This is a genomic window from Paenibacillus sp. FSL K6-2524 (genome assembly GCF_038005525.1).
GTDB classification, from domain to species: Bacteria; Bacillota; Bacilli; order Paenibacillales; family Paenibacillaceae; genus Fontibacillus; species Fontibacillus anaericanus.
The window spans coordinates 5230001-5287671 of record NZ_JBBOSP010000001.1 but is presented as its reverse complement, the minus strand read 5'-3'; the positions used below and the strand labels follow the sequence as shown (position 1 = coordinate 5287671).

The window sequence follows — 57671 nt, the reverse complement described above, 5'->3', positions numbered from 1 at the left end:
GATGTTACGTCATAAAGAAATATTGATGGTGATATGTAGTGGAGCTTTGATGCTGGCAGCTTGGGGGATTGGAAATTGGTCGGAACCATTTTCGGTACTGCTCTATATTGCGTCTTATGTACTGGGTGGGTATTTGAAAGCCAAGGAAGGTTTATTGACCTTATACAAGGATCGTGACCTGGATGTTAATTTGTTGATGATTGCTGCAGCGCTGGGTGCTGCGTCCATTGGATATTGGAATGAAGGTGCAATGTTAATATTCATCTTTGCACTTAGTGGTGCGCTAGAGTCGTTTGCAAGTGAGCGAAGCCGGAAGGATATTTCCGCATTAATCGCATTGAAGCCAGAAACAGCGCTTCGAGTCGATGGTGACGGAATGAAACGAGTTGCGGTGGAAGAATTGAGCATAGGAGATTTGTTATTAGTGCGACCAGGGGAGGTTATTCCGGCCGATGGTATTATTCGGAGTGGCGGATCCGCGGTTAATCAAGCGACGATAACAGGTGAATCCATCCCTGTGGATAAAGGTGTAGGTGATGGAGTCTACACAGGTACGCTCAATGGTGAAGGTGCGCTTTATGTGGAAGTGACAAGTCCGGCGGAAGGGACACTCTTCGCTAAGATCATTGCTCTAGTGGAGCAGGCGCAGAATGAGACGCCTGAAACACAACGGTTTATTAAGCGTTTGGAAGGTGTATATGCCAAAGGAGTAGTTATGGTAACCATGGGGTTCATATTGTTAACCCCCATACTTTTAGATTGGGCATGGTCTTTTGCATTCTACAAAGCCATGGTATTTCTAGTCGTTGCTTCTCCTTGTGCCATAGTCTCATCTGTTATGCCCGCTATGTTATCGGCCATGTCAAAGAGTGCCAGAGGTGGTGTACTCTTTAAAGGCGGAGCGCACATGGATAATATGGGGATGACTAAGGTAGTTGCATTTGATAAAACAGGAACACTTACGGCAGGGCTACCCATGGTAACGGAGCTATTTGCTGCGGATGGGTATGATCGATTACAATTGCTTTCCGCTTGCGCTGCTGCAGAGAGTCTATCAGAACATCCACTTGCTCGTGCTATCGTTAGAAAAGCAGAAGAGGAAGGACTAGGGATTCAAGCTGCGGAGGAATTGCAAGCACTTCCTGGTTGGGGGATTGAGGCGAGAATTGACGGGATCCTCTGGCGTATTGGCAAAGCGGATGAGAATGATCCTAGTTTACCAGAATCGTTGCGCCAGCGGCTCCAGGTTTTAGTGAATGATGGGAATACGGTTTCCGTTATTCAATGTGGCGACAATTATGCAGGATTGATTGCATTGCAAGATACGGTTCGTCCACAAGCGAAGGCTGCTCTTTCCAAGCTACATAAGCTTGGGGTAGTTACAGTGATGTTGACAGGGGACCGGAGTGGAACGGCGCAGTCTGTTGCTAGGGAAGCGGGTATAGATTTGGTATATGGCGATCTGTTACCACAGGATAAGGTGAAATACGTTGGGGAGTTACGCGCAAAGCATGGTCATGTCGTTATGGTTGGCGATGGTGTTAATGATGCGCCTGCGCTTGCTGCGGCGACAGTTGGTGTGGCGATGGGCGGAGCAGGCAGTGGGGCAGCGCTGGAAGTAGCGGATGTTGTGTTAATGAATGATAACCTGGAGCGGGTTGCTGAGACGATTGAGTTGGCTAGGCGTGCTCGAAAGATCGTGAAGCAGAATCTGATTTTTGCAGCTGGTGTCATCACATTACTTATTATAGGTAACTTTGTTCAAGAATTACCCTTACCACTTGGTGTGGTAGGTCACGAAGGTAGCACTCTTCTAGTTATTCTTAACGGACTGCGTTTATTGCGCTAACTTGGAGTAACTTCATCATTCCTTCATTTAAACTTCACCTAACCCCTCCGTTACGAATATTGACAGTACGCTAGCCATTCAACATAATTAAAGCAAGAGACTAGCGTACTTACCTTGAAGGAGGAACTTATATATATGTATAAATCTATTATTATAGGTACAGGGCCAGCTGGCCTTACAGCAGCTATTTACCTGGCACGAGCTAACCTGAGTCCACTTGTGATTGAAGGACCACAACCAGGTGGTCAACTAACTACCACAACAGAAGTAGAGAATTTCCCGGGATTTCCTGAGGGGATTATGGGACCGGAATTGATGGATAATATGCGCAAGCAGGCAGAACGTTTTGGCGCAGAATTCCGTACTGGCTGGGTGAACAGCGTAGACATGAGCCAACGTCCATTTAAGCTTCAAGTGGAAGGAATCGGTGAACTAATTACCGATACATTAGTACTATCAACCGGAGCTACTGCGAAGTATCTGGGTATTCCCGGAGAACAGGATAATATCGGACGTGGTGTGAGCACATGCGCAACTTGCGATGGTTTCTTTTTCCGTAACAAGGAAATTATCGTCGTGGGCGGCGGAGATTCTGCGCTAGAAGAAGCTGGGTTCTTAACTCGTTTTGCGTCGAAAGTGACACTGGTACATCGTCGTGACGAGATGCGCGCCTCCAAGATTATGCAGGACCGTGTACGTGGGAATGAGAAAGTGGAATGGGCACTGAACCGTACACCGCTTGAGGTTATAACGGATGAGAAGGGTGTAACCGGACTCAAAGTGCGCAACAATGATACAGGTGAAGAGGAGATTATTAATGCTAGTGGCGTGTTTGTGGCCATTGGTCATCATCCCAATACCGCATTCCTTGGTGGGGCAATTGATACAGACGAGAACGGCTACATTATTGTGAAGCCAGGAACATCAGAGACGAATATCCCAGGAGTGTTTGCTTGTGGCGATGTGCAAGATACTCGTTATCGTCAAGCGATTACCGCTGCTGGTAGTGGATGTATGGCAGCTATCGATTGTGAGAAGTATATTGAGAACTTGGAGCATGAAACAGTGCCTTCTTCAGTATAATAGTTTGATATATTAAGGCTGAGAGAAGGAGCGTTATCCTGGGTATGAACAAAACTCAATTTGAGAGTGCTCTGGCCTAGTAAGCTTGTGAGAAACAAAAAAAGAGCCCCTTGGCTCTATTATAGGAGAATGGTCAAGACCCCAATTAGTAGACACTGTAAAAACACCTAGGACACAAGCTGGTTCCTGTACTCTGATATTATCCCCTTTAAGTAGACAGTAAAAAGAATGACGTTTATTGTTGATATTTGGAGGGGATTTTTTATGGGCAGAATACTACAAAGCTATACCACCGAGATGAAACTTAAAGCGGTACAAATGTATATAGAAGCTGGAATGGGTTATAAACGAGTAGCAAGAGAGCTGAATATACCTGAACCATCTGTTAGACGTTGGGTGAAGCGTTATGAAAAAGAAGGGGCATCCGCACTGGAGGAGAAACGGGGTAAAACAAAAGGTTTGACTAAGGGAAGACCCCGCAAAAATCCATTAAGTCCGGAAGAGGAGTTAGTTAGGCTCCGAGCTGAGAATGAGTACTTAAAAAAGTTGTGGGCGCTACAAAGGGGGCAAAGAATAGAGTAAGTAAAGTCTCCCAATATGAACTGGTTAAACAATTAGTATCTACTGGATACAACATCACGTTACTGTGCGAAATCGCAAAAGTATCTAGAAGTGGATATTACAAATGGATAAGAAGAATGCTCACTCCGTCGTCAAAGCAACTTATGGATGAGGAGCTGAAGGAAAAGATCATGGAAGTGCATCAACGTTTACACGGCATTTTCGGTTATCCACGAATACAAACATGGTTGTTTAAGACGCATGGCATACATGTTAATCATAAGAGGGTCTATCGTTTGATGAAAGAAATGGGGATCAAATCTAAGATTCGTAGAAAGAAACGATTTCATGGCAAAAAGGAGACTTATGTAACTTCAGACAATATTTTGAACCGCGATTTTCATGCATCCCAACCCAATGAAAAGTGGGTCACAGATATTACTTACATTCCGTATAACCAAAAAAACTTATATCTTTCCACCATTTATGACCTTTTTAACAACGAAGTCATCTCATACCAAATAAGTACTAGAAACGATTTACAGCTTGTCATAGACACGGTAGAGCTTGCTCGCGGTGTACGCAAAACGGAGGGAGTTCTTCTCCATAGTGACCAAGGTTATCAATACACTTCTAGGTTGTACAATAAACTTCTGACCCAATACAAGATGAAAGTAAGTATGTCTAGAAAAGGAAAATGTTTGGACAATGCCTGCATGGAGAGTTTCTTTGGACATTTCAAAGCAGAATGTATGTATATCCAGTCTTTTCAATCAGAGGAAGCATTGATCTCCGCAATTCATGAATACATACGGTTTTACAATTATGATAGGTTTCAGAAAAAATTAAACAACCTTAGTCCAGTGGAATACCGAACTAAGGCTGCTTAATGTACTTCAGTTTTATTAATGTCTACTTGACGGGGGTAAGATCACTCAACAGGAGTCAGCTTGTTTAATTTTCGTTGTGCTCTATCTTCGTTATAAAAACGAATAAATTCTTCAATTCTTCTTTGTGCCTCATCGGTACTTCGTATATCATAAGGGTAGAGTGCTTCGACTTTAAGATGAGAGAAGAAGCTCTCGATTGAGGCGTTGTCATAACAATTCCCTCGACGTGACATGCTGATTTGGGCTCCAACCTGTGGCAGCATGTCATGGTAAGCATGAGACGTGTACTGGCTTCCTTGATCGCTGTGAACGATCAGCCCGGTCACGTCTTTATGCTTTTCAAACGCCTTTCGAAACGTCTCTAAGACAAGCGGATTGTCATTATTCCTACTAATGTGGTATCCGACGATTTCGTTATTCCACAGATCTTTAATGGCAGATAAGTAAATCTTGTCATCAAAAACACGATATTGCGTAACGTCTGTTGCCCATTTCAGATTAGGTTTATCGGCTTTAAAGTCTCGGTTCAACAAGTTCTCTGCGATCCTTCCATCCGAAACAGCCGCCTCATGACTTGTTCTATGGACGTACTTACGGCGTATAATCGCTTGAATACCTAGTTCCTGCATGAGTCGTAGAACCTTCTTATGATTCACTACAAGACGATATTGGCGATACAATTCATCCTGTATACGACGGTATCCTACAGTCTTGTTACGTTGCTCATAAATGATACGGATCTTAAGCTTCAAATCCTCGTCAATATGCTTATTCTTGCGCTTTAAATAAGCATAGTAACCGCTTCTGCTAATCCCCAAATATACACAGAGCTCCTTTACGGTTTGTTTATGCTTAAGTTCGTCGATGACGACATATCTATCCTGCAACCCTCCCGATTCAAGATTTGTAACCACTTTTTTAGGACATCTACCTCCAACTGCAAACGACGCAACTCACGCTCTTGCTCTGTTTCAGCCTTGTGTGGATCTCCACGTCTATCTTCAAATGCAGCTTGTCCTTCTGTCCGATACTTCCTCACCCAAACCTTAACACGGTTTTTATCGTTTATTTCTAAGTGTTCTGCAATCTTTCTGTAGCACCATCCATCCTCAATAAACAGTCCTACCGCTTCTACTTTAAGAGACTCAGGATAATGCTTAAACTTCTGACCCTTCTTTGCTGGCATAAAAAATGCACCCCCTAGAATTTCATCGGCTAAACCCGGGGGTTTTTCCAATGTCTATTCTAAGGGGTGCACTTCAGAACAGATCACGAGATCTGTTCTTCTTTTTGCTGTATTTCATAGATTTCACTAAGTTTAATGGAATAGACCAGAGACAAGTTGGAATACGAAATAACTGAGAATGCCGCCGCCGATTAGGCTAAGTCCGGCTTTCTTTTTACCTTGGAACAACCGTAAGGCGCCTAGGCTTACCAGAGGGGCAATAATAAGTACAAAGCACATTACTGCAACAAACATTTGTACGGAAATGTCTGAAGTATCTACTATGGTCATAGTCCTTGTCTCTCCATTCCTGTTAATAATTTAAATTGATATGATAAAAATCACAAAGAATCATGTTATTTATTATACCTAAATCTGTGTTGTTATGTAGGAAATTAACTGAGAAAATAAGTCAAATTTGCGTCACTTTTAGAAATAGAATTGATTATATAGTGTGAAAAATCTCATTCGTGTTAGCTCGACAAAACTAGAAACCTTCTGCAATATTAGCTGTGTTACAATGTGCTCAAAGGGAGCTTGGACCGCTATCAAGCTTCTGGAAGCTTAGAGTAAGAAGAGTAAGAAGAGTAAGAAGAGTAAGAAGAACCAATGGGAGAAGGAGTTGGAGAAGATGAGACTGAACGTACATAAACGATGGCTAACTGCGGGAATTATTGGCGTCATTCTATTTGGATCCATCCCATCAAAATGGGGAGTCGTTGAAGTATACGCTACTGCAGACATAGCTTCTGTATCCTCTTCTGAGCAAATTCAATCGAAAATTGCGGAGGGAATGGCTATGCGCCAAACTTCCCTATCTTTTAAATATAAAGGATCTACGAAAAACTTGGAGACCATGTTGAAGGATGCGATGAACGGGGCGCTCGACAGCGATCCTTATACGAAATACATCGTTGACCGTTATGCATACTCTTGGCGGGGAACCACAGGTGCTGCGAAAATTACGATTAATATCGTATACCGTGAGACGGCGGAACAATCTGCTTATGTGAATGAGAGAGTCCAAGCCATATTGAAAGAAATTATCAAGCCAAGCATGAATGATCATCAGAGAGTTAAGGCCGTCCATGACTATGTGGTGATCAATTTGAAATATGACGAGGATTTAAAAATATATACGGCATATGAGGGACTACGAACAGGTGAGGCTGTGTGCCAGGGGTATGCGCTCCTTACTTATAAATTGTTACAAGGTGCGGGGATAGAGAACCTAATTATTGAGGGGAATGCTGGTGGACAGGCTCATGCCTGGAATCTGGTTTTACTGGATAAAAAGTGGTATCACATCGACACGACGTGGGATGACCCGATCCAGGACTCCCTAAGCGGAATTAGATATTCGTATTATCTTAAGAACGATGAAGAGATGCGAAGAGATCATATATGGACCAAGAAATATCCTTCCGCTACCTCCTCATATAAAGAAAACCTCCAAAGCTTGATCAAGAAGGGCGGAAAGGTAACAGCCTTCTATCAAGCGATGGAGGATGAGCTAGGTTATAACTTATATGATGCTACTGCTGTTGTCACGAATTCAACAGGGCTACAGTCCAAAGTGAAGCAGGGACTTAAGAAGAATAAACTGACAGTTACCTTAAGATATTCCGGACTAGAGAAAAGTCTTCTAGAGGATCTAGGTAGTTTGTATGAGCTAAATATTAAGAATATTAGCTATCTCACGGAACCTCTGGAAGAAACCGAAGATTGGCGGGTCGAGATACATTGGGAGATGAAATAGAACATCCTAGGCTAGCCTATCGAAATTAGTGTATTCGATGCCACGGGAGTGAGCGCTACTCTATTCTAGCGCTCAGATGGGGCATCGAGTTCACAATCTTTAAGTGGGATTAGCTTGCTTCCCTTGCTCCATTTATAACCGAGCCACAGAATCAGAAATAATGGGACACTGATATAAGTGACGACTAGACCGTACCAATCAATACTATCGCCATTGAAAGAAGACATACTCTGACCCAGGATCACAACCAAGCAAAGAGCGAAGGCAAAGATTGGTCCAAATGGGAACCAACGTGCCCGGTAGGGAAGATCATTAAGGTCACGACCTTGAGCCAAATAAGCCCGACGGAAACGGTAATGGCTAATAGCGATGCCAAGCCAAGTAATGAAACCACACATACCAGAGGCATTTAGTAACCAAGTATAGACGACACCATCTCCGAACAGAGAGGCAAAGAATGCGGTCATACCAACGAGTGTTGTCATCAGCAGGGCGTTCATTGGAATGCCGTTACGGTTTAGTTTGCCAAGGAATTTTGGCGCCTTACCACGTTTAGCCAGCGAGTATAGTACCCGTGATGAAGCATACATCCCCGAATTGCCGGCTGACAGAACGGAGGATAGAATGACAGCATTCATGACCGAAGCTGCGAAAGCCAGCCCCGCTTTTTCGAATACGAGTGTGAAGGGGCTAACGCCAATACTTTCAATACCATCCTTAAGCAGATCCGGATTAGTATAAGGGATGAGCAGGCCGATGACTAGAATGGCTAGAATGTAAAAGATCAGGATCCGCCAGAATACTTGGCGAATGGCACGTGGGACATGTTCACGTGGATTATCACTTTCTCCAGCTGCGACACCAACCATTTCCGTTCCTTGGAACGAGAAACCGGCTGCCATGAACACACCCAAAACGCCAAGGAATCCACCATGGAAGGGTGCGTCACCCGTCGTGAAATTACTGAATCCTACAGCTTTTCCCCCAAGGATACCGAAAATCATAAGCACCCCGATAACGAGAAAAACAACGACTACCGCAATTTTGATCATTGCGAACCAATATTCAGATTCCCCATACCCTTTAACAGAAAGAACGTTTATTCCTAGAATAATAGCAAGGAATAGTACACTCCACATCAGCGAGGAGCTCTCGGGGAACCAGTATTTAATAATCAGTGTTGCTGCAGACAATTCGGCTGCAATCGTAATCGCCCAGTTGTACCAGAAGTTCCAGCCCATGGCGAACCCTAGTGATGGATCAACAAATCTTGAAGCATAGGTCTCAAAGGAACCAGAATCCGGCATGTAGGTAGCAAGTTCCCCCAAACTGGTCATTAGGAAATAGACCATTATGCCAACTGCGGTGTACGCGAGAAGGGCGCCACCAGGTCCTGCTGTGGCGATAGCTCCACCACTTGCGAGAAACAGTCCTGTTCCGATGGAACCCCCAAGTGCTATCATTGTCATGTGACGAGCCTTGAGACCGGGCTTTAGACTGTTAACGGATGCAACTTTTTTGTTACTCATGTTATACGACTCCTTCAAATAGGGATCTTCCCCGTAATTATTAGAGATCGAAGTAGCGGGACGATCCACACATAGAAAAAAGACCGCAGAAAGGATTCTGCGGTCTTATTGTATACACTGTGTATCCGCACCATTCCTCCATGAAGATAGCTCAACACGATTTGCCGGGATGACGGGAAATCGTGACAGTTCTGTCCCTTTCGGTAACAGCCCCAGCATGACACCCGATTGAAGCCTAGTGTCTTACTTCGGCGAAGGTGCCTTTCCCCCGGGATTCATGAGCGGCTTCAAACGCCTCCTCCGGGATACTCTTCACAATCGCGACCTCTACCTCATCGTTTCAATGATGAGGGTACTACATATTTTGTTGGTTTTTGAACAACTCACAGTATATAGCATGGAATTGAGCTCGGCAATGTCTAATTGTTTACAATTTTTATATATCTCGTCGAAAAGGGTACTGTGCCGTCCTTATGAGGACGGCACAGTACCCTTAATTACGTAAGAGAAGTTTAAACGTCGTTCCCACTGCGGTCGCGGTTAGCCATCTGTTGCCATACGGTTCCGGCAGCTTCTTCACCTGATTCAATCCGTTCTAGTGCCATTCTCGCCTGTAGGCCGACTTCAAACTCAGGATCTTCAGCGGCTTCCCGCAGTGCTTCAAGTGCGCTATCAGTCCCGACTTCGTAAAGGAAGCGGGCGGCCCGCCAGCGAACAAGCTTGCTCTTGTCCTTGAGCGTTGCAATCATCGCCTCTGTTGCAGCGGGATCACCAATGTCAGAGAGCGTATCGCCCGCTGTGCGACGCACAACAGGGGAGGCATCGCGCAGCGCCTCATAGAGAAGCTCCATCGCTTCCGGCGTACGGATGTCGCCGAGATAGACAACGGCAAGGCGGCGAAGCTGCAGCTTGGGATCGCGCAGTGCCTTCGCGATGATCGGTAGGGCTTCCGGCCCCGGTTGTTGCAACGCCTCGAGTCCGGCGTAGCGGACTTGCCAATCCTCGCTCTGTTGTGACGATGCGATTTCTTCTAAGCTGAGTTCACGGCGTTGCTCAACGAACTCGCTCTCGTTACGACCGTGGGCAATCGCTTGTTCGATGACTGCCTGCAGCCGCTCTGGTGGAAAGGCGGCCTCTAGTTCCTGCTCGATCTCACGGGCGATGTCTGCAAGTTCTCCATAGCGAACGCCGTAGTCACTTAACTTACGCTCCTTAATGAGTGTAGAAGTGGCTACTTCTGTTACCGCTGATAGAAATCGCTCTGAGAGTCCAATGCGTTCCTCTTGTAATCCTGATTTGACCCGGATTTGCATCGGAATGCCACGGAAAAATTGAACAAATACCTGCGCTTCACCATAACTAACCATTTCCGTATCATCTGGGTTCCATGTAGATTCCACGGTTTCTTGGCCGAACTGCTCTTGTACTTGAGATAGAATCGCAGCCCAATCGGCATTTCCTTTACGATCTAAGGCGACAAAATCGGCGGTATGAAAGACACTTTTCACTCCAGGGATCTTCAGCATTTGTGCTATCCAGGTTGGGGCGGACCGCTCATTATCCTGGTTGTATGTTTTCCGGATACCCGGCTCTAAACTCTCGTCTAAATGGAGCTTCATTGAATTAGGACTTGGTGTAGGCTCTATAAATACAATTTTCATAAACTGTTCACATCTCCTTTCATTATTATTCTACCTCATAGGTGGCTTTTGCCCAACATTTTGCGAAATAGATTGGAATTACAATCGGTTTGAGGAATAAAAAGGAACTGATACGCCACAATAAAACAATAGAAATTAAGGGGGCGGACTTCGGCGATGTTCAGAAAACAAGAGAAAAACTTAATCATCGTATGTCTAGTAGTCGCTGTTGTGATGCTATATGCATTTGTGAAAAGTGTGATCCGTTTCATGAAGTACTATTGATGAGCAGCACCCAAAGTCAGCCGTTGTTTACGTTGGAAGATCATATTAAAAGGGAGTTGAGCTCATAACATGTCTTCACTAGATCCTGTCACGTTAAGCCGAATGCTTACGGGACTGACATTAGTCGTACATATTATCTTCGCATCGATTGGGGTTGGCGTACCGCTTATGATTGCCCTAGCGGAATGGAGGGGAATCCGTACGGGAGACCCTCACTACACACTTCTTGCGCGTCGTTGGGCTCGGGGATTTGTGATCTCTGTAGCGATTGGTGTCGTTACAGGAACCGCCATCGGTCTACAGCTCAGCCTACTGTGGCCAACGTTTATGAGGGTTGCTGGACAAGCAATCGCGTTGCCGCTATTCATGGAGACATTTGCCTTTTTTGTAGAGGCCATCTTTCTCGGAATTTACCTATACACATGGGAACGTTTCAAAAGACCCATGCTACATCTACTACTACTGATTCCTGTAGCGATAGGATCTTCAGCTTCGGCGTTCTTCATTACTACTCTCAATGCATTCATGAACACACCACAGGGATTTACGCTGGAGAATGGGGTGTTTGCTGACTTTCAGCCATTAGTGGCTATGTTCAATCCAGCTACACCGACTAAAGTATCACATGTAATAGCTTCATCCTATACAGTTAGTGCAGGGTTACTAGCGGGAGTTGCTGCATATAGCCTGCTTAAAGGCCGTAAACATGTTTATTTTAAGAAAGCGCTGAAGCTAACAGTAACGGCGACTTTTGTATTTGCTCTAGCAACAGCGATCATCGGTGACTTCTCCGGTAAGTTTCTAGCTCACTATCAGCCAGAGAAACTGGCAGCTGCAGAGTGGCATTTTGAGACGATGAAGCAGGCCCCATTGATATTTGGCGGTATATTGGACGAGAACAATGAAGTGAAATATGCGCTCAAAATACCGTTAGCATTAAGTGTATTGGCTGGAGGTTCTCCGAATACCGAAGTGGTCGGCTTGGATGAATTTCCTCAGGATGAGCTGCCTCCGTTGTTTATTCACTATCTGTTTGACCTGATGGTGACATGCGGTATGTTGCTCGTTGTGATTCCTTTCCTATATCTCATTCGCGGCAGATTACCAGGTAAGAACAAAGGTTATCCTCGATGGATGTTGATTAGCATTATAGCGTTGGGTCCACTTGCAATGGCGGCAATTGAGTTGGGTTGGTTATATGCTGAGTTCGGTCGTCAGCCGTGGATTGTTCGTGGTTACATGAAGGTATCGGAGGCAGCTACAACATCTTCAAGTGTTGGTTACATGTTGGTGCTGTTTGCTTTTCTGTATATCGTATTGTGCTTGTCCTGTATTAAGGTACTTTCTAAATTGTTTCGTAATAAGGACGTGCTAGCTGAGATGAAGGAACTTGGAATTGAAGGAGGGGAGATATCTTGAGCTATGAAGTTGTAGGTATTACGGTGCTATGGACGTTTCTATTTGGATATCTCATTGTTGCCTCTATCGATTTTGGTGCAGGGTTCTTCAGTTATTACAGTGTGATTCGAGGACATGAGAATAAACTACATGACATCATCCAGCGTTATTTGTCGCCGATGTGGGAGGTGACGAATGTATTTTTGATTTTCTTTGTAGTAGGGCTCGTCGGTTTTTTTCCAGACTCCGCTTACTATTACGGTACAGCGTTATTAGTTCCGGGTAGTCTAGTTATTGTACTTTTGGCGCTCCGTGGAGCTTATTATGCATACAATACGTATGGTAGCAGCAAGTCGAATAATTTGTGGTATATGAGAATTTACGGGGCAACAGGTTTATTGATCCCAGCTGCCTTGTCCACTATTCTGGCGATATCTGAAGGTCATATTATTTTAGAAAGGGAAGGTAAGGTCATTCTGGAGTGGGGAAGATTCTTCAGCAATCCATATACTTGGTCTGTTATATTGCTGGCGTTGGTGTCCGTACTTTACATTTCAGCCATGTTCCTATCCTATTATGCCAAGAAGGCTGGCGATCGATCTGCGTTCGAGATTCTGCGTGGATATGCACTGATGTGGAGTGGTCCAACGATTCTCGCAAGCGTGTTTGCTTTTTTTCAGATCAATCGCCAGAACCCAGAGCATTTCCGTAACATGCTAGGAATTTCTTGGATGTTCATTGCTTCCTTCATCTGTTTCTTAGTTGCTGTTTATTTTCTCTGGAAACGGGTAAGGTTAGGGACTTCCTTTATTTTTGTCCTGCTACAATTTGGGTTTGCTTGGTATGGATATGGTCGTTCTCATCTTCCCTATATCCTCTATAAGCAAGTGAATATCTATGAGAACTTTACGAATGAAACGATGGCGATTGCTCTCATCAGTGCATTTGTCGCGGGTTTGTTTATTTTGGTTCCATCTCTGGTTTTATTGTTACGTCTCTTTCTGTTTGACGCCAAGTATGTTCGTGGTAATTCGCCAAAGAAAGGGTGAGGATAATGGAACATTTTATTATTATGGTGGCTCCCCAATTGGTAATTGCGGGTGCAGTTTTATTTCTGTTTCTATATGGTTATAAGTATAATGATCCTTCTGATTGATTAGAAAGTTTGGAATTGCCTGCTATCTGATTTAAAATAGAATAAACTAAACTTTAGGGAAAAATTTTGCAGTGTGAATAACCACATTTAAAGAATAGGGATGAAGGGGAGGAGACCTTGGGTTTGCGAAAAAAACGCTATAACAACATGGATAACGTCGGTACTGACAATACATTAAAACAGTTCAAGCAATGGCGGGAAGAACGACGCAATAAGAACAAAGATTATTCGTATGTCATTCCCAATTCACCTCCCTTGCTTGATTATCTACGGGATAACCGGGAAGAGACTTCAATCACTTGGATTGGTCATTCTACATTTTTCATTCAGTATGAAGGATTGAATATTGTGACTGATCCGGTTTGGGCAGGCCGAATGGGCTTTCAGCGAAGATTGGGTACGCCTGGTATTCCTATTGGGGAAATTCCCAAGATTGATATTATTCTGATTTCACATTCGCACTATGATCATATGCATATGTCCTCGATCCGTAGGCTTTATAGTGAAGACACAACGCTAATTGTACCTATGGGTCTTAGGCGGAAATTGGCTCGTAAAGGCTTCCGCCAGATCCAAGAGCTGAGTTGGTGGGAGGATCTTACTATCGGTAATGTAAAAATATCGTTCGTACCAACGCAACATTGGACACGCCGAACATTATTCGATACGAACACCTCTCATTGGGGCGGATTTGTGCTAGAACCGGCTGAAGGAAAAGAGTCCCAAGTCGTTTATTTTGCAGGAGATAGTGGCTATTTCAAAGGGTTTACGGACATTGGAGAGCGATTTGAGATCGATGTTGCATTATTGCCTATTGGGGCTTACGAACCTGAATGGTTTATGACTTCCCAACATACGACACCAGAAGAAGCGCTCCAAGCATTTCTTGATGTGAAGGGTAAGCTGATGATCCCGATGCATTATGGCACCTTTCGATTGGCTGATGATACGGCGAGGGAAGCACTCGAACGGCTTGAGGCAGAGCGTCAACGTCTAGACATACCAGCCGACTCCATTAAAATATTGCTACATGGGGAGACGCTTCGTTTCCCTCAGAGCTAGAATCGTAATAACGGAATGGCGTGCGTTACTTTGCTGACAGCCTCTCTGAATGAGGTGATTAGGTCTTTTTTAGCAAAGTAGGGCCGCCGAATTCCGTTATTTTTTATGTTTTAATATGCCTTAATTTATCCTAATAGGTGGTCTAAGTTGTCCTCGGTAGCGTCTATACCGATTTGTGTTATAATATTGAGTTAGTAGTGTGATAAAAAATAAAGGATGGTAATGCCTAAATGATTAGTACAACTGGTGTAACGCTCCGCTATGGAAAACGGGCACTTTTCGAAGATGTAAATATAAAATTTACGCCCGGTAACTGTTATGGTTTAATTGGCGCAAATGGAGCAGGAAAGTCTACCTTCATCAAAATTCTGTCCGGCGAGATAGAGCCCAATCAGGGTGAAGTACACATGACTCCAGGCGAACGGATGGCTGTACTCAAACAGAATCACTATGAGTATGATGATTTCTTCCCTGTGGAGACGGTAATCATGGGTCACTCACGGCTATACTCGATTATGAAAGAGAAGGACGCTTTGTATGCCAAGGCGGATTTCACTGAAGAGGATGGAATGCGCGCTGGGGAGCTTGAAGGTGAATTTGCAGAGCTGAACGGTTGGGACGCAGAACCGGATGCAGCAGCGCTTTTGATCGGACTCGGTATTCCACGTGAACTACATGATAAGAAAATGGGAGAACTTAGTGGTAACGAAAAGGTTCGTATCCTCTTGGCACAGGCTCTCTTTGGTCGTCCACACAACTTGCTGCTGGATGAGCCTACCAACCATTTGGACCTTGAATCTATTCAATGGCTCGAGAACTTCCTTATGGATTATGAAGGTACTGTTATTGTAGTATCCCATGATCGTCACTTCTTGAATAAAGTGTGTACGCACATTGCGGATATCGACTTCGGCAAAATCCAGATGTATGTCGGTAACTACGACTTCTGGTATGAGTCTAGCCAATTAGCTCTGACACTGCAACGTGATGTTAACAAGAAGAAGGAAGAGAAAATTAAAGAGCTTCAAGCCTTTATCCAACGGTTCTCAGCGAATGCTTCGAAATCGAAGCAAGCGACTTCCCGTAAGAAGCAATTGGATAAGATTACACTTGATGATCTGCGTCCTTCTAGCCGGAAGTATCCGTTCTTGAACTTCAAAGCGGAGCGTGAAGCGGGCAAGCAATTGCTTACGGTTGATAGTCTTACAAAGAGCATCAAAGAAGAAAAGCTGCTGGAAAATGTAAGCTTTGTTGTTAATAAAGGCGATAAAATTGCTTTTGTTGGACCGAATGGTGCTCCGAAGTCGTTGTTATTCCAAATTCTTATGGGTGAGCAAGAAGCCGATGCTGGTGAATTCAGCTGGGGCGTAACAACCTCGCAGGCTTATTTCCCGAAAGATAATAGTAATTATTTCGATGGCGTAGATTTGAACCTTGTCGAGTGGTTGCGTCAATATTCAACGGATCAAGATGAGACTTTCTTACGTGGCTTCCTAGGGCGGATGTTATTCTCTGGAGAAGAGGCTCTCAAGAAGGCAAGTGTGCTATCTGGGGGCGAGAAGGTACGTTGTATGCTGGCGAAGATGATGTTAAACGGCGCCAACGTGCTGTTGTTTGATGAACCAACGAATCACTTGGACTTGGAGTCGATCACGGCACTCAATAACGGATTGATTGATTTCGATGGAACGATTTTGTTCACATCCCATGACCATCAGTTCATCCAAACGATTGCAAACCGTATTATTGAAATTACACCGAACGGGGTTATTGACCGTAATATGTCGTATGACGAATATCTGGAGAGCGAAGAAGTTCAGAAATTGCGCGAATCCATGTATCCAGAAGAGGCGTAATTATATAAACCATAACGAACAAGCCGCACAGCCCTTAAAGGCAAGTGCGGCTTGTTTATTTGGAATGCGGGTTCTTATGACCCGCCGGTCCGGCGGCGTTGGTTATTTGGCTTTTTGTTATTCTGAGTTTTGAGCGCCTTGGTTTGATGGTTTTCCGCCGTTCCTGGTTTGTTCCCAGAAGCTTGTTGTTGTTTCTTCTGTTGAAGCTTTTGACGCATTGCTTCGGCTAGATCAATTTTGCGTGGTTCATTTGTTTCTGTCATTCATATCATCTCCTCATAATAGAAAACGGGGGTATCCTTATATTATACGTTTTTAAATGAGTGGACAACGGGAATAATGAATAAGGCTGCTTTAGCCTTGTGCAAAACTGTTTCTCTAGACCCACAAGCTCAACATTTGCTAAGATGATAAAACGATTTTAATTCTCTTGTCGTGGGAGAAAGATTTGGAGGTGCGGATTATGGACATATACGAAGACATACGCAAAGGGGAGCGCGGCGCGTGGGTCAGCATCATAGCTTACATACTGTTATCCGCATTTAAACTGTTTTGTGGTTATTTGTTTGCATCGAGCGCTTTGCAGGCGGACGGATTTAATAACTTGACTGATATCGTCGCTTCGGTGGCTGTACTGATCGGTTTGCGGATTTCCCAGAAGCCACCGGATTCAGATCATACCTATGGGCATTTCCGGGCAGAGACTATTGCAGCACTGATCGCCTCATTTATTATGGCTATGGTTGGTATACAGGTGGTTGTCGATGCTGTCCGTTCACTGTTTGAGGGTCAGAAGGGTCAGCCTGATGTACGTTCTGCGATAGTAGCTTTGATCTGTGCTGCTGCAATGTGGGGAGTGTACATATTCAATCGGAGATTGGCTAGCCAGATCAACAGTCAAGCATTGATGGCTGCTGCGAAGGATAATTTATCAGATGCCCTGGTCAGCGTAGGAGCGGCTGTAGGGATTATTGGAGCTCAGTTTGGCTTACCGTGGCTTGATATAGTGGCGGCTATTGCTGTCGGTGTGCTTATTTGTAAGACGGCATGGGATATCTTTCGTGAATCGACACACCGCTTAAGTGATGGCTTTGATGAGAAAGAGCTGGGTGATTTGCGGGGTTCTATTGCCCGTATTAAAGGCGTGGAAGGAATTAGGGATCTGAAGGCCCGTATTCACGGCAATCGCGTACTCGTTGATGTTATCATTGAGGTTGATCCCCAATTGACGGTTATGGAGAGTCATCATATCAGCGATTTAGTAGAAGAACGGATGAGACGTAACCAGAAGAATGTGATGAATGTTCACGTTCATGTGGAACCTAAATTAGAGGATAGCTAATAGTGAAGTGATAGAAAAGGTCGTCAGAGATTTATTCTGACGGCCTTTTTTCCATGCCAAGATTCCTGTAGATTTAGCGAAATATAGTAAAAATGGGTAAAAAGTCTTGAAAAATATTCTTGATTAACAGGTAGATAGTCCTAAATATACATAATAACACGAAATATGACGGATTTAGACATTCTTCGACAAGGGATATAATGGTGACTAGTCCAATCTAAGGAGGAAAGATACAACAATCACCTAAATACACTGAGAAACAACAACAGGAGGACATCTATGAAGCGCAGCATGGCAATTCTTTTGTTAAGTGCAATATTTCTTACTTCTTATACAGCAGCTCCGAAGACGACTTCAGCGGCGAGTTCATCAGCCCAGAAGGTCGTAAGTGGCCACATTAATAGCGGGGTAAATCTCCGTGATAAGCCTTCCACATCAGGTAATATTATTAGTTCATTGAAGAAAGATTCGGATGTCGTTGTACTGGAGCGTAGTAACGATTATTTCTATAAGGTACAGACTTCTCAAGGACAAATAGGTTATGTAAGTTCTGCAGAGAAATATATAAGTGTGAGTGGAGAGGTTACGGCGCCTGGTGGATCTGGATCAGGTGTTGGACAGGCTTGGACTGGACTTGTGATCTATGGAGTTAATTTCCGGGATCAACCGTCTACATCAGGGAAGATTGTTACTCTATTGAAGAAGGGAACTTCCGTAACGATCTTGGAGAAAACAAACTCCGCCTTTTATAAAGTGAAGACAGACAATGGCAAAGTGGGATATGTTAGCTCATCCGATAAATATATGAAAGTTAGTGGGGGAACGCAGGTATCTACGCCTAATCCTACTCCATCAGAAAGTGTAAATAAACAAGTGGAACTTGTCATCAAGGCAGGCATGAAGTATTTGGGAACTCCATACGAGTATGGTTCGGACAGAAATACGACACTCACGTTTGACTGTTCTGATTTTGTAAGACAAGCCTTCAAAGATGCACTGAATTTAGTTCTTCCTGCAGATTCGCGAGGGCAGGGGACTTGGGTTAAAAATAATAGCAAGGCCGTTTATAGCACCAAGGATTTAAAACGAGGAGATCTGATGTTCTTTATGAGTTACAAAGGTTCCTCCGCTTCTGCTTATGCAGGAGTTAACAAAGATACAGAGCGAATTACGCATGTGGGCATTTATCTAGGTGACGGGCAAATTCTCCAGACCTACTCAACTAAATCTGGGGGAGTAAGGACTGACAAATTAGATGGCGCATGGGTTCACCGCTTCTTGTATGGTGGAAGTGTAGTCAAATAATTAAGTATAATGTAAAAGGCTCTGCGGAGGAGGATTATATCCTGCATCCGCAGAGCCTTTTTTGTAGAACGTATCATTACTATGTTATAAGTTAGTTATAGGTAAATACGTAATTTGGATAGTAAATCCAAGCTGTGCCGAGCCATGTATAAATTTCTACCCAGTCGTCTATAACTCGTCCGGATAATTGCACCTCTTGAGGAGAGATTGCTCCCCATTGGTTGCCGTTAGGGTTATCATAGAAAAAAGTTTTCTCCAGTAGATCAATTGGATTAGGTGCGATGATCGCATCCACTGCTTTTACAATGGGTTCGTCCAGGTTCAATTCAATAGGAGTTACATCATCATTCGCCGATACGGCGGTTGCGAAGGCAGCACTCATAATTACGGATGCGGTAATAATAGCAAATCTTTTCATAGTTTATTCCTCCCTCAATCTAATAGGTGTTGAATGTGTATAATTGTAAATAAACAGAATGAAGGATAAAGAATCATGTTCTAGAAAATTAATGTAAAAAGGGGGAAGATGATGAAGGGCTTATTTCGCTTTAGTATGTTTCTGATTTTAATACTCATAGTGCTAACTGCAGGGGTCTTATACATCCGCCCAACTCAGCCGCTAGATATGAGCTATAAGGATATTGTATGGAAAGACAAGCTAATTGAAATGGTGGAGACACGTCAACCTGAAATTACACTTACAAATACAGATCTGAACAATTTGGCCAAAATGGGAATCGCCAAGGCTTTGGAGGAGAAAGACATTCCCGTTTCAATAACAGGAGCTGAATTTCGATTTGAAGGAAATAATGTAAGTGTAGATTTCAATGCGAAATGGGGATTCCTTACTGCAGGTGGGACGGCAAAATTTCAGATGGAGTACAGTGAAGGCAAGCTTCGGTTATCGCCGGTTTCTCTTTTTGTTAAGCAAATACCAATCTCTCCGGATAAATTAGGTCTTGTTCCGATGGATATTGATCTAGCAACGTACCTTCCAAGTATTATCCATATAAGCCAGGTGGATTTCGAAGATAGGTATATAAAAGTGAGAATCTCGGCTGATTGGATGGCAATTCTACAATATTTACAGACATTATAAACAAAGAAAAGGCTACCGTTCTCCCTCGAGAGCGATAGCCTTTTCTTCAGTTCTAACCTTATTCTTATCTCTTTGGCAAGTTAAAGCGACCTTCTTCTACCGGTTATCAATGAGACAACAAATAGGATGAGGAAAATAAAGAATAGTACTTTGGCGATGGAAGCGGCGGCCGCTACCAGGTTAAAGAAACCAAAGATACCTGCGATCAGAGCTATCACCAGAAAGATTGCTGACCATTTTAACATGATAATCACCCCTCTTTCATAGTAAATTAATGTATAGTGGAGCTATGAAGTGATGATGCAGGGTATAGGGGGATGTCTAAGTGGAAGGCATCTGCGACCGCTGCACCATCGCTTGTAGTTGTAATTAACCGAGTCATTCCAGATTGAAACAGAGTTGTTTTGAACTGTTGTATGGGATGAACTGCGGGATTGTTTCGAGCGTAGGGCCACAGGGTAACTTAGAAGTACCGAATACATGGAAAACGGAAAGAGAGGGAAGTGTATGATCTGGGAATTAAGTCTTGCACTCATTGCTGTAGCTTTTGTTGCACTGGTTATTTTCCTAATTAAAACATTGGTAGCAGCGGAGAAGTCACTAGATAAGACAACGCAAACGCTACAAGACGTCCAGAAAACAATTGACGAACTCAGTTATGAAGTGAAACAGGTAGTAAGACAGGTGAACGATATCACCGGGGACGTACAACATAAGATGAAACAAATCGACCCTGTACTTGAATCGGTTAAAAATGTAGGCGAAGTCTTAAGCGAAGTAACACTTGCTACAAAACAAATTTCAACGTCAGTGATTGAGAAATTTAAGAAACCATCGAAACGAACGGAAAGTAATCATGCCCCTGTACCGGTTGTCGCAGCACAGATACCGAACAACCCGACTACACCAAATGAAGTCCCAAGTCTTCCGAAATCTGACCCCGCTAAGAAACAACCGGATTGGATAAAGGTAGTTGATGTTGCAGCCGTGATATGGCAGAAATACCGCGCATAAATGGCTTCGATAGGTATAAGCAAGCTTAGAAGATAGTGTCCGCACGGGGGCGGCAAAGAGTATTCGGGATAACTGTAAATTTCCAGAGAGGGTGAGAATCATGCTAAATGTACTGTTTCTTCTACTTGGATTATTTTATCCCTTTACCCATACAAACTCAGTTGCTGTAGATGAAATTCCACAGTCCACGGTGAAACTTGCTATATGGCAATCGCCGTCTCCAACTCTATCTTCAGAAATTGAGGGCAAAGGGAGCCAGGTTATGGATTCGCTTGAGTCCATGGGTGACATTTCCTTGAATGATGATCGTCATGATCTGCTAGAAAAGAAGGGCAAACCATATTCCGTAGACACGGATCCTTATACGAGGTATACAGAATATCGATACGACGATATAACTGTAGGATTGTATGATGATCTTGTCTATTATGTACACGCTGATGGAGATCCAGAGAAGATCAAGATTAATGGAGTCTGGGTAACTTTACAGGAGGAATCACTGCTTCAGGTGTTGGGTGAACCTGACTTTTTGGCGGAAGATGGGGACGTATATACTCGTGGCCTAGCTGCTCTTAAAATATATCGCGATCCATCCTCTAGAGAAATATCAGGAGTAGATTTGTTCGACGATAGTGTGTCCTAGTTTGATTCAGATCCTTGTTGTGTGGGTAATAGAAAGTAGCAACATAACAAAGAATCTCATGACTAGGAGTGAATGAATATGAACTCAAAATCATATGTAAAAGTGGTGCAAAATGGTTTGCAGGCTGTGGAAGCGGTAGGGGAGCTTCGCGCTAGCGGGTATCTTACCGAACAAATTTTCGTCCTTGCTCATAATCAAGATCAAACGGAGCGTATTGCTGAAACTGCGAATGCAGATGAGATTGGTATTAAGGAAGAAGGGATCTTTGACGCCATCGCTAATCTCTTCCGTTCTCGAGGGGATGAGCTAAGGGCCAAAATCGTCTCGCTTGGTTTCACTGAGATGGAAGCGGCGTTTTATGAGAAAGAGTTAGATCATGGGAAAGTACTTGTAATCGCTCGGCAGTTACCTTAAATGACATGTTCGATATGTAGACTAATGAATACATTCAAAAACATAGATAAGGAATGGGAGAAGTCTAACCCATTCCTTATCTATGTTTTTGAAAAAGCACACTTTTACAATATGTTATAGTTAAAAGAGGTTATATGTAAATTTGATACAAACTAGGAGATAAACTATGAAAATTCTAATCGTTGATGATAATCACACCAATACTTTAATCATTAGGGAAATATTAAAAAAAGAGAAACATAAAAACATGTACTCCGCATCTTCGGCAAAGGAGATGTTTGAAAGACTGGGTGTTACTAATCCTGGTCAAGATCAAGAATCAGCACCAAAGTCCAGTGATATTGATCTCATTTTACTTGATATGATGATGCCTGAAATGGACGGTATTGAAGCATGCCGTCTTATTCAGCAGTACGATAGTTTGAGGGATATTCCGATCATTATGGTTACAGCCGTAGGTGATTCCAAGAAGCTTGCTGAGGCTTTGGATGCAGGCGCTGTTGATTATGTGACGAAACCGATCAATAAAGTTGAGCTTATGGCTAGAATTCGCCTTGCCCTCCGATTGAAGAGAGAGAAGGACTGGCATAAGGAGCGGGATCAGCGGATTCAAAGTGAATTAAGACTCGCTGCTTTGGTTCAGAATGCTGTATTAAGTGCCCCGATTGTAGATCCTCTTGTCCAAATTGATGCGCTCTACAAACCTTCGTTTGAATTAGCTGGTGACTTATACTCGTGGTATCCACTAGGAGATGGCCGATACGGTGTCATTCTACTAGATATCATGGGACATGGTATTTCCTCATCTCTATTCTGTATGTTTATTGCATCTATGTTGAAAGAGACGGTATATACATATGTTGAACCGGAGAAGGTTATTCAGGAATTGAATCGGCGGTTCAATCAATTGTGTATTGAAGATCAATTGATTCAGTATTACTTCACCGCTATTTATCTAGTAGTGGATACTAGTTCGAAGAAAATAGATTATGTTAATGCAGGGCATCCCCCAGGGTTATTCTTTCACGAAGATGGTTCCGTGATAAAGCTGAATACTGTATGTCCACCAGTCGGACTATTTGATAAAATTGAAGCCGTGACTCAGACCTTTTTCTATGAAGGAGATGGACATCTCGTGCTATATACAGACGGATTATTAGAGACTTTACCAGGAAATCAGGAGGAACAGATTCAACTTCTGGAGGATGCACTTCACGGAAATCATGAGATGGACAAACCCAAAATGCAGACGTTGTTTTTTGATGAAGGACCTGCTCAGGAGCGGGAAGATGATAAATGTCTGGTATGGATTTCACTTAAAGAGCGGGGAGATATAGCATGAAAATAAAAAATAAGCTAGTCATTGGTTTTAGTTCCCTGATGGTCATTATGTTGGTGATGACTTTTACCGCTTATGACAGACTAACGTATATGAACGATCAGTTGGATAGCCTCTATAGCAATCGCTATATGAAAATTAAAAATTCCACGAGTCTGCGCGGAGAGATTAATGATTCAGCTCGTATTATAACTAATGTGTTACAAGTTCAGAACCAAGACTATTTTGATAAAGAGTGGGCTCGATTAGAAAGTAAGAATGAAATGGCTACAAGTCTTTTAGCTACTATAAAAAGTGAAGTTAATACTATGGAAGAACGAAAAATGCTTGCATCTATCGAGGAGGCGAATCAGGAATTTTTAAATTATCAGAAACGCGTGTTGAACTATTTATCCACTGGGGATTACCAAGGTGCTAATGCATATCGTATTTCGATAGGCCAGGAGACTCAGGATAATTTACTCGATATCTTAAATGAAATGAAGCAATATCAAGATCTTCAAATTGATGAGGATATTAATCAGGCTAAACAAGCCTATAAGGAATCCATTCAAGTGATGATCGTCATTATTTGTGCAGGACTATTATTAGGACTAACTATCATACTGTGGGTGATTCCGAGTATTGGTCGTGGATTAAACACAGTCAACCTTATGATGAAGCATTTTGGGAAAAGTCAGTTTGATGAAATCCAAAGGATTACTATTCCAACTACGGATGAAGTGGGGGATGTTGCTCGCGTCTTTCAAGAGATGTCCGAAGATCTTCAGGAGAAACGGGAGCTGGAGGGGAACTTCATACAACAGCAGAAGGATCGGACCTGGCTCAATGCAAATATGGCGCGTATCACGGAATTGTTCCACGGAATTAATTCACTAGAGCAAGTATCGCAATTATTCATAAGTGAGTTTACCCCTGTGCTTGGTGGAAGATTTGGAGCGATTTATATTCGGAGGGAAGAGAATAATCCGGAGTATTTAGACCTTGTAGGATCTTATGCTAAAGACGGAGATATGAAATTACGCGAAGTTTTCAAAATGGGTGAAGGCTTGATCGGACAGGCAGCATTGGATAGGAAATCGATCTCTCTAAGCAAGGTTCCTGATGATTATTTATCAATACGTTCTGGTTTGGGAGAAGCTCAGCCTTCTCATGTTCTAATATATCCTATTGTTTTTGAGGATGAATTGCTTGGCGTAATTGAACTTGCCAATTTTGATCATTTCACACCGCTTGAGGAAGAGTTACTGGAGGATTTGACCTACAGTCTAGGTATCATACTTAACAATATTTCTGGACGACTTCGTGTAGAAGAGCTGCTGCGCGAGTCGCAGGCATTGACTGAGGAACTTCAAGTGCAATCGGAAGAACTTCAGAGTCAACAGGATGATTTACGCCGCTCCAATGAGAACCTTGAGAAACAGACCAGTGCGCTCCGGCGTTCTGAAGACTTACTGCAGCAGCAACAGGAAGAGTTAGAACATTTCAATACGGAGCTGATTGCTAGGACCCGTGCAATGGAAGAACAGGTGCTAGCGGTAGAAGAAAAGAATAAGGAGATTGAGAAGACTAAGGGAGAATTGGAACGGCATGCAACCCAGCTTGCTGTGACGAGCAAATATAAGTCTCAATTCTTGGCGAATATGTCACATGAACTTCGTACTCCGCTGAATAGTCTCCTGATCCTATCGCAGTTACTCTCTGAGAACAAGGAAGAGAATCTGACAATGAAGCAGGTTGAATATGCACATACGATTCATATGTCGGGTGGCGACCTACTTAGGATGATCGATGAAATTCTAGATTTATCAAAGGTGGACGCCGGTAAGATGGAGATCAACCGTGAAACTGTTCGTGTGCAAGAACTTCAGGAGTTTGTTGAACAGAACTTTAGACCTGTAGCTGAGAGCAAACATATTGGACTAAGTATTGCGATAGAAGAGGCTGTACCGTTAGAAATTGTGACAGATGGCCATCGAGTGAAGCAAATACTCCGTAATTTGCTCTCAAATGCGTTCAAATTTACTTCTGAAGGGGAAGTGACCTTCGTTGTGAGGGAGGCGTTACCAGAAGAAGTACCTATTTATTTAGATCGTTCTCGAGAGTATTTGGCATTGAGTGTGGAGGACTCTGGAATTGGCATACCTCTAAATAAAGTCGATTTGGTATTTGAGGCATTTCAGCAGGTGGACGGTACAACTAGCCGGAAGTACGGCGGAACTGGGCTTGGCCTGTCTATCAGTAGGGAGATTTCCGCTTTACTTGGTGGGGGCATTAGCTTGAATTCAACGGAAGGTCAGGGGAGCAATTTCGTACTGTATCTTCCCAAGGAAGCTAACTCCACTATGTTCATTGCCGACGAACAAGTTGCAGCTACCCGTCCTATGCATTCCTCGGCATTCGATCAAGAAGTTTCACTTCAAGTAGCTGAGCATATGCCTTTGTCTGTGGTAGAACCCGTAGAAGATGATCGAGAGAATATTGTCCCTGGAGACAAAGTGATGCTTATCATTGAAGACGATATACACTTTGTCAAAATTCTAGTTGAAATGTCGCGAGAGCACGAGTTCAAGACAGTGGTCGCCATACAGGGAGATAAGGGCTTGCAGCTAGCTCGGCAGTATTTACCGGATGCAATCATCTTGGATATTCAGCTGCCTGTGATGGATGGCTGGTCCATTTTAAACGAGTTGAAGAGTCATGAAGAAACTCGTCATATTCCGGTACATGTTATTTCAGTTGTGGATGACGCGAAGCAGGGGCTAAGAATGGGAGCCATCGCTTTCTTACGTAAGCCGTCTTCGAGAGAACAGCTTGAGGGTGCTTTCTCTTATATCGAATCTTACACTAAGCAGGATCTCAAGCAATTGTTAGTGGTGGAAGACGATGAAATCCAGCGCAACTCTATTATCGAACTGATCGGTCATGACGATGTGGTCATTACAGCCGTACCGACCGGTGGAGAGGCGCTACAGCAATTACGTCAGAAGCATTACGATTGTATGGTGCTTGATTTAATGCTAAAGGACATGACGGGCTTTGAGTTGTTAGATCAGATTCGTGATGATGAAAGCTTAAACGATCTACCAATTATTATTTACACGGGTAAAGAGTTAAATTGTACGGAAGAGACCACGTTACGTAAGTACGCTGAATCCATCATTATCAAAGATGTTAAATCACCAGAGCGTTTGCTGGATGAGACGACACTCTTCCTACACCGAGTGGTAGGAAATCTTCCGGCTGAAAAACGTCAGATTTTACAAAAACTTCATAATAAGGAAGAATTGTTCGAAGGTAAGAAGATACTGTTGGTCGATGATGATGTGCGAAATGTATTTGCTCTGTCAAGCGTACTAGAGGCTTACCAAATGAATGTGGTCTATGCTGAGAACGGAAGAGAGGCACTTGAGAAGTTGGAGGAAGCAGGGGATATTGACCTGATTCTGATGGATATGATGATGCCGGAAATGGATGGATACGAGGCGATGACTCGTATTCGTCAAATGGACAAATTTCGCAAGCTGCCTATTATCGCTCTGACGGCTAAGGCGATGAAGGAAGACCGATCTAAATGTATTGAAGCTGGGGCATCTGATTACGTGAAGAAGCCAATCCAGAGTGATCAATTGCTCTCATTAATGCGTGTATGGTTGTATTCATAAACCGCATTATGGGGTAATGGTTATTAATTTTGAGGCAATTGGAGCTGAATCGATGACACCTAATGTATACACAAACTTAGAAGAGAACGATGAGAATCAAAGCGAGCGTGAGATGATTGAGATGGAACTTCTGCTTGAGGGGATTCATCGCATGTACGGGTACGATTTCCGGAATTATGCACTCCCCTCTCTCCGGAGGCGGATTTGGCATCATATCTACGCCGAACAATTAAATAGTATTTCTGGACTTCAAGAGAAGGTGCTACATGAGCGGGCGAGCTTTGATCGCTTAGTCTATAATTTATCCATTCCGGTTACTGAGATGTTCCGCGATCCGAATATGTTCCGGACATTTCGTGAGAAGATTATCCCATTGCTACGGACTTTCCCTTATATTCGTATTTGGCATGCGGGCTGTTCGACTGGGGAAGAGGTTTTCTCGATGGCGATTTTATTACATGAAGAAGGATTGTATGATAGATCACGAATTTATGCTACCGATATGAATGATAGATCATTAAAAATTGCTAAAGAGGGTATTGTCGGAGTCCAGAAGATGGAGTCATACAATCAAAACTATATTGAGGCGGGGGGGACAGGCTCCCTGTCAGATTATTATACAGCGAAGTACAATTCGGTGATCTTTCAGCCTTTTCTGCGTAAGAACATTATTTTTGCAGAGCATAATTTGGCAACGGATCGTTCTTTTAACGAGTTTAACGTTATTTTTTGCCGAAACGTGATGATTTACTTTGATGATACCTTACGTAAACGGGTTCATAACCTGCTTTATGATAGTTTGAGTCACTTTGGCGTTCTAGTTCTGGGTTCTAAAGAATCCACTCAATTTACAGGTTATGAGGATTGTTATGAGACATTAGATCAACGTGAAAAAATATATCGAAAAATCAAGTAGGAGGTTTCCGTGATGGTTGAAGAACCGATTGCCATCTTATTGGTGGATGACCGACCCGAGAACTTGATGGCTTTAGAAGCGGTGCTGGAGAGCCAGCAATATGACCTAATCAAAGCTAATTCAGGAGAAGAGGCTTTGAGACAGCTATTAAGGAAGGATTTTGCTGTCATCGTACTTGATGTACAAATGCCAGGAATAAACGGGATTGAAACGGCTAAATTGATCAAAGCTCGCGATAAAACCAAGGATATTCCGATTATCTTCATCTCGGCCAACAGCAAGGATGTTGAACACTTGTTTGCAGGATATTCAGCGGGTGGTATTGATTACATGGTGAAGCCTTTTATCCCTCAAATTTTGAGATCCAAAATCGAAGGCTTTGTTAATATGTACATTACGAATCAACGGCACAAAACTCAGAGCTTGCTGCTCCAACAGAAAACCCTGGAGCTTGAACGCATTAATCAGGAGCTTCTGCAAGCCAAAAATGTTGCTGAAATTGCCGCCAAGGCGAAGACTGAATTTCTAGCGATGATGAGTCATGAAATTCGGACGCCGATGAATGGGGTCATCGGAATGATTGATCTATTATTAGAGACGGAGCTTCAAGGTGAACAGAAGGAGTATGCAGAGATCATTCATAATAGTGCAGGTACATTGGTCACCGTAATTAATGATATTCTCGACTTCACGAAGATGGAATCAGGCAAGATGGAACTGGAAGAAAGTCCGTTTGATCTTAGGTTAGGGATTCAAGAAGTGTTTCACCTGTTCTCTATGGATGAGAAACGCAAAGGGTTAGAGATGCTGTATTTCATCGAGGAGAACATTCCTACTGTTCTTTACGGGGATATGAGTAGGTTACGACAGGTGTTGATTAATCTGATCGCAAATGCGATTAAGTTTACCGATCAAGGTGGCGTTTATTTAGTAGTTTCTTCTCAAGTAGATGAGGATAATAATCTAGTATTGGAGTTTACTGTTAAAGATACAGGAATAGGTATTGCTCACGACAAAATAGATCGATTGTTTAAACCGTTCTCACAATTGGATTCTTCTATGACACGGAAATATGGAGGAACGGGTCTGGGTCTAGCTATTTGTCAAACACTTGTACACATGATGGGTGGAACCATCAGAGTCGAGCCGATGGAAGAGCAAGGAGCTACCTTTGTCTTTGACATTACTGTTCGTCAGTATGAAGAAGTGGAGGAAACACTCCCTACTTCAACACAATTGTTACCAACCAATATATCTGTGGTTACTGAACGGATATTGGTGGTAGATGATCACCACATCAATCAGCGACTGATGGTAAGTATGCTGCGTAAGCTTGGGTATCACTGTGATATAGCGGAGGATGGAAAACAAGCGGTCGAGATGGTTCAGAATAGCGAAGGTTATGATTTTATCTTCATGGATCTACAAATGCCAGTGATGGATGGGCTAGAAGCTACGCTGCGGATTAGAGAAGGGGAAGAGAATGAAGAGAAAGCGAAGATTATTGCGATGACAGCGAATGTAATGGATGGAATCAAGAGCAAGTGTCTACTTACGGGTATGGATGATTATATAAGTAAGCCCATCCAACTCAGCTCACTCAAGAATATTTTGGGAAAATATATTGCTACTCCCCTAAGATAGTATTTTCTAAGAAACATATGTTTCAAAGGTTGTTCAACGGGGTTATGTATATAAAGAAAACAAATTTCAGGAGAGATTACCTATGAATACAAATAAAAATGTGAAGTTCGTCGCAACGCCGCAATTGAAGAATGGTACATGCACCGTGTTTTTGCGTGGGGAGTTCGATCTATCAGTAGCTCCCGACTTTCGTGAATTGATTGAGCCATTTGTTGGGGACGATAAAGTTAATTTGGTATTGAACCTGAAAGAACTGACTTACATCGATAGTACCGGGATTGGAATTTTATTGTCTATTCTTAAGGTAAGAAATGGTATGGAGGCAAATTTCCTTGTACAGGAAGTGCCGGATCAGATTCAAAAGTTATTTGATATGACAGGGATCGCTAAATTTTTTGCTGCACAATAGAATTCCCAATAGGAAGGATCGAGAAAGAATGAAAGACGAAGTACAAAGAGTAGTCATTAGTTTGCCCGCAACAGCAGAATACGTAGATATCGTTAGATTAAATTTATATGGGATAGCCTCAAAGATGGGTTTTACATATGAAGAGATTGAAGATATGAAAGTAGCTGTATCCGAAGCTTGTAATAACTCGGTCCTCTATGCATATAAGCAGGGGCAAGGAGTTATGGAAGTTACTTTTGAAGTGGTTGCCGAGGTATTGTCCATTACGGTCAGAGACAACGGGGAGAGTTTTGAGTCGTGGGGTGAGGCAGGTGAACGAGTTACGATGCATGATAAGGAGTTGGATGATGTTCAAGTTGGTGGACTTGGCTTCTATCTCATGCAGGCGCTTATGGATGACGTAAGTGTCGTAAACGAAGCTGGGCAAGGGACAAAGGTGATTATGACCCGCCGGCTGATGAAGACTGAGGAAACGGTATGAGCGATAGGTTGACTCCCCCCGAGTCGTTAGAGAAATCTACCCGTCTGATTAGGGAATATCAGGAGACAGAAGATAAAGAACTTGCCACGATTCTAATTCAGAAATATGAGCCCATGGTCAAAATGGCAGCAAGTAAAATATCACGTAACCGACCTGATCTGTATGAGGATCTGTATCAAGTTGGCCAAATGGGGCTACTTCGATTGCTTAAACAGTATAATATGGAGCTAGGCATTCCATTTGAGCCTTATGCTATGAAAAGTATGATTGGACATATGAAGAACTATCTGCGGGACAAGTCATGGTATATCCAGGTGCCTCGAAGAATCAAGGAAAAGGGCGCTCTTGTGCAGCAGGCGATCGACGAGTTGACCGTCAAATTGGAACGTTCCCCCGACGTGAAAGAGATCGCGTATTTTTTAGATCTTTCGGTGGAGGAAACGGTCGAAGTGCTCGCCGGACGTGAATGCTATCACTACGTTTCACTGGATTCTCCATTGTCCCAAGATGAAAGTGCAGCAACGCTTGGCGAATTGATTAGCTCGGAGGCTAACGATTATGACGAGGTTGAGAAGAGGATGGATCTTCAGCAAGCGTTGAACCAGTTGAAAGAGCAGGAACAAGAGGTGTTGCTGCTTGCATTCCAGGATGGTGAATCTCAACGATCCATCGCCCAGAAGCTTGGTGTGTCCCAAATGAGTGTCTCTCGTATCCAGAAGAGGGCAACGGAGAAGCTCAAGTTGATCATGTCCAATCTAAATTCATTGTGAATACGAATAGAACAACCTGAAGCTTATTATGAGCTTCAGGTTTTTTTGTGGTTAATATGAGGTTGTTTTTATATTAAGGCTTGCTTTTGATATAATCTTGCAAAGTCTTAATATAATCTCCGACCATGGGCAGATCGACAAACAGCGTAAGTAGCCAACCGAGTAGGCCTAGTACGACGAAGGTACCTACACTAAGCCCGAGACCACGTGATAACCCAGCCATGAAGTTTGTAAATAATCGCTTTTTTGGATCGGCATAATTTTCGATAATGTCTTTGAATTCCGCCTTCTCTAATAGGTGAGAAATGCTGTCCAACCGACTATTTAAACGTTTCACCTCATGCCTTAATTCGAAAGGATGTTCCTTTGGATCATATGATTTTAAAGGTTCCAAATGCTTACCTCCTAATTATGTAGTGTCAGATTTCTAGGATAACAAATAGCCAGCCCAAGAGAAGAGCTGGCTATTGTAACTGGGAGAACTATAAGAGGAATAAATCCTCTGAGTTCATGTTGATCTCTGTGATCTCTGCTGTCATGTGCATCAACCCAAACTTTTTTTCACATCATCTGCAACGTTATCTGAAGCTTTTTTTGCTTCTTTACTCATTTCAGATGTAGCTTGCTTTACATCATTAGCTACATCAGCAGAAGCTTGCTTTACACTGGACAGAATGTCTCCAGCACCCGAACTCACTGTTTTTGCAAGGTCGGTTGTTGTAGCTGTTACGTCTTTTGCCAAGTCTGCAGTTTTTTCTCCAACAGTGTAGGCTATTTCTTTGGACTTGTCTGTGACAGTACTAACTTTATCCGCTATGTCACCGCGTAATTCACGACCTGGTTTGGGTGCATAAAGTAATGCCGCCGCTGCACCAAGTAATCCCCCAATGAGCAGGCCTTTGGTGAATGTTGAACCACTTTGTACTGGACAATCCGTTTCTGTTTTATTCATGATCAATCACTCCTTATATGTGATAATTCTGGTTCTTTTGTTTGTCTTGCTTACTTCTATATAAACGAGTAGGATACGTGCTGAAACATCGATGCAAATTACTGAAGAAAGAAAAAGTATTTCTTATGTTGTATCAATAGCCATATAAAGGGTACTGTACTATACTGTAGTGATGGAAATAGTAGTGATGGAACTAAGGCAGAGGAGAGAGAGAATAATGGATACATTATTGATACAAGAATTCCGTGCGGGGCTGTTAGAATGTGTTCATCGCGGTCATATAAGTATAGTGAATGAAGAGGGACGGGTAGTTAAATATGCTGGAGATCCACATTACGTAGCTTTTACCCGTTCATCTGCCAAGCCTATTCAAGCGATACCGGGGATCCGTGCGGGAATTGTAGAATCATTTGGTTTAACTACAGCCGAAGTAGCGGTCATGGCCGCTTCTCATCGGGCGGAAGAAGAGCATGTTGCGACATTAAACTCTTTGATCTCAAAAATAGGTGTAGAAGAGGAAGAGTTGGTATGTGCACCAAGCTTACCTCTAGACAGAAACTCGAGGGAAAAATTACTCCGTAACGGAGGAGGGCGCAGGCGGCTGTATCACAACTGTGCGGGTAAACACTTAGGGGTATTAGCTTACTGTAAGATGATGGGCTATCCTTTAGATGGTTATGATGACCCTACTCATCCGGTCCAACAAGAAATTGTGAATACACTTGCTGAGTTGAGTGAGCTCCAAGTTGAGAATATTGGCCGCGGGGTAGATGGATGCGGATTTCCTGTGTTTGCTCTACCATTGTCCGCACTTGCAACTGCGTATATGAAGCTGGCTTGTCCTGATAAGATTGCTGATCCGGCAACCGCCAAGGCAGTGAGAACGATAACAGCCACAATGAATCAATATCCTCATTTAGTAGCTGGACGCGGTAAAGTGGACTCCATTATATTGGAAGACCCTAATATTATCGCCAAAGGTGGTTTCAAGGGGGTATATGCTTTTGCTCTGCGGAAGGAACGCTTGGGTATTACCTTCAAGGTGTCAGACGGCTCCGAGGAGGAATGGGGAATGATCGTTCTGGAAATTCTGCAGCAGCTTGGTTATGAGAACCAAGAAACGATACAGAAGTTACGAGAGGTGTTCTCTACTCCGATAACAAATGATGCTGGTCGGGAAGTCGGGCATGCCACAGCATCCTTTTCTTTAGAGGAATGGGCCTAACTGCTGAAGAGAAATTATTTGATTAATACTTATGAGATGAGGGTAAGAAATAATCAAATAACGGAAAGCATCTGTAGAAAGTGAGGAGAACTACTATGATTAAAGTGGTCGCATCGGAAGAGCGTCATACTTCCTGTAAAGGTCCTATTCATAGCGAACTCAGCTTTTCCTTTTCAGATTATGACGATCCGAGTAACACTCACTTCGGCTGCCTGTTGGCTCTTAACGACAATATTGTAGCACCTGGTGAAGGTATTAAGGCACACCCCCATCATGATTTAGAGATCGTTACTTATGTAGTATCGGGGACGCTTCGACACGGGGATGATAGGGGAAATACGCAAGATTTAGAGACTGGATCTCTTCAAGTGATGAGTGCGGGGACAGGAATCTCACATTCCGAGAGTAATCCCTCAGAGCATCATCCAGTTCGTTTCATACAAATGTGGTTTCTTCCATCACAGAGGGATCTGCTTCCAGCTTGGGACAGTCGTTCCTACTCACAGGAAGAGCGAATGGGAGAACTGAAGCCGCTTGTCTCAGGCAAGGTAAATGATAATAGCTTGAGGCTGAATCAGGACATAAATATATATGTACCGATTTTGGAATCGGGCAAAGAGTTGAACATTGCCGGGTGTGGAAAGCGGCGTACTCATTTATTCCTCTTATCAGGACATGTAGATTTACATGCTGAAACCCAGAAATTCTCTCTTAATCCTGGGGATACGGCTAGAATCAAAAACACAGATGATTTAATCATTCGTAGTACAGGTTCAGGTGAATCAGCAGAAATAATCATTATCGACTTACCCTAATTTCCTAAGGTTTAGATAATAAAATCACGCTAAAGAGTCCAGCTATGAAGGTAAGTGCCTCCATAAGCTGGACTCTTTTTTTGATGAGTTTAGTAGACATAATCTTTTATTTACTACGTAGCTTTCCAAGTTCCATAGCTAGAGCTTCCACTTCGGAAATGCTGAGTCTTTCTTTGCTCATGACGATATCATACACATCGAAAATATCATCGTACTGATCCACATTAAAGGCGGAGGCTAACATTGCAGCTCCAGTGGCCATTCTTAACTTCGTTTTGATTTCTTCGATCATATATTCAACGTTTTCTTGAGTTTTTTGCGACAGATCCTTCATAAATTTCATCCTTTCTTCAATAGACATTAATATGTATTGTATCACGTCAAGACAGTGTAAACTATGTTTTGTCGTGAGTGGTAAGGATAAGGTACAATTTGATTATATGATGAAAATTGGTTATCCGGAGGTTAGCTAATGGGAGTAGAGACATCCAAAGATAAGGCTCTGCCGTTTTCTGACCAAGAGGTGAGGAAGATTAGCGGAAGCGAGTTGGTCAGCTTTTTTCAGGAAATCTTAAATAGGCATGGTAAGCAGGACATCACTTTCTTATGCATTGGTACGGATCGATCAACTGGAGATGCCCTAGGTCCACTCGTAGGCAGCCGTTTGGAGGAATGCGGATGGGGGAGTGTGATCGGTTCACTGCGGCAGCCTTGTGATGCCAACAATTTGGAAGTAAGACTGGCTGAGATTCCTAAGGGAAATATCATCGTGGCGATGGATGCTTGTCTAGGATCTACTGCTTCGGTAGGTTGTTATTTGGTATCAGGAAAACCGCTATTGCCGGCGCAATCAGTCAGAGGAGATCTTCCTGCTGTTGGACATTATAGTATAGCAGGTGTGGTGAATTTGAAGGGTCCCAAACCATATTCAACTCTTCAAATGACTTCATTATATTCTGTGATGCTAATGGCGGATGAAATTGTCAGGGCTGCGGCTAAGGTGTTTATGCCAGATTGTCAGGGGATCACTGGAAATAAGCAAGATTAAGGTTTCAAGATACCAGAGTTGGTTTAATAATAAAGATGAATCCAATACATAAGTGGAGAGGAAGGGATTACTGTGGATAACAAAGTAGTAAACGGCACGACAATAGCGTACCAAGAACAAGGCGAGGGTGAAACAGTTGTGCTACTTCATGGTTTCTGTGGTAGTTCCGCGTATTGGGAGAAGGTTCAGCCGCTACTAGCGGAACAATATCGGGTCATCTGCCCAGATCTTCGAGGACATGGTTCCACTGATGCACCAATGGGTGCTTACACAATAGAACAAATGGCTGATGATATCGTTGGATTGATGGAGGAGTTGGGGATTGAGAAATACACCCTTCTAGGTCACTCCATGGGTGGTTATGTTGCTTTGTCACTGGCTCAGCGTTACGCATTTCGATTGAACGGCTTTGGGCTGATTCATTCAACAGGTTATCCGGATAGTGAGGAAGCGAAGGAAAAGCGGCTTAAGGCAGTTTCGACCATCGGATCCGAAGGGATTACCTCGTTTATAGAAGGTCTAGTACCTGGATTATTTGCCCCAGAAAATGTCGACACGCTGACAGAGGAAGTCAACAGGGTGAAAGAGATTGGGTATAAGACGCCACCACAAGGGGCATCTGGTGCTGCACTCAGTATGCGTGAACGAATTGATCGCAGAGATGTGATGTCTTCAACTACACTACCTCTTCTCCTGGTTGCTGGGGAGAGTGATCAAATCATCCCGTTAGAGCGGTTATTCACGACCGAAGGGGACAACGTAATGAAGGCAGTCATTAAGGGAGCGGGCCATATGAGTATGTATGAAGCTCCTGATCAACTTGTTGCAGTTATTCTAGATTTCTTGCGGAAAATGGATAAAGCAGAACACTAATTACTGTGTGGTGAAATTGGAAAAAAGCGGAGGGTCCTACTAGGAAACTCCGTTTTCTTTGCGTTTTAACACATTAGGCAGTAAAATTTGATTCTAAGCACGCTTTTTGAACAACCTCTACAAAGAGTGAACAAACGGAGTCGTCTGTCGCTTCCGTAGGAAAGGGCTGGAACGTTATGTTACGAAGAGATTATCTGGTCCGCATGATTGAAGAAATGACAGAGATGATAGGGAAAGTGTTTGGTTTGAAGCAGGAGCGTAAATTTATAGAGGCCCTGTGGGAGATCGATGATCTGTATAAAAAACAATTTCGTCTCAATTCAAACTTGCTACGCGCTCTCTCTGCAAGGGATATAACAGAAATGTTTCGCAGTAGTGGGGAAATTGAAGCTGATAAATTACAGAGCCTAGCCTATCTACTCAAGGAAGAGGCTAGTATTTATTATGCCATGGGGCAGCATAATGAAGGAATAATCTGCTTTATGAAGTCGCTCCACTTATATCTGACTGCGGCTATGAATGGTGCCGATCGCTCGTTATGGAATTTGAACGAAGAGGTTAAGGAGCTACTATTACATTTAAAAGGTTATCGTCTACCTACGGATACAGAACGACTTCTGTTTAGGTTCGAAGAGTATGAGGGACGGTTTGATCAGGCTGAGAACGTATTATTTCGGCTCTTACATGATGAAGCGATTCCTCTCGATGAAGGAATTGCATTTTACGATCGGCTGTTAGTACTTGAACCTCAAATTTTAGAGCAAGGAGGACTGCCTTTGAGTGAAGTCATGGAAGGCCTGGCGGAACTACAAAGCCGGTTCTTATACAGTGAAATTTAATAAGTAATAATTCTAATATTAGTAATGAAAGCGAGCTGTCTAGTTTATGGAATCACTAAGAAATCTTATACACCAATTGGCGGAGCAGGGAACTTTGATTTCTGCCACGCTTAGTCAGCGTCGCAAATCGGAGGATAACAGCTATACTAAAGTGGTAATCAAACCTGTGGAATTGAAGAAAAATCTCCATTACCAGTTTGCTTATCACTATACAAACAAAGTAACACATGAGAATATTCCTGCGGTGAATTTTGAAGATCATCTGATGGAACTGTTTCATGGAGTCTTCCGGCAAGGTTTGATATGCACGCCAGAAGCAGATTACCAAGTTCTGATCAGTAAGAAATATAAGGTGTCCATCTTGACGAAATCCCCAACCAAAAAATTAGTTGCATTAACGCATAACCGCCAAAAACAGTACATTTTGGAGGAAGGTCGTCCTATTTCTTTCCTTGTTGAGCTGGGGATTATGAATGCGGATGGGAAGGTACTGGCCAAGAAATATGATAAATTCAAACAGATCAATCGTTTTCTTGAAATGGTTCAGGATGTGCTCCCTCATCTTCCTTCAGATCGGACCCTGACCATACTCGATTTCGGCTGTGGTAAATCGTATTTGACGTTTGCATTGTATCATTATTTGTCGGTGGAGCAGCGGAGAAAGCTGAAAATTGTCGGCCTAGATTTGAAAGCAGATGTTATCGAACACTGCAGAATGCTGGCGAAATCGTTGCATTATCACGATTTGGAGTTCCTTGTCGGCGACATTGCGGACTATGATGAATTAAGTCAAGTCGATATGGTGGTTACTTTGCATGCATGTGATACAGCAACAGATGCCGCTCTGGAAAAGGCAGTCCGTTGGAATGCCTCCGTTATTTTATCCGTGCCTTGTTGCCAACATGAATTATTCGCACAGGTGAACAGTCCTGTAATGGAACCACTGTTGTCACATGGAATTCTTAAAGAACGATTCTCAGCACTTGCTACCGATGCGATTCGGTCCAAATTGCTGGATTTGATGGGCTATAAGACTCAACTCTTGGAGTTTATCGATATGGAGCATACACCAAAGAATATTCTAATTCGGGCAGTGAAAGCTCCTGGTGGTGATACAGTTACTTTATGGCGGGAGTATACGGCGTTTCGCGACTTTTTGAATGCTGCTCCCTATTTAGAACGTGCTTGCCGCGACTTGTTACCAGAGTCTCCCCTAAATCCTTAGAATACTATGGTTTGAAGCGAATGACTGAGGTCAACACTTAATGTGTTGGCCTTTTTTGGTTGTTGGACTAAGGAGATTGGGAGGGGAGATATCTGTGCGCATGCTAGGAAAAATCAGCAAATTGAGAATCGTTGGTGTTGTGAGTACAGGGCTACTTGTCATTTTTAATAACGGAATGTTCTACACGGATTCGCTGTTTACATTGCTGCTTATCTCAGTATGGCTGGTTATCACGGCAGTAGCTATCGCTATCAATCTACGGGGAGAGACCTCCATCACTCTTTTATCCTGGAAAGTTTCATTATTCCGTAATTTTCTTTGGATATGGATATGTCCTTTTATTATTGCTGGTTTATATGGTATTCACTTAGCTATTGGTCCTCTGTCCTATCAATCTACTTATGAGGCTTTGTTTCGTTGGTTATTTTATGGTGTATTCGGTATGGCGTTATTTAGAGTCAGTAGGGAAAAACGAGGCCGTCATTGGTTAAAAGTAGGCTGGGTGGCTATGGCCTCGCTGCTTACGATTTCTGCGCTATCTACTCTGTATGGTGTAGTGGTTTTTCCACATGTTGTCCTGCGCACAGGAGATGGAGAAATAGCAGCAGCGGGAGCACGGCTCGGTGGTCTCTTGCAGTATCCCAATACGTTTGGAGCGATAATGGCAGCATTTCTGCTGGAACGTTTGATGGCGCTTGCCTCATTATCGGGTACGGATAAATCACGAAAGGTGCAGCTACAAGGATATGGAACTGCAGCTCTAGCACTACTTATTGCGTTATGTCTTCTATTGTCAGAGTCACGCGGGGCTTATGCAGCAGCTGGCGTGGGCTGGATCGCCGGTTGGTTCTTGTTGCGTGGAAAAATACGTCTAAGTTATCTGCTTCAATCTGGGATAATTGTCTCTGCAGCAGCTTTTTGTGCACGTCAGCTTGTCCATGCCAAACTGGCTCCATCCCCGTTGCCTGGATTGATTTCGCTAGTAGCAGTAATGGTTGTAGCATTACTGTTGTCTAGATTAGCCGTAAAATGGATGGACAGCTGGTGGGGCTGGACCCCAGGCAATCTAGTAGCATACTTTTATGGTGCAGCATGTTTACTTACTATTGGTGCTCTGATTACATATGCTGGTCTTATGGATAGGTTATTTCGTTTAGGTACTCTTACTGCTCGTGCGACAATGTATGGAGATGCATCGGATTTGTATATGGATTCACCGTGGATCGGTTATGGGGGGGATGCCTGGCGTATATTATTTCGCAAGGTCCAAAGCATGCCATATGTTGGTACTGAAGTTCATAGTGGATATTTAGACTTGCTTCTAGATCTCGGGGCGGTGGGGCTCATGATCCTACTGTTGGGACTAATTTCAATGCTAGTTGGCTTAATTAAGTTACGCAGTGCATTGCTTCCATCTTTCGTCGTACTGATTCTACATAGTGCAATTGATTTCGATATGAGTTATGGATTGAGTTGGATTCTTATGATTTGGATAGCAGGGCTAGGGCTTCACGAGCCGATAGACGTGAAAATACGAGATCGGATGATTCATTCTGTCGGACTAAAAACAATGCGTATATTGTATGGACTCGTTGCGGTATTACTTTTACTCATAAGTTTGAAAGGATTTACACATGCCGAAAGTTTGAGATTGTACTCACTCGCAAGCCAGCCTGGAAAGAATGTAACTCCAATGGAATCCGTTTCATTACTTAAACGCTCCCTAGCGCTCAATCAGTCTCGGACCTCTGCACGAATGGCTCTGGCTGGCATGTCCAATTCTGCTACAGCAAATCTAATCTTGATGAAAGGGATATACTATGACACTACGAATCCTGATTTATGGTTGGCGCTTGGCACCATATTAGCATTAAAAGGGGATATGAGAGCTATACCAACTCTGGAGCATGTGGCCTATATGGATCGTTTCGATCGGGAGATACAAAGTGCCGTCTTGCGAAACCTAACGCTGCTCGCGATGAGATTAGAGAGGGATAATGACCTCGATAAGGTAATGTTAGTAGTTTCGACAGGAGAGGAAATCTATCTAAGGTACGCGAAACTAACGGATCAAGTGATAATGATGAAACAACTCCGTAATGATCGTGGTTTCAAGCTGACGGATGAATCTAAGGTCTGGGGTATGAAGCTATCTAACATCTCTGATCGAATAGCACTATCTACAGCAGATTTGGTGAAGAATAGAAGGGGAGAATAGTGAATAACAAAGGTGTAGGGGCATTTATTACGATTAATTGGTGGGCTATTGGGCGAAGCCAGATGGCTCTTGATGTATTGAACTCCGCCCTCTATTCCTATTAGCCGCCAAATGCCGCTCTGAATGCTTTTGAGAGATTTTCACGGTCGACTTCCCATAGTGTAGCCAGTTCAGCGCTAACTTCTTCGTCCCACCAATCCGCAAGTAATTTACGATTACTACGGTTCTCTGCAATCCAGAGCAGCTTGCCGATCACTTTTTTGTAATACAATGTTTCGCCTTCCTTCAAACGCTCATCCGGGACATATATACCAAGCCGTTTGATTGTTCGGTACAGTTCTTTGTTACATCCTCGACGGATTTTGCGCGGAGTAGGGAGGTTTGTTTGATGCCTTCCCTGATTAGTTGCCATAATACCGCCTCCTCTTCTCCCAACATATGCGCAATATTCCCTAAGGGACACCGTCCCAGGGTTTAAAGTAGAATGCATGTCCCTCCCTATGGTAGAATAGACTAAATAAAAAGTGACTTGGGGAGAGGGAGAAATTTTGGAATGGATTTCGAACATTGTAAGTATTTTATTTGAGTGGATTCAAAACCTTGGGTATTTTGGAATTATGCTAGGGTTAATGATAGAGGTTATCCCAAGTGAGATCGTGCTGGCTTACGGTGGGTATTTGGTATATGGTGGTCATATTAATTATGTGGGCGCTGTCTTCTTTGGCGTCGTTGGGGGAGTTATCGCTCAGGTATTTGTTTACTGGATTGGGCGTTATGGCGGTCGTCCTATTTTAGAAAAGTTTGGTAAGTACATATTCATTCATAAGAAACAAATTGATAAATCAGAAGAGTGGTTTCTGAAATATGGTCCCGGGGTGATTTTTACCGCGCGCTTCATTCCAGTAGTTCGTCATGCGATTTCAATTCCGGCAGGGATGGCCAAAATGCCATTAAGCAAGTTTGTTACGCTTACGACACTTGCCGTCATCCCTTGGTCAATGTTATTTGTATATCTGGGGATGGTACTCGGCGAGCAATGGGAAAATATCGATGAGAAAGCAGGTCCTTATATTATTCCGATCTTACTTGGTGCATTGGCAATAATGATCGTGTACCTTCTGATCAAATGGTTCGGATCGAACAAGAAGAAAGGGGATACGCATAAATGAGTATGAATTGGAGTCATAAATTTGGTAAGGGGTTATCTCCCAAGCAGTTTATGGATGGAATGCAGCGTAATAAGGAAGCGTTTGTGGCAGGATATGAGGCCTTTGCATGGCATAATGATGATGACCGCGAGTTCTTTGAAAGTTTAAATTTTCGAGACGACCTAAGAGTACTTATTCTTGCAGCAGATTGGTGTGGGGATGTAGTACGTAGTATACCCGTAGTATTTCGGGCTTTGGAGACTTCAGGGATAGACACAGAAGTGCTTATCTTGGAGGAACATCCAGAGGTGATGGATCAATATTTAACGATGGGTGGTCGTTCCGTTCCGATTATCTTACTGACGGATACGGGAGGACATGTTCTTGGACAGTGGGGCCCGCGGCCTAAGCAGGTTCAAGAAATTATGATTAAATTCAAGCAAGAGAACCCCGATCGCGAAGCACCGGACTATGAAGAGAAGATCGCTGTGGTGCGTAAGCAAATGGGAGAAAAATACGAGGAAGGAGCCGGAGTAAATGCCAGCGTTGTTGATGAATTACGCGAGCTAATCTCTGGATTTTAACATCATGTTGAAGATTGAGACATTCGCCTTAGGACCCTTGCAGACGAACGCATATTTATTACGTGGAGAAGACGAGAGTAAAGCAGTTATCATTGATCCCGGTACGAATCCGGGTTCGCTTATACGCAGAATTGAAGGGCTGGAGATTGAAGCCATCGTGTTGACACATGCTCACTTTGACCATATCGGTGGCGTAGATGAGATACGTAAGCTAAAGGGGTGCCCTGTATATCTCCATGCTTTGGAGAGCGATTGGTTAACGACACCGAAGTTAAACGGATCTTTAATGTGGCCAGATGCAACACCGCCAGTTATGACTGATCCAGCCGAGTATGACCTAGCAGAAGGTCAACGCCTGAAGTTAATTGGGCATGAATTTACTGTTTATCACACACCGGGGCATTCGCCAGGTAGCGTGAGTTTATTATGTGGTAATGATTTGTTTGGTGGAGATGTGCTGTTCCGACTCGGGGTTGGACGGACTGATTTACCGGGAGGTCGAGAGGCTGATCTTTACAATTCAATCCGGAGTAAGCTATTTCGTCTTGATGATGAGGTTAAGGTATATCCGGGACACGGTCCGAAGACAACGATTGGATATGAAAAGGCCAATAACCCTTACGTGAGATAAGGGCTAGAATACGTGTTCAAAGTACTATAACCTAATGATGGAATCAGTAGTGAAATCACACCAAATAGTACATTTATACTAGACAAAAGACTATACCTTTGCTAGGATGTATATAAATTAAATGTTTGTAACCTTTGCGAAGCACGCAGGCTGTGGAATGGTCCCGGTTTGCGTTCTTTTTTTGTCTTTTTTTGTTTTACGGGACTTAAATAAACCCAGGTTTGGACAAGTCCAGTAAGTACAGAAAAGGAGGAATTGATTTGAAAAGTGAAATATCGTACGTTACAGATGCAGGACATGAACTGCTTCATAGAGAAAGTAATCAATACATACAGAAAGTTTCAGATTCGAGAATTCCGAATCAAGGAATCTCGAAACAAGGAACCTCGAAGCAGAGATTAATAGAGGAACGTAAGATCCTATGGAGACATCTGATGATGGATTCAGGTGATATCAGGCAGCCATGGTATGACAAACTTCTTCGTTTTCGCGAACATACATAATATAAAGACCGAGGTGCCCATTTTGGGCGCCTTTTTTTAAAGGAAGTATAAGTAAGTTTGAGCTTAATTTTTTTTATAATGGCTATTGAACGAAATGGTGATCTTAAACGTAATATAGTCGCTTAGCTGGAAGTAAGGGGGAATACGGTGCCTCAGGAGAGAGAATGGATAAAGAAAGCCAAAAAGGGTGATGTAGCGGCACTTGCCTTATTAATACAAAAGCATTATTCCTTTGTGTTTAAATATTTGGTAAAAGTAACGATGGATCCAAGAGCAGCAGAGGATTTAACACAAGATACCATGCTTAAGTGTATGGAGAATATAACTCGATATGATGGTTCTTCAGCTTTCTCCTCATGGCTGATCACCATAGGTACACGTTTATTTATTGATAAGAAGCGACGTAGAAAAAGAGAGCAGCAGTGGTTGTTGAAGGAAGGAAACACACGTCTCTTGCGATGGCAATTCGAGTCGAATCAGGAAGAGTGGCCCGAACTGCTTGAGCTTCTATCTAAGTTGTCTGTGGATCAGCGAATTGCGGTTTTATTGAAACACTATTACGGTTATGCCTATGACGAAATTGGAGAAATGCTAAATATCCCAGCCGGAACGGTAAAATCACGCGTTGCTTATGGCCTGCGCGAATTGCGAAAGGAGCTTGATCAACATGAATAGTAACGGGAATCATGATGAACCTCAAAATGATGTTATTGTTGATCGACTGATGGCTGATCTACGCAAGCTAGACCAGGTAGTACAAGAGAGTAGTTCACCATCAGTTGATACTTGGAAAGGTATCGTTAGGGAACAGTGGGAAATAACAAAACGTAAGAGACGATGGGAGACAATATTGTTCTTCATGGTCGCTTTATTATTGATCAGTGGAGGATATTTTGTCGTGTTCTCTACCCCTTGGATTTTGGGTGCTATTCAAGTCATTGGATTTGCGCTGGCAATTGGCATCTGGATTTTTGAGAGCTCTAGTCATAGGGAGGAAAGGTTATGAATGCTGAGACTCCCTCGGTTTGGTTATGGATTGTAGTGGGGTTGTTGCTACTTAGTCAAGGAACGTGGATTTTTATTGACGCGCGGAAGCGGGGCAGAAGGGCTTGGTTATGGGGATTGTGGGGCATTATTAATTGTCCGACCTCATTAATTGTTTATCTGTTAATCGTTGTTCGGCCAGAGACAAGAAAAAGACGTGATCTTTAATAATATGGAACGAATGGGAGATGAGATTATGTCGGAACTGAATTGGGGACTAATCGCACCGATTATAATATTGCAGCTTCTGCTTGCCGTAATAGGATTGATTTCGCTTGCTAAGGCAGAAGTTGAATCCGTAAGGGGACCTAAGTGGTTATGGGTCATTATTATAGTATTTGGTAGCATTATCGGGAGCATCTGCTATTTCACTATTGGAAGGAAAGCGTACTGATGGTGATGTTGAGTGTGACGGAATTGACTAAAAAATTTGGCATGCGTACTCCGGTCAACGGGATATCATTTCAATTGGAAATGGGCAGTTGTACTGCTCTTCTAGGACCCAATGGAGCTGGAAAGACGACGACATTGCGCATGCTGGCCGGATTGATAGATCCTACTTCGGGCAACATTGCCATTGCAGGATCCGATGATAAGGATACACAGCAACAGACCTCAATTGGATATTTGCCACAGCATCCTACCTTCTATGGTTGGATGACGGGGAAGGAATTTGTAGTATATGTCGCGGGACTTAGTGGAATGAGTGGAAAAAAGGCTGCGAATGAAGCGGATATTGCTTTGGAGCGTGTCGGATTAAAAGATGCTGCCAAGCGGCGTATTTCAGGCTACTCCGGAGGCATGAAGCAAAGGCTTGGACTAGCGCAGGCTATAGTTCATCATCCCCAGTTGCTCTTGCTAGACGAGCCAGTCTCGGCACTTGATCCACTTGGGCGACGAGAAGTGATGGATTTACTATCACAACTTCGTCAGCAGACGACGATCCTCTTCTCCACTCATGTATTGCATGATGCGGAGGAGGTATGCGATCGGATGATGATGTTGCGGGACGGAGAAATCGTAGAGAGTGGGTCATTAAGAGAACTTGCGGAGAAGTATCGGCAACCGCTACTAACAGTGCAAGTGGAGGCAGGAACGGGGCAAGAAAGTAACACTTGGCTACACTCACTCGAAGATCGGGCCTTTATCATAGAATCGAGTATTACAGGGAACACAGCAGTATTGACTGTCAATGATGTTATAGAGGCAAGGCATACAATTTTACAAGAAGCCGCATCACAGAGAATCCCTCTTCTTCGCTTTGAGGCAGGTACAACTTCGTTAGAGGACATGTTCATGAAGGTGGTTAAATCATGAAAATTACATGGCTTATGTATCGTAAAGAACTGCTTGAAATGGTCCGAAGCTATAAACTCCTGTGGATACCTGTTGTGTTTATACTGCTTGGAGTGATGCAGCCCATTACATCCTTTTACTTGCCTAATATTTTAGCCGCTTCGGGGGATATTTCCGCAGAATTGCTAACTCAATTGCCAGTTCCACTTCCTGCAGATGTCATGGTGCAATCACTAAGTCAATACAGCACCATTGGAATCCTAATTATCGCTATTGCAGGTATGAATATTGTAGCTGGAGAACGTTATAGTGGGACTGCGGCATTAGTCTTAGTTCGATCGGTTCCCTCTCTATCTTTCATTATTGCTAAGTGGATGGGACAGCTTACACTATTATTTGTATCATTTACACTTGGATACGGAGGTGCCTGGTACTATACGGCGATATTGATGGGCCCTGTTAGATGGGGAGATGCTTTAATTGCTGGAGCTCTTTATTTTCTATGGTTCGCATTCGCACAATCTCTGTTATTATTGCTCAGCACGATATTTCGTGGAAGTGCTGCCGCAGTGATTTCACTACTTATTATGGGGGCACTGTCCGTAACCTATAGTCTTATCCCATCATGGTTCTCATGGAGTCCTGCCCGCATATTAAACTTTGCTAATGCAACATTTGCTGGAGAGGTAAACTATACTGCTGCTACGTTTGTGACAAGTGTACTCGGTTGCCTGGTCTGTCTTGCGGCTTCCGCTTGGCTTCTACGTCGGCAAGGTATTCCGGATCAGTCCTAGGTACGAGTTTCGAAATATAACAAATAACCTGATCTTTTTGGAGACAGGTTATTTGTTATATCATGGGATTCGAGTTAATTCCTCCTATCATAGAGTAATAGACTATTAATTCGCGATTACTTCATGGTACGGAGATATAACTTAACAAAGAGCGGAAGCTAATGTATAACCGTAAGTTTCTTGTATTTGAAGGGGTTTAGAATCTAGACAAATGCCTTGACCAACCTCTGTCTTTTTTAGTAGGATAGAAAATAACTTATGAGATACTCATATATTTAAAAGATCAGGGAGGTAGACGATGCTACGTTTAGGAGAGAAAATTGTTATCGTCGGCGATGCCTTTGAGCAGAATCTTCCTGTTGGGGAATATGGCTACCTTATTGCTTATGATCGTAATCCGGATAATGCCTTTGACTATGTCGTTCGGTCTCCAAAGACAGGACGCAATTACTTCGTCCCATCAGGCGATGTTGAATCCGAGGCGCTGTTGATTGAGCAAGAGGTGGAACGAACGACCCAGGAAGCGTTGATAGATTACGCACTGGCTACGCATAACGAGCAGCTATTCGCGCAAATTATGAATGGCGAAATCAATGATGCTGACGAAGAGGATGAACCAACAAAGGAAGTTTTGTCTCAGGCCGAATTCATCAAACAAGTGAATTTGCGTGCGTGGATATAAAAGGGTCGGCGCTGCCGACCCTTTTTTGGTATAACAATTGTTGAAAATGGCTTGACCATATCAAGATAATACGACAATATAATTTTATTCATCATTAAGAGTCATGATTCAACATCATTCTAATTATGAAATTGACGCAAGGACATGATAGAATGGACAAATGAAGTCCAGTTAGGGAAGAATGAGGGAGGGTATCGCTAATGAGTATCCAAAGTAAAGACGTGGAATATGTGGCTAAGCTGGCCCGTCTAAATCTGACGGACCAAGAGCGTGAGAAGTTTACTGAGCAGTTGAATGCCATTTTACAATATGCCGAGAAATTAAATGAGTTGGACACAGATGGTGTAGAACCGACAACTCATGTTCTTCGTCTCAGCAATGTTATGCGTGAAGATGTGGTTCAAGAGAGCCTAAGCAAAGAGAAAGTATTTCGCAATGCTCCAGAAGAAGAGGACGGGCAGTTTAAGGTGCCTGCGGTACTCGAATAGGAAATTAATTAGAAAAAATGTATTTATATTAATGCACAATTTGGAAGGAGGATATGGGTGTGACGTTGTTTGATTTGTCTTTGCAGGAATTACATAGTCAGTTCCGTAGTAAGGAATTGTCCGTTACCGATGTGGTAGGAGAGGCGTTCACCAAAATTCAGGAACGGGATGAGCGTGTTGGAGCTTATCTAACATTGAATGAGGAAGAAGCCCGGGCTCATGCAGCTCGTTTAGACGACAAACTAGTTACCGGGGAGTCACTAGGATTGCTATTTGGCTTACCTGTAGGTATTAAAGACAACATGGTGACAGAAGGTTTACTGACGACTTGCGCTAGCCAATTTCTGTCCAATTATAATCCGATTTACGACGCAACAGTCGTATCCAAACTGAAGTTAGCAGAGGCTGTAACTCTGGGTAAGCTGAACATGGACGAGTTTGCCATGGGTGGCTCGAATGAGAATTCCAGCTTCCATCCCGTACGCAATCCGTGGGATCTTAGCCGAGTTCCTGGTGGATCTAGCGGTGGTTCAGCTGCAGCTGTGGCTGCGGGTGAAGCTTATTTCACATTGGGTTCGGATACGGGCGGGTCTATTCGCCAACCAGCTTCATATTGCGGCGTTGTTGGATTGAAACCAACCTACGGTTTAGTTTCGCGTTATGGACTTGTAGCTTTCGCTTCTTCGCTTGACCAGATCGGTCCAATTACGAAAAATGTCGAAGATTCCGCATATGTTCTTCAAGCCATTGCTGGGTTTGATCCCAAAGATTCTACTTCAGCGAATGTTGAAATACCGAATTATGTTAGTGCATTGACTGGGGATATCAAAGGATTGCGCATCGCCGTACCTAAGGAATATCTGAATGGAATTGATCCGCAAGTTAAAGCTGCTGTTCTGGAGTCTCTGCGCGTATTGGAGAGTCTTGGTGCGGTGTGGGAAGAGGTTTCTCTACCGCATACGGAATATGCAGTAGCTGCGTATTATCTCCTCGCTTCTTCGGAGGCGTCATCTAACCTATCCAGATTTGATGGAGTGCGTTATGGTGTTCGTGTTGATAATGGAGGTAACCTGTTAGACCTGTACCATGAATCTCGGAGCCAAGGGTTTGGTCCCGAAGTAAAACGCCGTATCATGCTTGGTACCTACGCCCTGAGTTCTGGATATTACGATGCGTATTATTTAAAAGCACAGAAAGTACGGACTTTGATCAAGCAAGATTTCGATCAGACCTTCCAGAAATACGACGTTATTATCGGACCAACAGCGCCGACTACAGCTTTCCCATTGGGATCGCAAGTAGATGATCCGCTGACGATGTATCTTAACGATATTTTGACGATTCCAGTAAGCTTGGCAGGCGTTCCTGCGCTAAGTGTGCCTTGCGGTTTCGCAGATGGTCTTCCGGTTGGACTGCAAATTATCGGTAAAGCATTTGATGAGAGTACGGTTCTTCGCGTAGCTCATGCTTTCGAGGCTCATACCGATCATCACAAGCAGCGGCCATCACTTTAAGCAGGGATTGATTTTACAATAGTTAGCAGGAGGATTAATATGTCAACATCCAAATATGAAACAGTGATTGGGCTGGAAGTGCATGTGGAATTGCATACGAAGTCAAAAATCTTCTGCAGTTGTTCCACTGAATTTGGCGCCCCCCCCAACAGTCATACGTGTCCTGTCTGTCTTGGACATCCCGGGGTATTGCCCGTTCTGAATGCTCAAGCGGTTGATTATGCTATGAAAGCGTCGATGGCGCTAAACTGTGAGATCGGCGATGTCAGTAAGTTCGACCGGAAGAACTATTTCTACCCGGATTCACCTAAAGCCTATCAAATTTCACAATTTGATCAGCCAATAGGTTTGAATGGCTATATCGACATCGAAGTTGATGGTAAAACGAAAAGAATTGGTATAACTCGCCTTCACCTGGAGGAGGATGCAGGGAAATTGACGCATATCGATGGAGGCTACGCTTCTCTAGTGGATTTCAACCGCGTCGGTACTCCACTAGTTGAAATCGTCTCCGAACCTGATATTTCTTCACCGGAGGAAGCTAAGGCATACCTTGAAAAATTGCGTGCGATCATGCAGTATTGTGACGTCTCTGATGTGAAGATGGAAGAAGGGTCCATGCGATGTGATGCTAATGTTAGCCTACGTCCTCATGGCCAGAAGGAACTCGGTACCAGGGCAGAACTTAAGAACATGAACTCCTTCCGCGGCGTGCTTCGTGGACTTGAGTACGAACAATTACGTCAGGCAGAAATCTTGGACGAGGGCGGAATCGTTGTTCAAGAGACACGGCGCTGGGATGAGTCACAGGGCAAGACGTTTTCAATGCGTAGTAAGGAAGAGGCGCATGATTATCGTTACTTCCCAGATCCAGATTTGGTGACGCTGCATATCGACCAAGAATGGAAGAATCGAATTAAAGCTTCTATTCCGGAGTTGCCAGATGCACGGAAGGCACGGTATACGACTCAATTTGGACTTCCAAGTTATGATGCTGAAGTTATTACTTCTTCCAAGCAACTCGCCGATCTCTTCGAGAATAGCCTTCAATATACGACGGATGCCAAATCGGTATCCAACTGGATCATGGGCGATCTGCTAGGATACTTGAATAGCACAGGACAAGAGCTATCTGAAGTGAAACTAACTGGACAAGGTCTAGGGGAAATGATTGGTCTGATCGAGAAAGGTACAATCAGTTCCAAGATCGCCAAGACGGTTTTCAAAGAGATGTTAACGAGCGGCAAACTCCCTAGCCAGGTTGTAGAGGAGCAGGGTCTTGTTCAAATTAGTGACGAAGGGGCAATTCTTGCAATAGTCAACGAAGTCATAGCTGATAATCCCGCCTCGGTTGAGGACTATAAAGCAGGTAAAGATAAGGCAATAGGCTTCCTTGTAGGTCAAGTCATGAAGCGTAGTAAAGGGAAAGCAAACCCTGGGCTTGCGAATAAGTTGCTAATTGAAGTGTTAAAGGGATAGTCCAACAAGGAAGAGAATGGCGCTGTACCAGGATAGGGAGAGGGGACCCCGGATGATAATTCCGTTATCGCTGCATGATCATGAAATGGTCGAACAAGTATGGGGCTTACAACACACAGCATACCGGTTGGAAGCTCTTGCGGTAGGCTTAACGGAATATCCGCCTCTGCCAGATACCTTTGAATCTCTAAGGAATAGTACTGAACGATTCTATGGATATATCTCAGACGAAGAAGGAGATTTGATGGGAGCCATCGCGACAACATCCTTTATTCCTGGGAACCTGGAAATCACTCGGTTAATGGTGCATTCTAGTTATCTTCGTCAAGGAATCGGGAGTTCTTTGCTGAAATATGTTATTTCATGTCATCCAGAGGTGGAGACCTTTGGTGTGACAGCGGGTACGCTTAACATTGCCGCTGTTTCACTCTATCAAGAATATGGTTTCATGCCTTACGGAACGATTATGGCGGCCCCTGGAGTTGAATTAACACGGTTTCAACTTAAAACTAACTGATAAAGCTAACTCCAGCATAAATGCTCCTCTTTACGGGGAGCTTTTTTGTTTTAGTATAAGAAAAAGGATAGTTTTCCAGTCTTTCTAAGGTACAGTGAGGTAGAAATTAAGTTATTATTTAAATATGGGTATATCTAATTATAGAGAGAGGGGGAGTGAGATGTCATTTGGTTCAACACCGACCACACAACAGACAGAGAGAGCGACATCGGCGCAAACCAAGGGCTTTAAACCACGAAGACGCAAAAGGAAGTTTATTGCCTGTCTGTTAGCTGCTCTATTCCCTGGACTAGGTCATTTATATTTACGAATGTTCATGAAAGGCGTAGCATTTATCTACTTTGTTATCATTGATATATCTGCATTAATTTATTTTTCTTCTGTACGGATGGGAATTAACGTTCCACTGTTGTTATTGCTGGGATTGCTCATTCCGGCAGCTTACTTCTATAGCATATATGATGTGCTTCAATCTACTGATGTGATTAACACGAGAATAAGAAGGCAGAATGAAGAGAAAATACCTCGCGAGGAGGCAACTCGTCCTGTATCAGGAATACGAAAGGGAATCTGGTCGGCAGTCTTGCTTATCAGTGGTGGAATAGTTGTTTTTTTGTTCAAGCAGAAACCAGAATGGCTTCAAAGTCTCATTCAAGCAGGGGCAGGGTATATTGTAGCTAGTGGACTAATACTCGTGGGTTTGTTTTTAATCTTGCGCGAAGGAAGACGACGCTTCTTTCGGACAGGGCGCTTTACAGCTTCCGTTTTGTTTATCGCAGTAGGGATCATTTTGCTAAGTGATACATTTACAGACGGAGACAACATGCTTCTCTTACTTGACTGGTGGCCTTTAGTTCTTGTGCTGAGTGGTGTTGAGCATGTTCTAGTTCTTCTGTGGAACCGGAGGAACACACCCCGGCCAGAGCGGAGGCTGCGTGCAGATATTAAGGGAGTCTTCCTCTCTCTATTTATGGTGTTCTCCGTCTTTGTTGTGACTCAGCAGGATCATTATATGCATTTGTGGAATCGCGTAAGTCTGGACCTTGCCTCGGCTGGTGCTGAATACAGTCTCGAAGAGGGATATCGTGTGGATAAAATTCCTCTTGAAATACCTATTGATTTGGATACGGAGAAAGTGGTTGTAGATGGAGTTAACGGTAGTATTGATGTGAAAAGAGCAGAGATTGAAGGTATTATCGTCAAGGCTACTGTATGGGTGGATCAAGTTTCAGATGAGGAAGCAGAGATCATTGCTGATGAAACATTTGTTGATGTGGCAGAAGGTCAATCGCTAGGTCTTACTGTTAAAGATAAGCTGTACGGTGCCACGGGTAAGCGTCATCCGAGGACTAATCTTACAATCATTTTGCCGGAGAACCGGTTTCTAGATCTGGATATCAGTACGTCGAGTGGTGGGATTTCGTTGACCGGGGCACAGGCCCGAAACCATTTTAAGTTGCAAACCGGGAACGGTAATCTAAAGTTGTGGGATGTTGTGGGTGAGGTATCGGCCAAAACCTTAAATGGGGATGTTGATCTATATCGGATCTTCGGCAGTGTGAATGTGGATACGCAAGGTGGTAATATGAAGGGGAGAGGGATTTCGGGGGGAGCCACGTTATCTACACTTGTCGGTAATATTTCCCTTGTTGGCTCACAAGGAGATATCAACTTGAGTACCAAAAATGGTAATATTCAAGTAGATGGCGCCTTATCTGCATTACGTGCGGAGTCGCTTAATGGTAAGATATCCATCTCTTCTGAGCAGGTTGGAGGAGACTGGGGAGTATATAGTGCAGTTGGAGAAATGTTCTTGAAACTTCCCGAAGGTCAAGATTATACGCTTGAAGGTTCTAGCGGTTATGGTAATATTGTCACAGAGCTACCCTTTCTCGTAGAGAACAAGGAGATTAAAGGGGTAATGGGGACTGGAGAGCATTTAATTAAGGTTGAAGGTAACAGTAATTTAGTTGTAAATAAAAGTGTAACTCGTGTTCCTCTTGTGGAGAATGAAGAACCGTGAACTTGTACTGCGTTGACAAAAGAAATACCATAAACGTACAATAAAGTGGTATATAGCTTTATTGGCAATTCATTAAAGGCGGTGGACATAATGAGTACGCGCGTACAGCATGCGTTGGACCAATTGAAAATTAACGGTGTCCGCATTACGCCGCAACGTCACGCCATTTTAACTTTTTTGATGGAGTCGATGGGACATCCTACGGCGGATGAAATATATCGGTCATTGGAACCTCGGTTTCCTAATATGAGTGTGGCTACGGTCTATAATAATCTAAAGATGTTTATTGAAGCTGGCATGGTCCGTGAACTGACCTATGGTGACAACTCAAGCAGATTTGATGCAGATGTGTCAAATCATTACCATGTTATATGTGAGAAATGCGGTAAAATTAAAGATTTCATGTACCCCTCTTTGGAGGAGGTAGAACGTAAGGCTGAAGAGCTGACAGGATTTCGTGTACGCGGGCACCGTATGGAGCTATATGGGGTTTGTAACGAATGTCAGGATCATTAATTTAATGACCTACGTGTTTGAAATGACGTGTGGGATTCTCTCGAGAATTCTTCGCGTTTTTGTTTTATATATACCATTTCTGGAGGTAAACTATTGAATCGTAGAGATAGAATTAATATTAGGCGGAAAGGCAGTCGTGGTAAGAGCAGAGTTAAATGGTTTTTTGGACTCATTATATTATTAGCAGGTGCTTACTGGATTGCTTCTGTTATTTTACCGAGTCGTGAGCATGTGACCCCAGAGTGGCAAAGTACCCATACTCAGCCAATATTTGCAAATGGAGAGCTTATGGATTGGGAAGCTGTTGGAAGTGGGGATGGTCTCAAGTTACCGCTTCCGGTTATTCAGTCAGTGATTGACTCTAACATTAGGTATGAGGAAGATACGAAGTCTGTTATTCTAACGACGTCAAGAAAACTAGTGTTTCTGAAGACAGATGAGAAGACAGGCAAAATAAACAATAAACCAATTCAGCTATCATTTGCTCCAGAAGAGAAAGATGGGATTCTCTATTTACCTGCGCATCTATTGAGTGAGATTTATGGTGCTGAGATTCATGAGGATGCCCAGTCGGGTACCGTGCTTTTGTTGAAGGCGGGAGATAGTGTACAGAATGCCGTTGTCCAGAGTACTTCAGGGAAGCAAGATAGCACTGTTCCTCTGAGACAAGGAAATAATATTCATACACCCATTTTGGCGGATATGCCTGAGGGAACCAATTTGCGGATTCTAGATACCAAGGATGATTGGTATTATGCCCAAATGGATAATGGATATACTGGTTTTGTACAAACAAAGGATGTTAGCTTGGGAGAGCTAAGGACAGTTCCACTAGTAGAGCAGGACTTATCCCCTGCAAAGGAAAAGTGGAAATCCAAGACGGTTAATTTAACCTGGGAAGCGGTCTATCAGGTAGCTCCAAAGCCGGCTTCTTTCGATGCGATGCCTGGTGTAAATGTTGTTAGTCCAACTTGGTTCTCCCTTATGGATGGGGATGGTAATGTTCGAAGTAAGGCTGACAATGCTTATGTTAAATGGGCTCATGGTAAAGGAATGCAGGTGTGGGGACTGTTTAGTAACAGTTTCGAACCTGATCTGACAACGGAGGCGCTATCGAACTTCGAGAACCGTATTAATACTATTTTGCAAATGCTTCAATATGCTAAGATTTTTGATCTGGATGGAATTAATATAGACTATGAGAACGTATATACGAAAGATGGGGACAACCTAACTCAATTTATGAGAGAGTTGTGGCCGCTTGCTCAGGAGCAGGGTCTAGTAGTATCGATTGATGTTACACCGAAATCGAATAGTGAAATGTGGTCAGCTTTTCTGGATCGGCGGGCGCTTAGTGAGGTTGTCGATTACTTGATAGTAATGGCATATGATGAACATTGGGCCGCTAGTCCGGTAGCTGGTTCAGTTGCCTCTTTACCTTGGGTGAGTTCTTCGATAACACGTATTCTGGAAGAAGACGATGTTTCACCGGAGAAACTGATCATGGCTATTCCATTGTATACAAGGGTTTGGACAGAAACGGAGAAGGACGGTAAGACTGTGGTGAGTTCAAAAGCTATCGGAATGAAGAAGGCTAAAGAAATCATCAAAGAAAAGAAGTTGAAACCGCAATTTTCCAAAGAGACCGGACAAAATTATGTGGAATATAGCGAGGATGGGGCACTTTGCCGGATTTGGCTCGAAGATGAAGAGTCGCTTGCAAAACGGGTGGTATTAGCTAAATCGTTTAACCTTGCTGGAATTGCTACATGGACTAGAAGTTTTGCTTCAGCAGAAGCATGGAATGTGCTTAGTGAAATCTCAGAATAAGATTAGTAATTGGATAAATAAAAAGAAGAAGGCGGACACTAAACATGTCTCAGTAAACTGTACCCCTTGTCAAGGACACTTAAAAAAGAAAGAGCTATTGATGTTTAAGAGGCTGACAAAAGATGATTCCTGTACTGTACAGGAGTCATCTTTTGTCTTCCCCACTGATATCTGTGATGGTTGTAATAACGAATATATCGATTCACTTGACGTTGAAGTTCAAGGAAGGAGGAGCAACTTCGATGATCCACATGGTCCTTCATGTGACCAAAAAAGGATTCTTGAGGAGCGTTATCCCAACAGTTTCCGCGTCTAGACATAGACTGTCCTAGACCATGATCTCTCAACAGTTTTTGGTAGACTGGGCTGGTATAGTGACTTCCTTGATCGGAGTGAATGAATGCATCCGTATGCAGTTTTACATTTCGTTGCTTTAAAAGACCATCTACCGTATCTGTGGCAATGTCGAGCGTGATCCGATCGGATAGGTTATAAGCTAACACCTCTCCTGTCGATGCATCTAGCAGGGTAGACAAATAGGCCATCTCAGAGCGGCCATAAGGAAGGTAAGTAATATCGGTGAGTAGAACCAGTCCAGGAATCTCTTTTCTGAAATCTCGTTGTAGGAGATTAGGCAGCGTCCGGTGTTCCTTCGTGGCTTTAGCAATGCGTTTATACGGGTTAGGCTTACGGTGAGGACATACCAAATTGAATTTTTTCATAAGTCTGCTAATTCGCTTCAAGCTATAAGTGACCTTAAAGTCTTGCTTTAAGACCATCTTAATCGAGCGTGCACCCTTTTTGAATCCACGACGGTTGAATGCTTTTTTTACGAGTTTTCCGGCTTCTTCATCACGTTTAGCACGTTCTAGACGTGCATTTGTGGATGCGAGATAGTTGTAGTACCCTGAACGAGAAACCTGAAGGAGCTCGCATAGATATCCCGTCAGTCTACTAAATCCCTTATCTACCGTGTTCTTGATGAGTTCAAACTTAACGCTTATGCTTCGCTTTATTCCGCTGAGTAACAGCCTCCTTTCGTTCTTGTCTAACTTTTTTAACAGTTCAATTTGAGACTCGAGCAGATTGATTCGTGCCTCTTGTTTCGCAATCACTTCTTCCGAGGTTAGTTCTCTTTGAAGAGGACGACCAGAAGCACCCTTTCGGTTATCTAATAACCCGATAATCCCATCCCGGCTATATGCCTTTTTCCATCGATCTGCACTCTGCTCCACGCGTGTCATACCAATGATATGGACAGGAAGACAATGGCACTCAAAGATCTCTCTTGGCAATTTACCTATCATAAGCTCTTCTATGAATAACCGCTTAAACTCGTCTGTAAAGGTAATTGATCTTTCACTAATTTTGCTTACATAGTTATTCTTAAGTAAAAGTATTTGATCTGCTTCACTAAAAAGTTTCTTACTCATGTCATCCCCCCATGCTTACTCTAGTATACAAAAGTACCCACAGCCTAGACACCTTTTTTTCAAAGTGTCCAGTCTATGGGTACCAGTTTACAGCCTTCTTCTTTTTATTCGTTAGTCATCATTTATTAATACAATCGCATATGTAAAATCTGATCTATTGTTTTAATGCAGGGTAGCCGATTGATTTGCTTCCAACTCATCAGCAGTAATGTTTGCCTGTTCAGGATCTAATGTCAGGATTGTTCTGCAAAACATACAACGGTCTGTCTTTCCAAGCATTTTGGTCAACTTGTGACACTCAGGACACTCTAATTGGACGGCAGAAGTAGATAATATACCTGCCCAAAAGTAAACAGCCAGACTTCCAAGCATGGCGATAAGTCCGATCACCAAGCCGATGGCAGCTACGATTTTACCTGAATGGCCCCAGAAGACGATACCAGCTGTACCGAGTATCATCATCCCCATTCCGGCCATGGTCAGCAGTAAGCCCCATAATCGAAACGAACTTATTTTACTTGATTTGAAGGACATTTGGCCAGACCCCAATTCTATATCGAATTTTAATCTTTTCAAAATGCTAAGAAGGAAACCATGTGTAGTTGTAGAACTATATTATAACGAATTGGCGGGAATACGCCAAGGTAGGAGGATATTGTG

63 protein-coding genes and 1 riboswitch (2 of these 64 running past the window's edge) are annotated in these 57671 nt (G+C 43.2%); of the genes, 49 read left to right on the top strand and 14 right to left on the bottom strand.

Translation table 11 applies throughout. The annotated features are described in order from the left end of the window. The 4 genes from NST85_RS24595 to NST85_RS24580 all read left to right on the top strand — a co-directional run. On the top strand, positions 1–1849 hold the 3' portion of the coding sequence (locus NST85_RS24595) for a heavy metal translocating P-type ATPase (protein WP_341190641.1). 89 nt of this gene lie to the left of the window's left edge; the window shows 1849 of its 1938 coding nt (coding positions 90–1938); its start codon lies beyond the left edge, outside the window; the stop codon is at positions 1847–1849. 135 nt (positions 1850–1984) lie between these two features. After that, positions 1985–2932 (top strand): thioredoxin-disulfide reductase, encoded by a 948-nt coding sequence (gene trxB, locus NST85_RS24590; RefSeq protein ID WP_127193552.1) that lies wholly within the window; start codon positions 1985–1987, stop codon positions 2930–2932. Between the two features lie 264 nt (positions 2933–3196). Further along, entirely contained in the window at positions 3197–3514 is a 318-nt protein-coding gene (locus NST85_RS24585) for a helix-turn-helix domain-containing protein (protein WP_341190459.1), read from the top strand. Next, positions 3481–4383 carry an IS3 family transposase gene (locus tag NST85_RS24580; protein WP_341190458.1) on the top strand — a complete coding sequence of 301 codons (903 nt, stop codon included), beginning with the start codon at positions 3481–3483 and terminating at the stop codon, positions 4381–4383. The genes NST85_RS24585 and NST85_RS24580 overlap by 34 nt, the downstream gene beginning before the upstream one ends. Before the next feature lie 41 nt (positions 4384–4424). On the opposite strand, the gene NST85_RS24575 is transcribed toward NST85_RS24580, so the two are convergent. The 3 genes from NST85_RS24575 to NST85_RS24565 all read right to left on the bottom strand — a co-directional run bounded on the left by NST85_RS24575 (position 4425) and on the right by NST85_RS24565 (position 5899). Beyond that, entirely contained in the window at positions 4425–5270 is an 846-nt protein-coding gene (locus NST85_RS24575) for an IS3 family transposase (RefSeq protein WP_341190640.1), read from the bottom strand. Further along, positions 5219–5569: a helix-turn-helix domain-containing protein gene (locus NST85_RS24570; protein ID WP_127193234.1), complete on the bottom strand. Its 351-nt coding sequence runs from the start codon at positions 5567–5569 to the stop codon at positions 5219–5221. The genes NST85_RS24575 and NST85_RS24570 overlap by 52 nt, the downstream gene beginning before the upstream one ends. Before the next feature lie 132 nt (positions 5570–5701). Next, positions 5702–5899: a hypothetical protein gene (locus NST85_RS24565; protein WP_127193551.1), complete on the bottom strand. Its 198-nt coding sequence runs from the start codon at positions 5897–5899 to the stop codon at positions 5702–5704. Positions 5900–6239: 340 nt separating this feature from the next. Between NST85_RS24565 and NST85_RS24560 the strand changes: the two genes are divergently transcribed. After that, positions 6240–7367, top strand: coding sequence for a transglutaminase domain-containing protein (locus tag NST85_RS24560; protein WP_127193550.1), 1128 nt, complete (start codon positions 6240–6242; stop codon positions 7365–7367). A 65-nt stretch (positions 7368–7432) separates the two neighbouring features. On the opposite strand, the gene NST85_RS24555 is transcribed toward NST85_RS24560, so the two are convergent. Then, the gene (locus tag NST85_RS24555; RefSeq protein WP_127193549.1) at positions 7433–8896 is read right to left on the bottom strand and encodes an amino acid permease; all 1464 of its coding nucleotides are present in this window, start codon (positions 8894–8896) and stop codon (positions 7433–7435) included. Positions 8897–9035: 139 nt separating this feature from the next. Next, positions 9036–9234: riboswitch (Lysine riboswitch) on the bottom strand. Between the two features lie 174 nt (positions 9235–9408). Continuing rightward, entirely contained in the window at positions 9409–10557 is a 1149-nt protein-coding gene (locus tag NST85_RS24550) for a virulence factor (RefSeq protein ID WP_341190639.1), read from the bottom strand. Positions 10558–10890: 333 nt separating this feature from the next. Here NST85_RS24550 and NST85_RS24545 point away from each other — a divergent pair, with 333 nt between their 5' ends. The 5 genes from NST85_RS24545 (at position 10891) to NST85_RS24530 (ending at position 16293) form a co-directional block, all read left to right on the top strand. Continuing rightward, on the top strand, positions 10891–12240 hold the full coding sequence (locus tag NST85_RS24545; RefSeq protein WP_127193547.1) for a cytochrome ubiquinol oxidase subunit I: 1350 nt from the start codon (positions 10891–10893) through the stop codon (positions 12238–12240). Continuing rightward, on the top strand, positions 12237–13268 hold the full coding sequence (locus NST85_RS24540) for a cytochrome d ubiquinol oxidase subunit II (RefSeq protein ID WP_127193546.1): 1032 nt from the start codon (positions 12237–12239) through the stop codon (positions 13266–13268). Before NST85_RS24545 ends, NST85_RS24540 begins: the two co-directional genes overlap by 4 nt. 5 nt (positions 13269–13273) lie before the next feature. After that, positions 13274–13375: a cytochrome bd oxidase small subunit CydS gene (cydS, locus tag NST85_RS29405; protein WP_370877739.1), complete on the top strand. Its 102-nt coding sequence runs from the start codon at positions 13274–13276 to the stop codon at positions 13373–13375. Positions 13376–13498: 123 nt separating this feature from the next. Beyond that, positions 13499–14437: an MBL fold metallo-hydrolase gene (locus NST85_RS24535; protein WP_127193545.1), complete on the top strand. Its 939-nt coding sequence runs from the start codon at positions 13499–13501 to the stop codon at positions 14435–14437. Positions 14438–14667: 230 nt separating this feature from the next. Continuing rightward, on the top strand, positions 14668–16293 hold the full coding sequence (locus NST85_RS24530; protein ID WP_127193544.1) for an ABC-F family ATP-binding cassette domain-containing protein: 1626 nt from the start codon (positions 14668–14670) through the stop codon (positions 16291–16293). A 74-nt stretch (positions 16294–16367) separates the two neighbouring features. Here NST85_RS24530 and NST85_RS24525 read toward each other — a convergent pair whose 3' ends face one another. Next, a complete protein-coding gene (locus NST85_RS24525; protein WP_127193543.1) occupies positions 16368–16556 on the bottom strand; it encodes a hypothetical protein in 189 nt (62 codons plus the stop codon). A 200-nt stretch (positions 16557–16756) separates the two neighbouring features. Between NST85_RS24525 and NST85_RS24520 the strand changes: the two genes are divergently transcribed. Continuing rightward, entirely contained in the window at positions 16757–17635 is an 879-nt protein-coding gene (locus NST85_RS24520; RefSeq protein ID WP_445671165.1) for a cation diffusion facilitator family transporter, read from the top strand. Between the two features lie 279 nt (positions 17636–17914). Further along, the gene (locus NST85_RS24515) at positions 17915–18940 is read left to right on the top strand and encodes a C40 family peptidase (protein ID WP_341190638.1); all 1026 of its coding nucleotides are present in this window, start codon (positions 17915–17917) and stop codon (positions 18938–18940) included. 91 nt (positions 18941–19031) lie between these two features. On the opposite strand, the gene NST85_RS24510 is transcribed toward NST85_RS24515, so the two are convergent. Continuing rightward, a complete protein-coding gene (locus tag NST85_RS24510) occupies positions 19032–19358 on the bottom strand; it encodes a hypothetical protein (RefSeq protein ID WP_127193541.1) in 327 nt (108 codons plus the stop codon). Between the two features lie 135 nt (positions 19359–19493). On the opposite strand from NST85_RS24510, the gene NST85_RS24505 reads away from it, so the two are divergent. Next, entirely contained in the window at positions 19494–20039 is a 546-nt protein-coding gene (locus NST85_RS24505) for a hypothetical protein (RefSeq protein WP_341190637.1), read from the top strand. Positions 20040–20119: 80 nt separating this feature from the next. Here NST85_RS24505 and NST85_RS24500 read toward each other — a convergent pair whose 3' ends face one another. Beyond that, entirely contained in the window at positions 20120–20284 is a 165-nt protein-coding gene (locus NST85_RS24500) for a DUF1328 domain-containing protein (RefSeq protein WP_127193539.1), read from the bottom strand. A gap of 262 nt (positions 20285–20546) precedes the next feature. Between NST85_RS24500 and NST85_RS24495 the strand changes: the two genes are divergently transcribed. The 10 genes from NST85_RS24495 to NST85_RS24450 all read left to right on the top strand — a co-directional run bounded on the left by NST85_RS24495 (position 20547) and on the right by NST85_RS24450 (position 31334). Continuing rightward, the gene (locus NST85_RS24495) at positions 20547–21053 is read left to right on the top strand and encodes a DUF948 domain-containing protein (RefSeq protein ID WP_341190636.1); all 507 of its coding nucleotides are present in this window, start codon (positions 20547–20549) and stop codon (positions 21051–21053) included. 100 nt (positions 21054–21153) lie between these two features. Then, the gene (locus tag NST85_RS24490; protein ID WP_127193537.1) at positions 21154–21696 is read left to right on the top strand and encodes a hypothetical protein; all 543 of its coding nucleotides are present in this window, start codon (positions 21154–21156) and stop codon (positions 21694–21696) included. Between the two features lie 78 nt (positions 21697–21774). Beyond that, positions 21775–22110: a general stress protein gene (locus NST85_RS24485; protein ID WP_370877737.1), complete on the top strand. Its 336-nt coding sequence runs from the start codon at positions 21775–21777 to the stop codon at positions 22108–22110. Between the two features lie 166 nt (positions 22111–22276). After that, positions 22277–23452: a SpoIIE family protein phosphatase gene (locus NST85_RS24480; RefSeq protein WP_127193535.1), complete on the top strand. Its 1176-nt coding sequence runs from the start codon at positions 22277–22279 to the stop codon at positions 23450–23452. Beyond that, on the top strand, positions 23449–27114 hold the full coding sequence (locus NST85_RS24475; RefSeq protein ID WP_127193534.1) for a response regulator: 3666 nt from the start codon (positions 23449–23451) through the stop codon (positions 27112–27114). The genes NST85_RS24480 and NST85_RS24475 overlap by 4 nt, the downstream gene beginning before the upstream one ends. Positions 27115–27166: 52 nt before the next feature. Next, the gene (locus NST85_RS24470; protein ID WP_127193533.1) at positions 27167–28030 is read left to right on the top strand and encodes a CheR family methyltransferase; all 864 of its coding nucleotides are present in this window, start codon (positions 27167–27169) and stop codon (positions 28028–28030) included. Positions 28031–28039: 9 nt separating this feature from the next. Continuing rightward, a complete protein-coding gene (locus NST85_RS24465) occupies positions 28040–29674 on the top strand; it encodes a response regulator (RefSeq protein ID WP_127193532.1) in 1635 nt (544 codons plus the stop codon). 82 nt (positions 29675–29756) lie between these two features. Then, the gene (locus NST85_RS24460) at positions 29757–30083 is read left to right on the top strand and encodes an STAS domain-containing protein (RefSeq protein ID WP_127193531.1); all 327 of its coding nucleotides are present in this window, start codon (positions 29757–29759) and stop codon (positions 30081–30083) included. A gap of 28 nt (positions 30084–30111) precedes the next feature. Beyond that, the gene (gene rsbW / locus NST85_RS24455) at positions 30112–30564 is read left to right on the top strand and encodes an anti-sigma B factor RsbW (RefSeq protein ID WP_127193530.1); all 453 of its coding nucleotides are present in this window, start codon (positions 30112–30114) and stop codon (positions 30562–30564) included. Continuing rightward, the gene (locus NST85_RS24450) at positions 30561–31334 is read left to right on the top strand and encodes a sigma-70 family RNA polymerase sigma factor (protein WP_127193529.1); all 774 of its coding nucleotides are present in this window, start codon (positions 30561–30563) and stop codon (positions 31332–31334) included. Before rsbW ends, NST85_RS24450 begins: the two co-directional genes overlap by 4 nt. 73 nt (positions 31335–31407) lie before the next feature. On the opposite strand, the gene NST85_RS24445 is transcribed toward NST85_RS24450, so the two are convergent. Together NST85_RS24445 and NST85_RS24440 are read right to left on the bottom strand one after the other, a co-directional pair. Next, positions 31408–31728 carry a DUF5665 domain-containing protein gene (locus NST85_RS24445; protein WP_127193528.1) on the bottom strand — a complete coding sequence of 107 codons (321 nt, stop codon included), beginning with the start codon at positions 31726–31728 and terminating at the stop codon, positions 31408–31410. Between the two features lie 150 nt (positions 31729–31878). Continuing rightward, positions 31879–32286: a YtxH domain-containing protein gene (locus NST85_RS24440; protein ID WP_127193527.1), complete on the bottom strand. Its 408-nt coding sequence runs from the start codon at positions 32284–32286 to the stop codon at positions 31879–31881. A gap of 217 nt (positions 32287–32503) precedes the next feature. Here NST85_RS24440 and NST85_RS24435 point away from each other — a divergent pair, with 217 nt between their 5' ends. Both NST85_RS24435 and NST85_RS24430 read left to right on the top strand, forming a co-directional pair. Beyond that, positions 32504–33511: an asparaginase gene (locus NST85_RS24435; protein ID WP_127193526.1), complete on the top strand. Its 1008-nt coding sequence runs from the start codon at positions 32504–32506 to the stop codon at positions 33509–33511. Between the two features lie 95 nt (positions 33512–33606). After that, positions 33607–34326: a pirin family protein gene (locus NST85_RS24430; protein WP_127193525.1), complete on the top strand. Its 720-nt coding sequence runs from the start codon at positions 33607–33609 to the stop codon at positions 34324–34326. A gap of 106 nt (positions 34327–34432) precedes the next feature. Here NST85_RS24430 and NST85_RS24425 read toward each other — a convergent pair whose 3' ends face one another. Further along, positions 34433–34660 (bottom strand): DUF1128 domain-containing protein, encoded by a 228-nt coding sequence (locus tag NST85_RS24425; RefSeq protein WP_127193524.1) that lies wholly within the window; start codon positions 34658–34660, stop codon positions 34433–34435. 138 nt (positions 34661–34798) lie between these two features. On the opposite strand from NST85_RS24425, the gene yyaC reads away from it, so the two are divergent. The 5 genes from yyaC (at position 34799) to NST85_RS24400 (ending at position 40529) form a co-directional block, all read left to right on the top strand. Next, on the top strand, positions 34799–35374 hold the full coding sequence (gene yyaC, locus NST85_RS24420; protein WP_127193523.1) for a spore protease YyaC: 576 nt from the start codon (positions 34799–34801) through the stop codon (positions 35372–35374). A gap of 72 nt (positions 35375–35446) precedes the next feature. Continuing rightward, positions 35447–36247 carry an alpha/beta fold hydrolase gene (locus tag NST85_RS24415; RefSeq protein ID WP_127193522.1) on the top strand — a complete coding sequence of 267 codons (801 nt, stop codon included), beginning with the start codon at positions 35447–35449 and terminating at the stop codon, positions 36245–36247. Positions 36248–36423: 176 nt separating this feature from the next. Further along, complete coding sequence (locus NST85_RS24410; protein WP_127193521.1) at positions 36424–37086, top strand: DUF6483 family protein; 663 nt, start codon at positions 36424–36426, stop codon at positions 37084–37086. Positions 37087–37132: 46 nt separating this feature from the next. Further along, positions 37133–38311, top strand: coding sequence for a class I SAM-dependent methyltransferase (locus NST85_RS24405; protein WP_127193520.1), 1179 nt, complete (start codon positions 37133–37135; stop codon positions 38309–38311). A 100-nt stretch (positions 38312–38411) separates the two neighbouring features. After that, positions 38412–40529, top strand: a complete 2118-nt coding sequence (locus NST85_RS24400; protein ID WP_246054269.1) for an O-antigen ligase family protein — start codon at positions 38412–38414, stop codon at positions 40527–40529. 100 nt (positions 40530–40629) lie between these two features. Here the strand turns inward: NST85_RS24400 and NST85_RS24395 are convergent, their stop codons facing one another. Then, entirely contained in the window at positions 40630–40941 is a 312-nt protein-coding gene (locus NST85_RS24395; RefSeq protein ID WP_127193518.1) for a dehydrogenase, read from the bottom strand. Between the two features lie 136 nt (positions 40942–41077). Between NST85_RS24395 and NST85_RS24390 the strand changes: the two genes are divergently transcribed. The 18 genes from NST85_RS24390 (at position 41078) to NST85_RS24305 (ending at position 55578) form a co-directional block, all read left to right on the top strand. Continuing rightward, positions 41078–41698, top strand: a complete 621-nt coding sequence (locus tag NST85_RS24390) for a DedA family protein (RefSeq protein ID WP_127193517.1) — start codon at positions 41078–41080, stop codon at positions 41696–41698. After that, on the top strand, positions 41695–42261 hold the full coding sequence (locus NST85_RS24385; RefSeq protein ID WP_127193516.1) for a thioredoxin family protein: 567 nt from the start codon (positions 41695–41697) through the stop codon (positions 42259–42261). The genes NST85_RS24390 and NST85_RS24385 overlap by 4 nt, the downstream gene beginning before the upstream one ends. Before the next feature lie 4 nt (positions 42262–42265). Continuing rightward, on the top strand, positions 42266–42892 hold the full coding sequence (locus NST85_RS24380; RefSeq protein WP_425464354.1) for an MBL fold metallo-hydrolase: 627 nt from the start codon (positions 42266–42268) through the stop codon (positions 42890–42892). A gap of 260 nt (positions 42893–43152) precedes the next feature. Then, positions 43153–43395, top strand: coding sequence for a hypothetical protein (locus tag NST85_RS24375; RefSeq protein ID WP_127193514.1), 243 nt, complete (start codon positions 43153–43155; stop codon positions 43393–43395). Between the two features lie 147 nt (positions 43396–43542). Then, complete coding sequence (sigY, locus tag NST85_RS24370) at positions 43543–44070, top strand: RNA polymerase sigma factor SigY (RefSeq protein WP_127193513.1); 528 nt, start codon at positions 43543–43545, stop codon at positions 44068–44070. After that, positions 44063–44401: a YxlC family protein gene (locus NST85_RS24365; protein WP_127193512.1), complete on the top strand. Its 339-nt coding sequence runs from the start codon at positions 44063–44065 to the stop codon at positions 44399–44401. The genes sigY and NST85_RS24365 overlap by 8 nt, the downstream gene beginning before the upstream one ends. Continuing rightward, on the top strand, positions 44398–44607 hold the full coding sequence (locus NST85_RS24360) for a hypothetical protein (protein WP_127193511.1): 210 nt from the start codon (positions 44398–44400) through the stop codon (positions 44605–44607). Before NST85_RS24365 ends, NST85_RS24360 begins: the two co-directional genes overlap by 4 nt. 4 nt (positions 44608–44611) lie before the next feature. Continuing rightward, complete coding sequence (locus NST85_RS24355) at positions 44612–44833, top strand: PLDc N-terminal domain-containing protein (protein ID WP_341190635.1); 222 nt, start codon at positions 44612–44614, stop codon at positions 44831–44833. Further along, a complete protein-coding gene (locus NST85_RS24350; protein WP_127193509.1) occupies positions 44833–45756 on the top strand; it encodes an ABC transporter ATP-binding protein in 924 nt (307 codons plus the stop codon). The genes NST85_RS24355 and NST85_RS24350 overlap by 1 nt, the downstream gene beginning before the upstream one ends. Then, the gene (locus tag NST85_RS24345; protein ID WP_127193508.1) at positions 45753–46529 is read left to right on the top strand and encodes an ABC transporter permease subunit; all 777 of its coding nucleotides are present in this window, start codon (positions 45753–45755) and stop codon (positions 46527–46529) included. Before NST85_RS24350 ends, NST85_RS24345 begins: the two co-directional genes overlap by 4 nt. Positions 46530–46827: 298 nt before the next feature. Next, positions 46828–47211 (top strand): ATPase, encoded by a 384-nt coding sequence (locus NST85_RS24340; protein ID WP_127193507.1) that lies wholly within the window; start codon positions 46828–46830, stop codon positions 47209–47211. A 200-nt stretch (positions 47212–47411) separates the two neighbouring features. Then, entirely contained in the window at positions 47412–47699 is a 288-nt protein-coding gene (gatC, locus tag NST85_RS24335) for an Asp-tRNA(Asn)/Glu-tRNA(Gln) amidotransferase subunit GatC (RefSeq protein WP_127193506.1), read from the top strand. Between the two features lie 59 nt (positions 47700–47758). Continuing rightward, on the top strand, positions 47759–49213 hold the full coding sequence (gene gatA / locus NST85_RS24330) for an Asp-tRNA(Asn)/Glu-tRNA(Gln) amidotransferase subunit GatA (protein WP_127193505.1): 1455 nt from the start codon (positions 47759–47761) through the stop codon (positions 49211–49213). A gap of 39 nt (positions 49214–49252) precedes the next feature. Continuing rightward, positions 49253–50692, top strand: coding sequence for an Asp-tRNA(Asn)/Glu-tRNA(Gln) amidotransferase subunit GatB (gene gatB / locus NST85_RS24325; protein ID WP_127193504.1), 1440 nt, complete (start codon positions 49253–49255; stop codon positions 50690–50692). A gap of 52 nt (positions 50693–50744) precedes the next feature. Then, the gene (locus NST85_RS24320) at positions 50745–51209 is read left to right on the top strand and encodes a GNAT family N-acetyltransferase (RefSeq protein WP_127193503.1); all 465 of its coding nucleotides are present in this window, start codon (positions 50745–50747) and stop codon (positions 51207–51209) included. A gap of 160 nt (positions 51210–51369) precedes the next feature. Then, the gene (locus tag NST85_RS24315) at positions 51370–53232 is read left to right on the top strand and encodes a DUF4097 family beta strand repeat-containing protein (RefSeq protein WP_341190634.1); all 1863 of its coding nucleotides are present in this window, start codon (positions 51370–51372) and stop codon (positions 53230–53232) included. Positions 53233–53322: 90 nt separating this feature from the next. After that, entirely contained in the window at positions 53323–53748 is a 426-nt protein-coding gene (gene perR / locus NST85_RS24310; RefSeq protein ID WP_127193501.1) for a peroxide-responsive transcriptional repressor PerR, read from the top strand. A 93-nt stretch (positions 53749–53841) separates the two neighbouring features. Then, complete coding sequence (locus NST85_RS24305) at positions 53842–55578, top strand: glycosyl hydrolase family 18 protein (RefSeq protein WP_246054255.1); 1737 nt, start codon at positions 53842–53844, stop codon at positions 55576–55578. A 104-nt stretch (positions 55579–55682) separates the two neighbouring features. Here NST85_RS24305 and NST85_RS24300 read toward each other — a convergent pair whose 3' ends face one another. Both NST85_RS24300 and NST85_RS24295 read right to left on the bottom strand, forming a co-directional pair. Continuing rightward, entirely contained in the window at positions 55683–57011 is a 1329-nt protein-coding gene (locus tag NST85_RS24300) for an IS3 family transposase (RefSeq protein ID WP_341188377.1), read from the bottom strand. Between the two features lie 162 nt (positions 57012–57173). Further along, a complete protein-coding gene (locus NST85_RS24295; RefSeq protein ID WP_127193500.1) occupies positions 57174–57545 on the bottom strand; it encodes a YgzB family protein in 372 nt (123 codons plus the stop codon). 123 nt (positions 57546–57668) lie between these two features. Here NST85_RS24295 and NST85_RS24290 point away from each other — a divergent pair, with 123 nt between their 5' ends. After that, positions 57669–57671: the beginning of a nucleotidyltransferase-like protein gene (locus NST85_RS24290; RefSeq protein ID WP_127193499.1), read on the top strand. The gene runs 876 nt beyond the window's last position; 3 of the gene's 879 nt are visible here — the first part of the coding sequence; the start codon lies at positions 57669–57671; its stop codon lies beyond the right edge, outside the window.

What these genes read in the sequence shown, in the direction of transcription:
- trxB (WP_127193552.1), top strand. Translation starts at nt 1,985, where the DNA reads ATGTATAAATCTATTATTATAGGTACAGGGCCAGCTGGCCTTACAGCA.
- NST85_RS24585 (WP_341190459.1), top strand. Translation starts at nt 3,197, where the DNA reads ATGGGCAGAATACTACAAAGCTATACCACCGAGATGAAACTTAAAGCG.
- NST85_RS24570 (WP_127193234.1), bottom strand. Translation starts at nt 5,569, where the DNA reads ATGCCAGCAAAGAAGGGTCAGAAGTTTAAGCATTATCCTGAGTCTCTT.
- NST85_RS24565 (WP_127193551.1), bottom strand. Translation starts at nt 5,899, where the DNA reads ATGACCATAGTAGATACTTCAGACATTTCCGTACAAATGTTTGTTGCA.
- NST85_RS24560 (WP_127193550.1), top strand. Translation starts at nt 6,240, where the DNA reads ATGAGACTGAACGTACATAAACGATGGCTAACTGCGGGAATTATTGGC.
- NST85_RS24555 (WP_127193549.1), bottom strand. Translation starts at nt 8,896, where the DNA reads ATGAGTAACAAAAAAGTTGCATCCGTTAACAGTCTAAAGCCCGGTCTC.
- NST85_RS24550 (WP_341190639.1), bottom strand. Translation starts at nt 10,557, where the DNA reads ATGAAAATTGTATTTATAGAGCCTACACCAAGTCCTAATTCAATGAAG.
- NST85_RS24545 (WP_127193547.1), top strand. Translation starts at nt 10,891, where the DNA reads ATGTCTTCACTAGATCCTGTCACGTTAAGCCGAATGCTTACGGGACTG.
- cydS (WP_370877739.1), top strand. Translation starts at nt 13,274, where the DNA reads ATGGAACATTTTATTATTATGGTGGCTCCCCAATTGGTAATTGCGGGT.
- NST85_RS24530 (WP_127193544.1), top strand. Translation starts at nt 14,668, where the DNA reads ATGATTAGTACAACTGGTGTAACGCTCCGCTATGGAAAACGGGCACTT.
- NST85_RS24525 (WP_127193543.1), bottom strand. Translation starts at nt 16,556, where the DNA reads ATGACAGAAACAAATGAACCACGCAAAATTGATCTAGCCGAAGCAATG.
- NST85_RS24520 (WP_445671165.1), top strand. Translation starts at nt 16,757, where the DNA reads ATGGACATATACGAAGACATACGCAAAGGGGAGCGCGGCGCGTGGGTC.
- NST85_RS24515 (WP_341190638.1), top strand. Translation starts at nt 17,915, where the DNA reads ATGAAGCGCAGCATGGCAATTCTTTTGTTAAGTGCAATATTTCTTACT.
- NST85_RS24510 (WP_127193541.1), bottom strand. Translation starts at nt 19,358, where the DNA reads ATGAAAAGATTTGCTATTATTACCGCATCCGTAATTATGAGTGCTGCC.
- NST85_RS24505 (WP_341190637.1), top strand. Translation starts at nt 19,494, where the DNA reads ATGTTTCTGATTTTAATACTCATAGTGCTAACTGCAGGGGTCTTATAC.
- NST85_RS24500 (WP_127193539.1), bottom strand. Translation starts at nt 20,284, where the DNA reads ATGTTAAAATGGTCAGCAATCTTTCTGGTGATAGCTCTGATCGCAGGT.
- NST85_RS24495 (WP_341190636.1), top strand. Translation starts at nt 20,547, where the DNA reads ATGATCTGGGAATTAAGTCTTGCACTCATTGCTGTAGCTTTTGTTGCA.
- NST85_RS24490 (WP_127193537.1), top strand. Translation starts at nt 21,154, where the DNA reads ATGCTAAATGTACTGTTTCTTCTACTTGGATTATTTTATCCCTTTACC.
- NST85_RS24485 (WP_370877737.1), top strand. Translation starts at nt 21,775, where the DNA reads ATGAACTCAAAATCATATGTAAAAGTGGTGCAAAATGGTTTGCAGGCT.
- NST85_RS24480 (WP_127193535.1), top strand. Translation starts at nt 22,277, where the DNA reads ATGAAAATTCTAATCGTTGATGATAATCACACCAATACTTTAATCATT.
- NST85_RS24475 (WP_127193534.1), top strand. Translation starts at nt 23,449, where the DNA reads ATGAAAATAAAAAATAAGCTAGTCATTGGTTTTAGTTCCCTGATGGTC.
- NST85_RS24470 (WP_127193533.1), top strand. Translation starts at nt 27,167, where the DNA reads ATGACACCTAATGTATACACAAACTTAGAAGAGAACGATGAGAATCAA.
- NST85_RS24460 (WP_127193531.1), top strand. Translation starts at nt 29,757, where the DNA reads ATGAATACAAATAAAAATGTGAAGTTCGTCGCAACGCCGCAATTGAAG.
- rsbW (WP_127193530.1), top strand. Translation starts at nt 30,112, where the DNA reads ATGAAAGACGAAGTACAAAGAGTAGTCATTAGTTTGCCCGCAACAGCA.
- NST85_RS24450 (WP_127193529.1), top strand. Translation starts at nt 30,561, where the DNA reads ATGAGCGATAGGTTGACTCCCCCCGAGTCGTTAGAGAAATCTACCCGT.
- NST85_RS24440 (WP_127193527.1), bottom strand. Translation starts at nt 32,286, where the DNA reads ATGAATAAAACAGAAACGGATTGTCCAGTACAAAGTGGTTCAACATTC.
- NST85_RS24435 (WP_127193526.1), top strand. Translation starts at nt 32,504, where the DNA reads ATGGATACATTATTGATACAAGAATTCCGTGCGGGGCTGTTAGAATGT.
- NST85_RS24430 (WP_127193525.1), top strand. Translation starts at nt 33,607, where the DNA reads ATGATTAAAGTGGTCGCATCGGAAGAGCGTCATACTTCCTGTAAAGGT.
- NST85_RS24425 (WP_127193524.1), bottom strand. Translation starts at nt 34,660, where the DNA reads ATGAAGGATCTGTCGCAAAAAACTCAAGAAAACGTTGAATATATGATC.
- yyaC (WP_127193523.1), top strand. Translation starts at nt 34,799, where the DNA reads ATGGGAGTAGAGACATCCAAAGATAAGGCTCTGCCGTTTTCTGACCAA.
- NST85_RS24410 (WP_127193521.1), top strand. Translation starts at nt 36,424, where the DNA reads ATGTTACGAAGAGATTATCTGGTCCGCATGATTGAAGAAATGACAGAG.
- NST85_RS24405 (WP_127193520.1), top strand. Translation starts at nt 37,133, where the DNA reads ATGGAATCACTAAGAAATCTTATACACCAATTGGCGGAGCAGGGAACT.
- NST85_RS24400 (WP_246054269.1), top strand. Translation starts at nt 38,412, where the DNA reads ATGCTAGGAAAAATCAGCAAATTGAGAATCGTTGGTGTTGTGAGTACA.
- NST85_RS24395 (WP_127193518.1), bottom strand. Translation starts at nt 40,941, where the DNA reads ATGGCAACTAATCAGGGAAGGCATCAAACAAACCTCCCTACTCCGCGC.
- NST85_RS24385 (WP_127193516.1), top strand. Translation starts at nt 41,695, where the DNA reads ATGAGTATGAATTGGAGTCATAAATTTGGTAAGGGGTTATCTCCCAAG.
- NST85_RS24380 (WP_425464354.1), top strand. Translation starts at nt 42,266, where the DNA reads ATGTTGAAGATTGAGACATTCGCCTTAGGACCCTTGCAGACGAACGCA.
- NST85_RS24365 (WP_127193512.1), top strand. Translation starts at nt 44,063, where the DNA reads ATGAATAGTAACGGGAATCATGATGAACCTCAAAATGATGTTATTGTT.
- NST85_RS24360 (WP_127193511.1), top strand. Translation starts at nt 44,398, where the DNA reads ATGAATGCTGAGACTCCCTCGGTTTGGTTATGGATTGTAGTGGGGTTG.
- NST85_RS24355 (WP_341190635.1), top strand. Translation starts at nt 44,612, where the DNA reads ATGGAACGAATGGGAGATGAGATTATGTCGGAACTGAATTGGGGACTA.
- NST85_RS24350 (WP_127193509.1), top strand. Translation starts at nt 44,833, where the DNA reads ATGGTGATGTTGAGTGTGACGGAATTGACTAAAAAATTTGGCATGCGT.
- NST85_RS24345 (WP_127193508.1), top strand. Translation starts at nt 45,753, where the DNA reads ATGAAAATTACATGGCTTATGTATCGTAAAGAACTGCTTGAAATGGTC.
- NST85_RS24340 (WP_127193507.1), top strand. Translation starts at nt 46,828, where the DNA reads ATGCTACGTTTAGGAGAGAAAATTGTTATCGTCGGCGATGCCTTTGAG.
- gatC (WP_127193506.1), top strand. Translation starts at nt 47,412, where the DNA reads ATGAGTATCCAAAGTAAAGACGTGGAATATGTGGCTAAGCTGGCCCGT.
- gatB (WP_127193504.1), top strand. Translation starts at nt 49,253, where the DNA reads ATGTCAACATCCAAATATGAAACAGTGATTGGGCTGGAAGTGCATGTG.
- NST85_RS24320 (WP_127193503.1), top strand. Translation starts at nt 50,745, where the DNA reads ATGATAATTCCGTTATCGCTGCATGATCATGAAATGGTCGAACAAGTA.
- NST85_RS24315 (WP_341190634.1), top strand. Translation starts at nt 51,370, where the DNA reads ATGTCATTTGGTTCAACACCGACCACACAACAGACAGAGAGAGCGACA.
- perR (WP_127193501.1), top strand. Translation starts at nt 53,323, where the DNA reads ATGAGTACGCGCGTACAGCATGCGTTGGACCAATTGAAAATTAACGGT.
- NST85_RS24300 (WP_341188377.1), bottom strand. Translation starts at nt 57,011, where the DNA reads ATGAGTAAGAAACTTTTTAGTGAAGCAGATCAAATACTTTTACTTAAG.
- NST85_RS24295 (WP_127193500.1), bottom strand. Translation starts at nt 57,545, where the DNA reads ATGTCCTTCAAATCAAGTAAAATAAGTTCGTTTCGATTATGGGGCTTA.